The organism is Paenarthrobacter sp. 22069, assembly GCF_052046035.1.
In the GTDB taxonomy this organism is placed as follows: domain Bacteria; phylum Actinomycetota; class Actinomycetes; order Actinomycetales; family Micrococcaceae; genus Arthrobacter.
The window spans coordinates 36469-84583 of record NZ_JBQEQF010000021.1 but is presented as its reverse complement, the minus strand read 5'-3'; the positions used below and the strand labels follow the sequence as shown (position 1 = coordinate 84583).

At 65.8% G+C, this 48115-nt stretch carries 45 protein-coding genes and 1 pseudogene; 12 read left to right on the top strand and 34 right to left on the bottom strand.

Annotation, left to right across the window (positions count from 1 at the left end; genetic code table 11):
- From ACTJK0_RS16905 to purU, 9 genes and pseudogenes are all read right to left on the bottom strand, one after another.
- Window positions 1-357, bottom strand: a pseudogene (locus tag ACTJK0_RS16905) (HNH endonuclease signature motif containing protein); the annotation flags it as partial.
- A gap of 134 nt (window positions 358-491) precedes the next feature.
- On the bottom strand, window positions 492-2999 hold the full coding sequence (locus tag ACTJK0_RS16900) for a GcvT family protein (RefSeq protein WP_440745979.1): 2508 nt from the start codon (window positions 2997-2999) through the stop codon (window positions 492-494).
- A 460-nt stretch (window positions 3000-3459) separates the two neighbouring features.
- Entirely contained in the window at window positions 3460-4872 is a 1413-nt protein-coding gene (locus tag ACTJK0_RS16895) for an MFS transporter (RefSeq protein WP_440745978.1), read from the bottom strand.
- 615 nt (window positions 4873-5487) lie between these two features.
- A complete protein-coding gene (gene fdhD / locus ACTJK0_RS16890; protein ID WP_440745977.1) occupies window positions 5488-6357 on the bottom strand; it encodes a formate dehydrogenase accessory sulfurtransferase FdhD in 870 nt (289 codons plus the stop codon).
- Window positions 6345-7688, bottom strand: a complete 1344-nt coding sequence (locus ACTJK0_RS16885; protein WP_440745976.1) for a molybdopterin molybdotransferase MoeA — start codon at window positions 7686-7688, stop codon at window positions 6345-6347. The genes fdhD and ACTJK0_RS16885 overlap by 13 nt, the downstream gene beginning before the upstream one ends.
- Before the next feature lie 156 nt (window positions 7689-7844).
- Window positions 7845-8747, bottom strand: coding sequence for a bifunctional 5,10-methylenetetrahydrofolate dehydrogenase/5,10-methenyltetrahydrofolate cyclohydrolase (locus tag ACTJK0_RS16880; protein ID WP_440745975.1), 903 nt, complete (start codon window positions 8745-8747; stop codon window positions 7845-7847).
- Window positions 8744-9370 (bottom strand): cyclodeaminase/cyclohydrolase family protein, encoded by a 627-nt coding sequence (locus tag ACTJK0_RS16875; RefSeq protein WP_440745974.1) that lies wholly within the window; start codon window positions 9368-9370, stop codon window positions 8744-8746. Before ACTJK0_RS16875 ends, ACTJK0_RS16880 begins: the two co-directional genes overlap by 4 nt.
- Before the next feature lie 4 nt (window positions 9371-9374).
- Window positions 9375-11867, bottom strand: coding sequence for a GcvT family protein (locus ACTJK0_RS16870; protein ID WP_440745973.1), 2493 nt, complete (start codon window positions 11865-11867; stop codon window positions 9375-9377).
- Between the two features lie 50 nt (window positions 11868-11917).
- The gene (gene purU / locus ACTJK0_RS16865) at window positions 11918-12823 is read right to left on the bottom strand and encodes a formyltetrahydrofolate deformylase (protein WP_110541909.1); all 906 of its coding nucleotides are present in this window, start codon (window positions 12821-12823) and stop codon (window positions 11918-11920) included.
- A gap of 123 nt (window positions 12824-12946) precedes the next feature.
- Between purU and ACTJK0_RS16860 the strand changes: the two genes are divergently transcribed.
- Together ACTJK0_RS16860 and ACTJK0_RS16855 are read left to right on the top strand one after the other, a co-directional pair.
- Complete coding sequence (locus ACTJK0_RS16860; RefSeq protein WP_440745972.1) at window positions 12947-13627, top strand: GntR family transcriptional regulator; 681 nt, start codon at window positions 12947-12949, stop codon at window positions 13625-13627.
- A 132-nt stretch (window positions 13628-13759) separates the two neighbouring features.
- Window positions 13760-14044, top strand: coding sequence for a hypothetical protein (locus ACTJK0_RS16855; RefSeq protein WP_440745971.1), 285 nt, complete (start codon window positions 13760-13762; stop codon window positions 14042-14044).
- A 30-nt stretch (window positions 14045-14074) separates the two neighbouring features.
- Here the strand turns inward: ACTJK0_RS16855 and ACTJK0_RS16850 are convergent, their stop codons facing one another.
- From ACTJK0_RS16850 to ACTJK0_RS16795, 12 genes are all read right to left on the bottom strand, one after another.
- A complete protein-coding gene (locus ACTJK0_RS16850; RefSeq protein WP_440745981.1) occupies window positions 14075-14155 on the bottom strand; it encodes a hypothetical protein in 81 nt (26 codons plus the stop codon).
- A 437-nt stretch (window positions 14156-14592) separates the two neighbouring features.
- Window positions 14593-15573, bottom strand: coding sequence for an ABC transporter substrate-binding protein (locus ACTJK0_RS16845; protein WP_440745970.1), 981 nt, complete (start codon window positions 15571-15573; stop codon window positions 14593-14595).
- A 96-nt stretch (window positions 15574-15669) separates the two neighbouring features.
- On the bottom strand, window positions 15670-17703 hold the full coding sequence (locus ACTJK0_RS16840) for an ABC transporter permease (RefSeq protein ID WP_440745969.1): 2034 nt from the start codon (window positions 17701-17703) through the stop codon (window positions 15670-15672).
- Entirely contained in the window at window positions 17703-18737 is a 1035-nt protein-coding gene (locus tag ACTJK0_RS16835) for a quaternary amine ABC transporter ATP-binding protein (protein ID WP_440745968.1), read from the bottom strand. Before ACTJK0_RS16835 ends, ACTJK0_RS16840 begins: the two co-directional genes overlap by 1 nt.
- Window positions 18738-19000: 263 nt before the next feature.
- Complete coding sequence (locus ACTJK0_RS16830; protein ID WP_440745967.1) at window positions 19001-19228, bottom strand: hypothetical protein; 228 nt, start codon at window positions 19226-19228, stop codon at window positions 19001-19003.
- 165 nt (window positions 19229-19393) lie between these two features.
- Window positions 19394-20203 (bottom strand): IclR family transcriptional regulator, encoded by an 810-nt coding sequence (locus ACTJK0_RS16825; RefSeq protein ID WP_110541904.1) that lies wholly within the window; start codon window positions 20201-20203, stop codon window positions 19394-19396.
- 81 nt (window positions 20204-20284) lie between these two features.
- Window positions 20285-20623, bottom strand: coding sequence for a hydroxyisourate hydrolase (gene uraH, locus ACTJK0_RS16820; protein ID WP_324643268.1), 339 nt, complete (start codon window positions 20621-20623; stop codon window positions 20285-20287).
- Entirely contained in the window at window positions 20620-21117 is a 498-nt protein-coding gene (uraD, locus tag ACTJK0_RS16815) for a 2-oxo-4-hydroxy-4-carboxy-5-ureidoimidazoline decarboxylase (RefSeq protein WP_440745966.1), read from the bottom strand. Before uraD ends, uraH begins: the two co-directional genes overlap by 4 nt.
- Before the next feature lie 217 nt (window positions 21118-21334).
- Entirely contained in the window at window positions 21335-21760 is a 426-nt protein-coding gene (locus ACTJK0_RS16810) for an ATP-binding protein (RefSeq protein WP_440745965.1), read from the bottom strand.
- On the bottom strand, window positions 21753-22085 hold the full coding sequence (locus ACTJK0_RS16805) for an STAS domain-containing protein (protein WP_440745964.1): 333 nt from the start codon (window positions 22083-22085) through the stop codon (window positions 21753-21755). Before ACTJK0_RS16805 ends, ACTJK0_RS16810 begins: the two co-directional genes overlap by 8 nt.
- Window positions 22085-24043, bottom strand: coding sequence for a glycosyltransferase family 2 protein (locus tag ACTJK0_RS16800; RefSeq protein ID WP_440745963.1), 1959 nt, complete (start codon window positions 24041-24043; stop codon window positions 22085-22087). Before ACTJK0_RS16800 ends, ACTJK0_RS16805 begins: the two co-directional genes overlap by 1 nt.
- A complete protein-coding gene (locus ACTJK0_RS16795) occupies window positions 24040-25152 on the bottom strand; it encodes a PP2C family protein-serine/threonine phosphatase (RefSeq protein ID WP_440745962.1) in 1113 nt (370 codons plus the stop codon). The genes ACTJK0_RS16800 and ACTJK0_RS16795 overlap by 4 nt, the downstream gene beginning before the upstream one ends.
- A gap of 264 nt (window positions 25153-25416) precedes the next feature.
- On the opposite strand from ACTJK0_RS16795, the gene ACTJK0_RS16790 reads away from it, so the two are divergent.
- Entirely contained in the window at window positions 25417-25698 is a 282-nt protein-coding gene (locus tag ACTJK0_RS16790; protein ID WP_440745961.1) for a hypothetical protein, read from the top strand.
- A gap of 188 nt (window positions 25699-25886) precedes the next feature.
- On the opposite strand, the gene ACTJK0_RS16785 is transcribed toward ACTJK0_RS16790, so the two are convergent.
- From ACTJK0_RS16785 to ACTJK0_RS16775, 3 genes are read right to left on the bottom strand one after another with little or no spacing between them, the layout of a single operon-like run.
- Window positions 25887-26615, bottom strand: coding sequence for a DNA alkylation repair protein (locus ACTJK0_RS16785; protein WP_440745960.1), 729 nt, complete (start codon window positions 26613-26615; stop codon window positions 25887-25889).
- 32 nt (window positions 26616-26647) lie between these two features.
- The gene (locus tag ACTJK0_RS16780; protein WP_440745959.1) at window positions 26648-27220 is read right to left on the bottom strand and encodes a GNAT family N-acetyltransferase; all 573 of its coding nucleotides are present in this window, start codon (window positions 27218-27220) and stop codon (window positions 26648-26650) included.
- Between the two features lie 9 nt (window positions 27221-27229).
- Entirely contained in the window at window positions 27230-27649 is a 420-nt protein-coding gene (locus ACTJK0_RS16775) for a hypothetical protein (protein ID WP_110541895.1), read from the bottom strand.
- Window positions 27650-27741: 92 nt separating this feature from the next.
- Here ACTJK0_RS16775 and ACTJK0_RS16770 point away from each other — a divergent pair, with 92 nt between their 5' ends.
- Window positions 27742-29124 (top strand): MFS transporter, encoded by a 1383-nt coding sequence (locus ACTJK0_RS16770; protein ID WP_440745958.1) that lies wholly within the window; start codon window positions 27742-27744, stop codon window positions 29122-29124.
- Window positions 29125-29179: 55 nt separating this feature from the next.
- Here the strand turns inward: ACTJK0_RS16770 and bcp are convergent, their stop codons facing one another.
- The 7 genes from bcp to ACTJK0_RS16735 all read right to left on the bottom strand — a co-directional run bounded on the left by bcp (window position 29180) and on the right by ACTJK0_RS16735 (window position 36646).
- On the bottom strand, window positions 29180-29659 hold the full coding sequence (bcp, locus tag ACTJK0_RS16765) for a thioredoxin-dependent thiol peroxidase (protein ID WP_110541893.1): 480 nt from the start codon (window positions 29657-29659) through the stop codon (window positions 29180-29182).
- Between the two features lie 81 nt (window positions 29660-29740).
- Window positions 29741-30397, bottom strand: coding sequence for a winged helix-turn-helix domain-containing protein (locus ACTJK0_RS16760; protein WP_440745957.1), 657 nt, complete (start codon window positions 30395-30397; stop codon window positions 29741-29743).
- 9 nt (window positions 30398-30406) lie between these two features.
- Window positions 30407-31750 (bottom strand): allantoinase AllB, encoded by a 1344-nt coding sequence (gene allB / locus ACTJK0_RS16755; RefSeq protein WP_440745956.1) that lies wholly within the window; start codon window positions 31748-31750, stop codon window positions 30407-30409.
- Window positions 31743-32945, bottom strand: a complete 1203-nt coding sequence (locus ACTJK0_RS16750; protein ID WP_440745955.1) for a glycerate kinase — start codon at window positions 32943-32945, stop codon at window positions 31743-31745. The genes allB and ACTJK0_RS16750 overlap by 8 nt, the downstream gene beginning before the upstream one ends.
- A 3-nt stretch (window positions 32946-32948) precedes the next feature.
- Window positions 32949-34739, bottom strand: coding sequence for a glyoxylate carboligase (gene gcl / locus ACTJK0_RS16745; RefSeq protein ID WP_440745954.1), 1791 nt, complete (start codon window positions 34737-34739; stop codon window positions 32949-32951).
- A gap of 119 nt (window positions 34740-34858) precedes the next feature.
- A complete protein-coding gene (locus tag ACTJK0_RS16740; protein ID WP_440745953.1) occupies window positions 34859-35737 on the bottom strand; it encodes a 2-hydroxy-3-oxopropionate reductase in 879 nt (292 codons plus the stop codon).
- A gap of 108 nt (window positions 35738-35845) precedes the next feature.
- The gene (locus ACTJK0_RS16735; protein ID WP_440745952.1) at window positions 35846-36646 is read right to left on the bottom strand and encodes a hydroxypyruvate isomerase family protein; all 801 of its coding nucleotides are present in this window, start codon (window positions 36644-36646) and stop codon (window positions 35846-35848) included.
- Window positions 36647-36797: 151 nt separating this feature from the next.
- Here ACTJK0_RS16735 and ACTJK0_RS16730 point away from each other — a divergent pair, with 151 nt between their 5' ends.
- Window positions 36798-37709: a hypothetical protein gene (locus ACTJK0_RS16730; RefSeq protein ID WP_440745951.1), complete on the top strand. Its 912-nt coding sequence runs from the start codon at window positions 36798-36800 to the stop codon at window positions 37707-37709.
- A gap of 98 nt (window positions 37710-37807) precedes the next feature.
- The gene (locus tag ACTJK0_RS16725) at window positions 37808-38551 is read left to right on the top strand and encodes an MBL fold metallo-hydrolase (RefSeq protein WP_440745950.1); all 744 of its coding nucleotides are present in this window, start codon (window positions 37808-37810) and stop codon (window positions 38549-38551) included.
- 79 nt (window positions 38552-38630) lie between these two features.
- On the opposite strand, the gene ACTJK0_RS16720 is transcribed toward ACTJK0_RS16725, so the two are convergent.
- Complete coding sequence (locus ACTJK0_RS16720; protein WP_440745949.1) at window positions 38631-39884, bottom strand: MFS transporter; 1254 nt, start codon at window positions 39882-39884, stop codon at window positions 38631-38633.
- 102 nt (window positions 39885-39986) lie between these two features.
- Window positions 39987-41255: a M20 metallopeptidase family protein gene (locus ACTJK0_RS16715; RefSeq protein WP_440745948.1), complete on the bottom strand. Its 1269-nt coding sequence runs from the start codon at window positions 41253-41255 to the stop codon at window positions 39987-39989.
- Window positions 41256-41388: 133 nt separating this feature from the next.
- On the opposite strand from ACTJK0_RS16715, the gene ACTJK0_RS16710 reads away from it, so the two are divergent.
- The 5 genes from ACTJK0_RS16710 (at window position 41389) to ACTJK0_RS16690 (ending at window position 45332) form a co-directional block, all read left to right on the top strand.
- A complete protein-coding gene (locus ACTJK0_RS16710) occupies window positions 41389-42408 on the top strand; it encodes an Lrp/AsnC family transcriptional regulator (RefSeq protein WP_440745980.1) in 1020 nt (339 codons plus the stop codon).
- A gap of 92 nt (window positions 42409-42500) precedes the next feature.
- Window positions 42501-42800, top strand: a complete 300-nt coding sequence (locus ACTJK0_RS16705; RefSeq protein WP_110541877.1) for a putative quinol monooxygenase — start codon at window positions 42501-42503, stop codon at window positions 42798-42800.
- A gap of 99 nt (window positions 42801-42899) precedes the next feature.
- A complete protein-coding gene (locus ACTJK0_RS16700) occupies window positions 42900-43778 on the top strand; it encodes a Rieske 2Fe-2S domain-containing protein (protein WP_110541876.1) in 879 nt (292 codons plus the stop codon).
- An 80-nt stretch (window positions 43779-43858) separates the two neighbouring features.
- A complete protein-coding gene (locus ACTJK0_RS16695; RefSeq protein ID WP_110541875.1) occupies window positions 43859-44494 on the top strand; it encodes a GyrI-like domain-containing protein in 636 nt (211 codons plus the stop codon).
- Between the two features lie 4 nt (window positions 44495-44498).
- Window positions 44499-45332: an MBL fold metallo-hydrolase gene (locus ACTJK0_RS16690; protein WP_110541874.1), complete on the top strand. Its 834-nt coding sequence runs from the start codon at window positions 44499-44501 to the stop codon at window positions 45330-45332.
- Between the two features lie 53 nt (window positions 45333-45385).
- Here the strand turns inward: ACTJK0_RS16690 and ACTJK0_RS16685 are convergent, their stop codons facing one another.
- Window positions 45386-46966 (bottom strand): HNH endonuclease, encoded by a 1581-nt coding sequence (locus tag ACTJK0_RS16685; protein ID WP_440745947.1) that lies wholly within the window; start codon window positions 46964-46966, stop codon window positions 45386-45388.
- A gap of 241 nt (window positions 46967-47207) precedes the next feature.
- Between ACTJK0_RS16685 and ACTJK0_RS16680 the strand changes: the two genes are divergently transcribed.
- Window positions 47208-48089 carry a hypothetical protein gene (locus tag ACTJK0_RS16680; RefSeq protein WP_440745946.1) on the top strand — a complete coding sequence of 294 codons (882 nt, stop codon included), beginning with the start codon at window positions 47208-47210 and terminating at the stop codon, window positions 48087-48089.
- The last annotated feature ends 26 nt before the right edge of the window (window positions 48090-48115 follow it).

Sequence of the window (48115 nt, the reverse complement as noted above, 5' to 3'; positions counted from 1 at the left end):
ACCGGTGGTCAGGGCGTGGGAGGTGCCCAGGAACGTGCCCGCGGCCCGCGGACCAAGGGCCAGCAGGCAGCCGATCTCCGCCGCGACCGCCATCTCCTGCGCCACCACCGGCACGTCCGGCCCCGCAACAGCAAAAGCAGTCTCCGAATACTTCACCGCCGCCTTCGCCTTCAACCCCGCGAACCCGGCCTCCACCTCCCGGGACCCGGCCAAAATATCCAGGCAACCATCCGCCAACCCAGACAACGGATCAGTCGCAGAAAAAGGCCCGGAACCGGCCCCGTCCACCTCAGCATTCAGCACAGCAAGGGCAGCCTTGATCTCCCCAAAAGCCCTCACCACCGCTGCCTTCCCCATAAACCCATCATCAGGGGAGGGTCTGACATTCAAAGGGGACACCAGGACCGGGGCACGAAAAAGGTGGGTGGGCCTGCCGGTCTCAAGCAGGTCCACCCACCAGGTTTCGACGGCTCAACCGCCGCCGGGGCTGGTCAGCCGCGGAGGCGTTCCATACCCGGGTCAAAGAGCGGCTCGGCGGTGACGGTGGCGGCCACGCGCCGGCCGAAGTACTCGATTTCTACGGCGTCACCTTCGGTCACCGATGAGGGCAGCCAGGCGTAGGCGATGGGCTTGCCGATGGTGAAGCCGTACGCCGCGCTCGTGACGTAACCAGCGGCTTCCCCGGCCACGTACACCGGTTCCTTGCCCAGCACCACGGACGTGCCGTCGTCGACCGTCAGGCAGCGCAGGGTCTTCGCCGCCGGCTGTTCGCGGCGCGACGCCAGGGCCTCGGCACCAACAAAGCCCGTCTTGTCCTTGGCGACGGAGAAGCCCAGGCCGGCCTGGTACGGGTGGTGCTCGGACGTCATGTCCGTGCCCCAGAGCCGGTAGCCCTTCTCCAGGCGCATGCTGTTGAAGGCGCCCCGGCCGGCAGCGACGATGCCGTGCTCCTGGCCCGCCTCGAACAGCAGGTCCCAGAGCTTGAGCCCATACTCTGCCGTGGTGTAGAGCTCCCAGCCGAGCTCGCCCACGTAGGAGAGCCGCATGGCCGTGACGGGGATGCCCCCAACGGTGATCTGCTTCGTGCGGAAGTACTTCAGGCCGTCGTTGCTGAGGTCGTCCTCGCTGACCTTGCCGATGACCTCGCGGGCCAGCGGGCCCCAAAGTCCGATGCAGCAGGTGCTGCCGGTGATGTCGGTGACGTGCGCCCACTGGGAGGGATCGGCCGCTGACTGCTTCCGGGCCTCCACGCGGAGGTAGTCGAAGTCAACGTTGCTGTTGACGCCCAGCTGGAAGTCTTCCTCCGCCAGCCGTGCGACCGTCACGTCACTGCGGATGCCGCCGTCGTGCTCCAGCAGCAGGCAGTACGTCACGGCACCGGGCTTCTTGGCAATGTTGCCCGTGCTGAGCCGGTGCAGCAGCGCCTGCGCCCCGGGGCCGGTGACGGAAAGGCGCTTCAGCGGCGTCATGTCGAAAAGTCCGACGGCGGTACGCGTCTTCCACGCTTCGGCGGCGGAGATGGGGGAGTGGAACATGGCGGACCAGTTGTCGCGTTCCGGGGTCTGCCATTCGGCGGGAAGTTCTTCGAGGAGCCCGCGGTTGGCCTCGAACCAGTGCGGGCGTTCCCATGCAGCGGACTCAAGGAAGAAGGCGCCGAGTTCCTTCTGGCGGACGTTGAACGGGCTGACGCGCAGGTCCCGCGGGGATTCCCGCGGCTGCAGGGGGTGCATGACGTCGTAGATCTCCACGAAGTTCTGCTGCGAGGTTTCGCTGACGTAGGCGTCGGAGGTCTGCACCTTCTCGAAACGGGTCAGCTCGCAGCCGTGCAGGTCGGTCTGCGGCTGGCCGTCGACGAGCAGCTCTGCCATGGCCTTGGCAACGCCGGCCGAGTGCGTGACCCAGACGGCCTCGGCCACGAAAAAGCCATCGAGGTCCGGCGCCTCGCCCATGAGCGGGCCGCCGTCGGGGGTGAAGGAAAAGATGCCGTTGAAACCGTCCTGGATTCCGGTGCTGCGCAGTGCCGGCAGCAGGTCCTGGCTGTCCTCCCATGCGGGGACGAAGTCCTCCAGGGTGAAGTCCAGGCGGGAGGGCATGCGGTGGTCGGACATCTCGCCCGCCGGGACCTTCGGCAGTGCAGACATGTCTACGGGCATGGGGCGGTGGGCGTAGCTGCCGATGCCGATGCGGTCGCCCCACTCGCGGTAGTACAGGTCCTTGTCCTGGTAGCGCAGAATGGGCTTGCTGGCGCCCTTCGGAAGCTCGTTGACGCCCTCGAGTTCGGCAAGGGGCGTGGTGACCACGTACTGGTGGGCCAGCGGCAGCAGCGGCACCTCCAGGCCCACCATCCGGCCGAGCTCACGGCCCCAGAATCCTGCGCAGGACACCACGATGTCGGCAGGGATCACTCCGGAGGAGGTCTCGACGCCGGTGACCTTGCCGCCCTCCTGGGCGATGCCGGTGACGGTGGTGGAACCGCGGTAGGTGACGCCCTGTTCGCTCGTGCGCTCGATCAGCAGCTGTACGGCGCGGGCGGCCAGGGCGAGGCCGTCGGTGGGGATGAGCAGGCCGCCCAGGACCTCCCGGCCGCCGCTGAGCTTGCCGGTGTTCAGCAGCGGGTAGATCTTTTCGCATTCGTCGGCGTCCACGATCCGGCTTTCGACACCCCAGGAGGTCATGACGCCCATCTTGCGCTTGAGGTCGGCCAGGCGCTCTGGAGTGGTGGCCAGTTCCAGGCCGCCCACCTGGTTGAAGCAGGACTGGCCGTCCTTGGTCAGGGCGAGCAGCTTGTTGACGGTGTAGGTTGCGAATTCCGTCATGGTCCTGGACTGGTTGTTCTGGAACACGAGGCCCGGGGCGTGCGACGTGGAGCCGCCTGCGAGCTCCAGCGGGCCCTGCTCGACGACGGTGATGTCGTTCCAGCCGCGGCTTGCCAGCTCGTCGGCGAGGTTGGTGCCGACGATGCCGGCGCCGATGATGACGACGCGTGGTGATGCGCTCATAATTCTTGGTTCTCCTGGTTGATGCTGGGCTCCGGCGGTCCGGAAGGTTCTGGGCTGGACACGTCCGTCCAATGTCAGGCCTGGCGGAACGTTGGGTGCGTCGGTGGACCCGTTGACCACAGTTCCCTGGCCTTGGCGTGGAACACCGGCATGATCTGGGAGATGGTGAGCCGCAGGGTCCCATCTGGTGCCAGTCCACTGACCGGGCATGCCTGGTGCATCGGGGAGTACCTCGGGTTTCTGGGCTTGCGTTTCCGTCGACAGCGACGCTTCGCTATCAGCAACGTGCATCACTATATGCAACAGCGTGGCGCAGCTCACATGAGATGTCAAGGCTTTGCTGCTTTGTTGCAAGGCGCCGCAGCCCTGAGTCCAAGCGCAAAAAAGAGGCCTCCGCCGCTGNGGCGGAGGCCTCTGGTATGTCGGCTACAGCATCTTCCTGGACCGTACGGTCCTGGTGTCAGTGGGAGAAGTTTGCTGCGATCTCGGCGAGGGTGCGCCCCTTCGTCTCAGGCGCGAGCCATTGCGAGAGGACTGCGCCGAGTAATGCGACGGCGGCGGCTACGACCATGGTTGCGCCCATGCCGATGTTGGCGATCGCCCATGGCAGGGCGAAGGTGCCGAGTGCGGCTCCGATGCGGCTGAAGGACGCGGCGAAGCCCATGCCCACGCCGCGCAGGTGGCCGGGGAATACCTCGGCCGGATAGACCTGGGTCATCGTGGTGTAGCCGGCATTGAAGTAGGAGAAGGCGAGAAACAGGACGAGCACGAGGATCGCTGGTGCGTTCCCCCATACTCCGATGACCAGCAGGATGCCCGCGCAGAGCCACTGCCCGGGCACAGTGAGGATTCGGCGACCGAGCTTGTCAATCAGAAGTACGCTGGTGACAACGCCCGCGACCGCAAGTGCGGACAGGCCGACTCCACCGGCCCAGCCGCCGCCGAAGCCGAATTGGTTGAGCACGTCGTCGGCGAAGGTCGCGATCGCGAAGTACGGAGTGACCGCGCAGAACCAAAAACCTGCAGTGAAGATAGTGGCGCGCCAGTACTGCCTCGAGAACAGCATTCCGAAGGAGGCGTTCTTGATTTTGGTCCCACTCTCCGCGGCTTCGGCCTCCTGGATCATCCTCAGATCCATCTCTCCGGTGATGCTGTCGTGCATCTGCGGCGATTCGATATATCGGTGTGCGATCGTGAGTGCTTCCTTGTGCCGTCCCTTCGTAATGAGCCAGCTCGGCGATTCGGGGAGGCCTATGCGGGCGAGGAACAGAACGAATGCCAGTATGGTGCTCGTGCCGAGTACCAGGCGCCATGGGGTGCCGGCGTCGTGCAGGAGCGTACCGATGATGAATGCCATCATGAAACCGACGTACCAGGCGATCAGGGTCAGCCCGAGCAACCGTCCGCGGAGCTTGGGCGGGGAGAACTCTGACAGCAGTGGCCCACCGATTGAGTACTCGCCGCCGATCGCGACGCCCATCATGAATCGGATGATGGCCAGCTGGATCACGGCGCCGTCTCCGGAGGTTACGAAGAATTGGGCTCCTGAGGCGACCAGGAACAGGCCCATGTCCACGAGGAACATTGGCTTGCGTCCGAACTTGTCAGTAGCCCAGCCTGCCAGCGGGGAGCCGATGAAGATACCAGCCAGCGGCCCTGCAGCGATCATGCCCAGCGATAGTGCGTCGAGCCCGAGATCTGACCGCATGGATCCGGTGACGGGGCCGATGATTCCGAGGATGTAACCATCGAGGAACATTCCGCCGATGAAGACCGCGACAAGCCGCACCATGAAGCCGCGTTTGAACCTGGAGCTGGTCTCTTTTGCTTTGGAGGTGTCGACGGAGGCATGTGTCCTGGTCGGATTGATCATTGAGATTCGTTCCCTTCTGGCTTCAGCGCAAACCGCTGACGGCACCAGAGCGCCGTTTGTTAGACGCATGGACGGCCGCAGCCTCTAGCGGCCGGTGGACGAGGCCGACTGGGTCGATGCCAGCCGATTTGGTCCCGCAGGACTCGAGAGATGATTTCGGCGTCGCTCCGAGGGTCCGGCGCTCCGCACTGCTTTGATCGATGGTGCTGCCACCTTTGGGTGTCATAAACAGTTTCCTTTAGTGATTTAACGCCTCCACCTCGACGGTGGCAACGCTGTGCGGCCAATGCGGGAGCCGGGGCTCCCCTGCGGATCGGCCATCATGGATTCGTTCGTCTGTTCGGGACCATCACTGCGGAGCCCAGGGGGACTGGAGGAGCAATGTCCGGAGGGACTTCGTTCCGTGATGATCAACAACGTTCGCTCTATGCAACAAAAGCGTGCGCCAGCTCACACTCATTGTCAAGACCATGACCTGTATATGGAGAAGTATGTAAGCGTCCTTGCTTCATGCTCCGGGGCACGCCGAAGGCCCGACCCGTCAGGATAGGGAGACGGCCCAGGTTGGTCGTACTGAATGCCTGTTGAGGGGGTGGGACAGGGCAAACTTCTGCGTCAGGCTGGGATGGTGGCCTCCTTACGTGGTCGGGCCAGCCGTTCCTGGCCGGTGTAGACGTTCAGGCTGGTGCCGCGGTTGAAACCCACAAGCGTCACGCCGGTTTCGGCCGCGAGGTCGGCCGCCAGGCTTGACGGAGCACTCACTGCCGACAGGACCGGAATCCCGGCCAGGGCGGCCTTCTGGACAAGCTCGAACGAGGCCCTTCCCGAGACCTGCAGGACGGTGCCGCGCAGAGGCAGCAGCCCCTCCCTCAGGGCCCAGCCCACCACCTTGTCCACAGCGTTGTGCCGGCCCACGTCCTCGCGCAGGCACAGCAGTTCCGGTCCGCTTCCGTCCACCCGGAACAGGCCGGCCGCGTGCACGCCCCCGGTCCGGTCGAATACCGCTTGGGCCTCCCGCAGCCGATCCGGGAGCGCGGCAAGCACTTCCAGGGGTATGTGGACGGGATCCTGGGACGGATCGAAGTGTTGGGTCTTGCGGACAGCGTCAATGGATTCGGTGCCGCAGATGCCACATGAACTCGAGGTGTACACGTTCCTTTTGGTGTCCGGCAGCGCCACGTCAGGGTGCAGCTGGGCATCGACGACATTGAACGTCTGCTCGCCGTCCCGGGTACCGGCGCAGAAGCGCAGGGAAATCAACTCCGACGCGTGGCGCACCACCCCCTCAGAGACAAGGAATCCCGCAACCAGGTCAAAGTCGTCGCCGGGCGTCCGCATTGTCACGGCGAAGGAGGTGCCGTTGAGGCGGATCTCGAGGGGCTCTTCGACGGCGAGCACGTCCTCCTTGAAGCGGACGGGATACTCGGTGCCGCCGTCGTCAAGGCGGAAGCGGTGAATCTTGCGGCGTTGGGTCATGCGTGCCATGCGGTGTTCCGTCCTTGCGCCCCGGGTGTGCCTGCGGTTTCTGGTTGTGCTGCCCACGGAAGCGGGAGCACAGGAACGGGTCCCCCCGAGTCAACGCCCTGGGGAGGAACGGCCATGACCGCGTCGGCCCAGGCAAGCCCCCGCATCATGCCGGGGCCGGTGTGCTCGGCCGGGAACGCAAGGCCGGACAGGAACCGGCAGGGGAGGAGGCGTGTCCTTCCCGGATCGCCCTCGATGTCGCAGCCGGACATCACAAGGTGCAACGGAGGCAGCTGCGCGCCCGCAAGCGAGGCAATCAGGGGTTCTCCGATGGTGAGCAGGGCCATCATGGCCGCCAGGGGATTGCCGGGAAGACCGATCACGAACCGCCCGTCGGGAAGCCCGGCGAGCACGGCCGGATGGCCGGGACGCATCGCGATGCCGTCCACCAGCAGCTGTCCGCCCAAGGCGTCGATGGCGGCACGGAAATGGTCCGTGCCGGATTTCCCGGTGCCGCCGGTGGTGATGATGACGTCTGCGTGCCCGCCAGCGGGCAGCATGGGGCTGTCCAAGGCATCCAGCCAGCTGCCAAACGAGTCACCGATTCTCTGCGGGCTGCCGGCACTGCCACCCAGGAGTGAAACCACGGCTCCAAGCTGCGGGCCAAAGGTGTCGCGGACCTGTCCAGGTGCCGGAACACCCTGCGTCACCACTTCAGCCCCGGTCAGTACGACGGCGACACCGGGGCGGGAGCGGACGTGTACTGCGTCGTGCCCGGCCGCCGCAGCAAGCGCCACGTGCGCCGGATTAAGGACGGTTCCGGCCGGAAGGAGCACGTCACCGGACCGGGCTTCCTGCCCGGCCGGGCGGATGTGCTGGCCGCTGCGTGGCTCGCCGGCCTTCGCGTCCGCGCGTAGCGTCAGGACGTGGTTGCCGTTGAGGTCCCTTGCGGCCAGGCCGCTTTCCTTCCGCAGCACGGCGTCCGCGCCGTGCGGCACCAGACCGCCGGTGGCTATCACAGCGGCACTGTTCGCAGGCAGGAACCTGTTGTCTGTAAGGGGGAGCGAGGGCTGCTGGCCGGATCCGGCCAGCAGCCATGGACCGGGCCCGTTCACGGCCCAGCCGTCCATCGCGGACGAGGCATAGTGCGGCAGGTCCTGGAGCGCGCTGACGTCACGGCTCAGGATCCGGCCAATGGCTTCAGCGAGCGGGACGGCCACGGGTGGGAGCGGACCGGCGGCGCCGAAGGCTACATGGCGCGCTTCGGACCACGGTATGCACCCGCGTTCCGGGACGGGACCAGGCGCAGCCCTGCTCCTGGAAACGGTGGCTGTCAGTCCATTGGCAGGCATCCGGGCCCCCTCCTTGTTAAGTCGCGGCACCATGCCGGTTGTGGGGCCCCGTTTTCCGAAAACGGTGCTTCGATGAGGAATACCTCCCCAGGTCTTAGGCCCATCGAAGCACCTTTCACGGAAAACGGGGCACCCGTTGCTAACGCTGTGCCTTTCCTAGCCCGCGGCTTCCAGGGCCTGGGCCTTCAGGGCCCCGGCCGGCAGCGGCGAAGACACTTGCCTGCGCGCAGCCTCCACGGTGTGAAGGAGCAGCAAAGCCGTGGTCACTGAGCCCACGCCGCCGGGAACCGGGGTGAGCGCCGCTGCCGTCCCGGTGACACTGGCTTCGTCAACGTCACCCACCAGCGAGCCGTCGGGAAGGACGTTCGTGCCGACGTCGACCACTACTGTCCGGGAGGAGACATGGCTGCCTGCAAGCAGCCCGGCGCGCCCGGCGGCGACCACCACCACATCGGCGTCCTTCGTGTAGCGTTCCAGCGGGCCCGACCTGGAATGGCAGACCGTCACGGCGGCATCCCGGGCCAGCAGCAGGAGGGACAGCGGCTTGCCCACGACGGCGGACCGGCCCACCACTACCACGCCCTTTCCAGCCACGGGAATCCCGTAATGGTCCAGGATTTCGACGACGGAGCGCGCCGTAGCGGGCGCAAAGGCCGGCTGCCCGACTGCAAGGCGTCCCAGGCTCAGAGGATTGGCGCCGTCAATGTCCTTTTCCGGGGCGATGAGGCCCACCAGGTTGTCCGTCCGGACACCGGGCGGCAGCGGGGTTTGCAGGATGATGCCGTTCACGGACGGTTGCGCGCTCAGGTCGCGCAGGACGCTCGCCAGCACCGGCTCCGTTGCATCGTGGCCCAGGTCGATGATCCGGCAGCCGACTCCGGCGCGTTCCGCTGCCCGTTCAATGGAACGGACGTACCAGTGCGTGGACTCGTCGGCGGTCGCCATGACCACCGCCACGACCGGTCGGACGCCGTCCAGTTCAAGCGACCGGACCTGTTCCTGAACCTCCTGCTGGAACAATGCGGCCAAAGGCTTTCCGGAGAGTACTGCGGTGCTCAACCAAGGATCCTTTCCCGCACACGGGCCGAGAGGGCATCTGCCGCCAGGACCACCTTTTCCTCTATACCGTCCGTCTGCCGGGCAAGCAGGGCGCGTGCCTCCGGGTCCTTGACCGCCACGACGTTGATGTCGATGTTGACGCGGGCCGTGGTGGCAGCTGCGCGGGCGGCATCGGCGGCCGCTGCCACGTCACTGATGACGTTGGCGTTGGCGACGTCGAACAGCTCGGTGGCAAGGTCCACGATGTCGCCCGACAGCTTGACGAGCTGGGCGGGTGTTTGTGCCGCCTGGATGAGTGCGGACTGGATCCCGGCCGCGCGGGCCGCCTTAAGCTCATCCGTGTCCGACGGGAGTTTGTACGAGTCGATGACTGCCTGGAAGGCCTCTTCGTCCGCGTCCGCCAGGTGCAGTGCCTCACCGACGAGATCGTCAGCTGCCGCGGTAATGCGCTGCACCAGGGGAGCGTGCTGTTCGTACTTGGCGCCGGTGGTGTACCGCGCCACCATCGCCACGAGGGCTGCGCCCTGCGCCGCGTGCAGGGCGGCGGCAGCACCGCCGCCTGGCGTGGGCTGGCGTGCGGCCAGCCGTACCAGGTAGCTGCTGATTGTCTCTGAGCTGATCATGGTGCTAGCCGCGGAGCCGGGTCATGGTGGGGTCGTACAGCGGGTCCTGAGTGACCGTGGCCACGATGCGGCGCCCAAAGTACTCGATCTCCACAGAGTCGCCAACAGATACCTCGGATGGCAGGTACGCGTAGGCGATCGGCTTCTGGACGGTGTAGCCGTAGGCCGCGCTGGTGACGTAGCCAACCGCCTGGTCCTTGTAGAACACCGGTTCCTTGCCCAGCACAATGGACCGGCCGTCGTCGACAGTAAGGCAGCGCAGGCGGCGCGCGGAGTTGTCCTCGGTGCGTCCTTCCAGGGCTGCCTTGCCGACGAAGTTGTCCTTGGCCATCTTCACAGCGAAGCCGAGGCCGGCTTCGAAGGGATCGTGCTCGGTGGTCATGTCCGTGCCCCAGGAGCGGTAGCCCTTTTCCAGGCGCAGGGAGCTGAACGCGGCCCGCCCGGCGGCGATGATGCCGAACGGCTGGCCGGCCTTCCACAGTGCGTCCCAGAGGCGCTGGCCGTTGTCGGCGGTGGTGTAGAGTTCCCAGCCGAGTTCGCCGACGTAGGACAGGCGCATGGCTGTGACGGGGACGCCGCCGATGACGACTTTCTTGGAACGGAAGTATTTCAGCCCGTCGTTGGAGAAGTCATCGCTGCTGGCCTCGCCGACGACCTCACGTGCGAGCGGGCCCCAGAGGCCGATGCAGCAGGTGCCGCCGGTGGTGTCCCGGACCTGAACCCAGTCGCCCGTGCCGCCGTTTTCAGTCTGGTGGCGGGCGGCGCGTTCGAAGTAGGCGGTGTCGATGTTGCCGTTGGCGCCGAGCTGGAAAGTGTCCTCGGACAGGCGGGCCACCGTGATGTCACTGCGGATGCCGCCCGCGTGGTCGAGCAGGAGGGTGTAGGTGACGGCGCCCGGCTTCTTGTTCATGTCCGCGGTGGTGAGTTCCTGTAGGAGTTTCAGGGCGCCGGGACCGGAGATTTCGAGGCGCTTCAGGGGCGTCATGTCGTACATGGCGACGGCGGTGCGCGTCTTCCATGCCTCGGCGGCGGCGATGGGGGAGCTGAACATGCCGGTCCAGGCATCACGGGCCGGAGGCTGCCAGTCGGCGGGCATTTCCTTGAGCAGTTCGGCGTTGGCTTCGAACCAGTAGGGCCGTTCCCAGCCGGCGCCTTCCAGGAAATAGCCGCCGAGCTCCTTGTGGCGTGCGTGGAAGGGGCTGACGCGCAGGTTGCGCGGGGAGAGCTTGGGCTGCAGCGGGTGCAGGACGTCGTAGATTTCCACGAAGTTCTGCTGCGAGGTTTCGCTGACGTATTCGGGGGTCAGCTGCACATCCTCGAAGCGGTGGATGTCGCAATCGCCCAGGTCGATGGAGGACTTACCGTCCACCAGGAGTTCGGCGACAGCGCGTGCGATGCCGGCCGAGTGCGTGACCCACACGGCTTCCGCGACGAAGAAGCCGTCCAGTTCCTTGGACTCGCCAACGAGTGATCCGCCGTCGGGGGTGAAGGAGAAGATGCCGTTGAAGCCGTCCTCGATCTCGCTGTCACGCAGGGCGGGGAGCAGCTGCTTGGTGGCTTCCCAGGCGGGGAGGAAGTCCTCTACCGTGAAGTCCAGCCGGGACGGCATGTTGTGTTCGCTGATCTCGTTGGGCTTGAAGGCGCCCAGTTCGTCCAGGTCAACAGGCATGGGCTTGTGGGCGTACGAACCGATGCCGTACCGGTCGCCGTGTTCGCGGTAGTAGAGGTCCTGGTCCTGGTGGCGCAGGATGGGCAGCCGGGCGCCGTTGGGCAGCTCGTTCTTGCCCTGCTGATCCGGGACCGGGGTGGTCTTGACGTACTGGTGGGCCAGCGGGAGCAGCGGGACGGACATGCCAATCAATTCGCCGACCTTGGCACCCCAGAACCCGGCGCAGGAGACCACGATGTCTGCCGGGATCACGCCGTCGGGCGTCTGGACGCCGGTGACCTGCCGCCCGGACTGTTCGATGCCGGTGACTTCGGTGTTGCCGATGTACTTCACGCCGGCCGCTTCGGTGCGCTTGATCAGCAGCTGGACGGCCCGCGCCGCGCTGGCAAGGCCGTCGCTCGGGACGTGCAGGCCGCCCAGGATATCCTCCTCGTTAATAAGGGGGTACAGCTCCTTGCACTCAGCGGGGGAGAGGATCCTGCCGTCGATGCCCCAGGCTGCTGCGTAGCCGAGCTTGCGCTTCAGGTCGGCGAGGCGGGTTTCGGTGGTGGCAACTTCGAGGCCGCCGACCTGGTTGAAGCAGCTGACGCCGTCCTCAGTCAGGGACAGCAGCTTTTCCACGGTGTACTTGGCGAACAGCGCCATGGACTTGGAAGGGTTGGTCTGGAAGACCAGTCCCGGGGCATGCGAGGTGGATCCTCCGGGCATGTTGAGCGGTCCCTGGTCAAGGACCGTGATGTTGTTCCAGCCCCGCGTGACGAGTTCATCCGCGAGGTTGGTGCCGACGATGCCGGCTCCGATAATGACAATACGTGGCGACGATTCCAAGGGGGTCTCTCCTGCTGCTTTACGGGTTCTGTCTGCGTGCGCGCCGGTGCTCACCGGAACACTACGGTGCTGGTCTGGTCCTTCAGTACCCGGTGCTGGCAGTGCCAGCGGACGGCGCGGGAGAGGGCCAGCGCCTCGGCGTCCTGGCCTACGGTGGACAGTTGTGACGGGCCGTAGGTGTGGTCCACGCGGATGACTTCCTGCTCGATGATCGGGCCCTCGTCCAGGTCAGCCGTGACGTAGTGGGCGGTGGCGCCCACCAGCTTGACGCCGCGGTCGTAGGCCTGGTGGTAAGGGCGTGCGCCCTTGAACCCGGGAAGGAACGAGTGGTGGATGTTGATGGCCCGTCCCTCCAGTGCCCGGCAAAGGTCGTCTGAGAGCACCTGCATGTAGCGGGCCAGGACCACGAGGTCGGCGTTGTACTCATCCACCAGATCCAGGAGCCGGCGCTCGGCGTCGGCCTTCGTGTCCGGGGTGACGGGGACGTAGATGAAGGGCAGCCCGGCGGCTTCCGCCATCGCGCGGTGGGTTTCGTGGTTGGAAACGACCGCTACCAGCTCGGCGCCCAGGCTGCCGCCGCGCCAGCGGAAGATGAGGTCGTTCAGGCAGTGGCCAAACTTGGAGACCATGACCAGGACGCGCTTGGGGGTCTGGTCATGGAAGCTGAACTTCATGTCGAAGCGGCTGGCGATGCCGGCGAACTCTTCCTCGAGCATCGCTGACGTGTAGTCGGGGGAGCCGGAGAAGGCGGTGCGCAGGTGGAGCGTCTCACGCAGGCTGTCATCGAACTGCTGGTGTTCGTCGATGTTGAAGCCACGCTCGAAGAGGAACGTGGTTACGGCCTGCACAATCCCGGCCTGCTCGCGGCAGGACAGGGTCAACACGAACTTCTGCGCCTGCTCTTCCTTGAGCGCCGGCAGGGTGGTGGTTGCTGAAGCTGTTTCAATGAGGGTCATGTCCCTCCTCCTTCTAGATATATTCAAAAGCTGCGGACTGATATATTAGATTGGATGCCAGCGTATACTGGTCCCTAGGCGAGGTCAATAGTTTTTTCCCGGATTGCGAAGAAGGGGCTCAGAATGGCAATGGAAGCTTTGGCAGTGGCGGACGACGCCGGCAGGAAGTCGCTGGCAGACGTCGCCTATGAGAGCATCCGTGACTGGTTGCTGACCCTGGAAATCAAGCCCGGCGAGTTGTTGAATGACGAGCTCCTTGCCAAAAACCTGGGCATGGGGCGGACTCCGGTGCGGGAAGCCCTGAAACGGCTGGAGCTGGACCGGTTGGTGAAGACCTATCCGCGGCGGGGTACCTTCGCCACCAGGGTGGATGTGACCGACCTTTCGTTTATTTCGGAAATCCGGGCCCAGCTCGAGCCTCTCGCGGCCGCCCGGGCCGCCCGGGTGGCCTCCCCGGCGGTTCGGGCCGGGTTGCGTGCCACGCTTGAGAAGGTCGAGGCATTCGACGTCTCCGCAGCAACCGTCACGGAGACGCTGCAACTGGACGCGCGGGTGCATCAGGGCATCTATGCCGCCGCTGCCAACCCGCATCTGGAGGACATCCTGATCCGCTATGACAACCTGGCAACGCGGATCTGGTGCATGGTCATCGACCGCCTGCCGGACCTGTCCCATCACGTGCACGAACACCTCGATCTGCTCCGCGCCGTGATCGACGGGGACGAAGAGCGGGCCTCCGAGCTGGCCAAGGTCCACGTGAGCGGATTTGAACATGCGGTCCGTGAGGCGCTCTTCCACGCCTAGATCGGTTGGCATTGCCCGTCTGTTGACATCGGATGTGACCTGGACCATACTCAGAACTCAAATTGATATATCAATCCAATATCAGCTTTGGATTCTCATGAGCGGCGATGGCGCCGGCGAAAGGAGCGACCAGTGAATTCCCAGACAACCCTCGAAGCCCCATGTTGGGGTGCCACTGACGTCGAGCTCGAACAAGGCCGGCAGGACGGCGGCACGTCGAAGAAGGCACTCGGCCTCCGTTCGAACTGGGCACGCCTGCCAGGCCGCAGTGTCGAAGTGTGGCTGCTGGGGGAGCTCGTGGCCAGCGGGGTGGTGGACCAGGCTGCAGAGGATGGCTCGGTGCTCTGGATAGCCGCCGAGGGCATCAGCACCAGGCGGATCTTCGACAAGTCATCCGGCTACCAGATCTGGGTGTAACCATCCCGGACGCCCTCGATGCTGTGGGTGTTAGCGCAGTCCGTGACTGTGGGCCAGCGCAGTCGCTTCGGTCCGCGAGGCGACGCCCAGCTTTCTGAACAGGTCCCGCACGTGGAACTCGACCGTGTTCCCGCTGATGCCCAGCGTCTGCCGGAGAAGCAGGCGAATCCAGGGGCAGCGTCACGGAAACATCGCGCCCCACCCGTCATGAGGTCGACTTCCATGCGGCCGCCCAGTAACTGGACCCTGCGCTGCAGCCGTCCCGTGTTCGGGGCGCCGGCCGGAGCCCGACCCGCCCGTCGTCCCGGACGTTGATCAGCCGGTTCTCGCCGTCGCAGTCCCATTGCGTGCGCACCCTGCTTGCCGCCGTCGGACGCGCTGAATTGGGGGCAGCGGAGGTGCTTCCCCACTCTGCCGGAGGCGCTAAAACCGTTGCAGGCACCCCTCGTGGCGGTCTCGTTGCTCCGGGGCCGGGAAAAACAAGGGAAGCAGTCCCGAGGCCTTGAGACCCCTGGACTGCTTCCCTTGCTACGGATAGGAATACCGCGTCAGCTAAGCCAACCATCCACCACGCTTTGGTGGGCATCCACCCACTTCTTTGCCGCCGCTTCAGGCGCCATGCCGCCTTGGATATCCGTGGCAACCGAGTTCTGGTCCTCGTTGGTCCAGGTGAATGCCTTGGCCAGCTTGGCGGCAGGCGAACCGCTGTCCTCCAGCTTCTTGGACATGATCTTGTTGAGCTTGTAGGTCGGGTAATCGCAGGCAACCTTTTCGGGGTTGGAGTCGCAGCCCTCGGTCCACGCCGGCAGGTTCACCTTCTTCAACGGAACCTCGGAAAGGAACCACTGCGGTTCGTAGAAGTAGCCGAGGAGGGGTGTCTTGTTCTGCTCCGCTGTCCGGAATGACTGGATGAGGGCCGCTTCCGAGCCTGCGAAGACCACCTTGTAGTCCAGGTTCAGGTTCTTCACCAGTGCCTCGTCATTGGTGACGAAGGCGGGGTCGCCATCGAGGACCTGCCCCTTTCCGCCGGACTCCGACGTGGTAAACATCGACGCGTATTTGTTGAGATTCTGGCCGTCGGTGATGTCCGGGTACTTCTCTGCCATCCATGGCGGGACGTACCAGCCGATGTGTCCTTCGTTTCCTGTTGGGCCGGCATCAACGGCCACCTTTTGGTCGGTGATGTACTGCTTGGTCAGGTCGGCGTGGCCCCAGTTTTCGATGATGAGGTCCACTTCGCCTGAGGCGAAGCCCTGCCAGGAGACCTGCTCATTGAGGTCCTTCTGGACGACGCTGCAGCCGAGCTTGTTTTTCGCCACGTAGCTGTAGACGGCGGCGTCAGCGGTGTAACCGACCCAGGCGTTCATTGCTACGTTCACGGTGCCGCAGGGCGTTCCCGTGGCACCGCCTCCTGCCGCGGCGGCCTGGTTTACCGATGCACCGCCGCAGCCTGCGAGGAGCAGGGCGGCGGCAGCGGCTCCGGCCATTGCCGGCAAGGTGCGTTTTATCAGCCTTTCAGCTTTTTTCATGGTGGGTCTCCTTGTTGGGGGCATACAGGATTTCTCGCCTTGGCACAGGCAAGCTTTCAGGGGGCGTACTTCTGGTCGTGAGCAGGACTGGAACGGTCACGCAGTGGATTTGGACACTGGGATTCTGCGGGCCGGAGCGGCGGCGGCAGCCTGGGTCATCCTGTCCATCATGATTCCGAGGAACACGATGGCCAGGCCGGCGGCGAGGCCCTTACCGAAAATGGAACTCTGGACGAAGCCCGCGACGACGTCGTATCCGAGGCCGCCTGCCCCGACGAGCGCGCCCACCACCACCATGGCCAGGACGTAGATCAGCCCCTGGTTGGCGGCGAGCGCCAGGGATTGCCTGGCCATGGGCAGCTGCACCTTCGTGATCACCTGCCACGGTGTCGAACCGCTGGCGATCGCAGACTCGACGACAGTCGGGGAGATCGCCGCGATTCCATCGGCAGTGATCTTGATGGCAACGGGGGCGGCGTAGATGATGCCCGCGATGATCGCAGTGAACCGTGTGGCTCCGAAGAGGCCAAGGAAGGGCACCAGGTAAACGAAGGAGGGCATGGTCTGGCCCGCGTCGAGCAGGGGCCGCATGAGCTGGTCGACGCGGCTGGACCGGCCCATGGCCACGCCAAAGACGATGCCCAAAACCATCACCACGGCGGTGGCAACGAGCGTTCCGGCGAGGGTAACCATGGCGTCACTCCAGAGCCCGAGGTAGATGATGACCCCCAGGCAGGCAGTGGTTACGGCGGCGAGTTTCCAGCCGCCCAGTGCGTAGGCCACGATGGCGACCACTGCGACGAGGATGAAGAAGGGTGTCTCGGTCAGCAAGGACTGGAACGGGTTGAGGATTGTGCCGGTGACACCTTCACGCAGGGATACCGTAAAGAGCGAGACGTTGGATTGCAGCCAGTGGCTGGCGGTGTTCACTGCCTGCACGATTGCCGGTCCAACATTGAGGTCCTGCGGAAAGGCTGCTGCCCATAGCATGGTCCTGGACAACTGCACCATGACCAGGACCACGGCCAGCGCGATCCCGAGGAGTCCGGCGCGGGTCTTGCGGCCCATGCGGCGTTTGGCGGCTGCGCCCGGCTCCGCCCGGCGGCTGGCCGCTGTGGTCACCCGGTCCAGCACAATGGCCAGCAGGACGATGGAGAGGCCAGCATTGACTGCAGTACCAACGTCCAGGGATTGCAGTGCCCGGACCACCGTCTGGCCAAGGCCCGGAGCTGCGATCAGGGCGGCGATGGTCACCATGGACAGGGCAGCCATGGTCCCCTGGTTGATACCCATCACGATGGTCCGCCGCGCCATGGGCAGCTGCAATGTCAGCAGCCGTTGCAGGCCAGTGGTGCCGAGCGAGTCGGATGCTTCGCGGGTGTTCTCTGGGATGCGGCGGATGCCATGTGCGGTCAGGCGGATAACCGGTGGAGCAGCGTAGATCACCGTGGCGATCACTGCCGACGCCGGTCCGATCAGGAAGACCAGGGCAAGCGGGGCAAGGTACACGAAGGTGGGCAGGGTCTGCATGAAGTCCAGCACGGGGGTGATGACCCCGGCTACCCTGCCGTAGATGCCGGACAGCACGCCGAGCGGGATCCCCACCAGCAGTGTCAGCAGCACGGAAGTCAGAACCAGGGCGAACGTGTAGGTAGCTTCCACGAACAGGCCCTGGAAACCGAAGAAGACAAACACCACAGCCGTGAGGAGGGCCACCCGTACATTGCCGACGGCCAGCGCGATCCAGGTGAGCAGGCCCACCGTTCCCAGCCAGCCGATTTCCGGAAGGCGCAGGCCGGTGGGGGTTGCTGCGAAGGTGGTGGTGAACAGGTTCGCCACTGCATCCACGGCGGTCCGAAGTGGCGTGAAGAAGTAGAGGAAGACCGGGTTGTCAGCACGGTTTGCCGCGACCCAGGCATTGAATTGGTTCAGCGAGCGGTGCAGGTCCGTCAGTTCTGAGGCTGGCAACGCCAGGGTTGCCGTGCCGTTGAGGAGCAGGAATCCCAGGATCCAGATGGCAACGGCGGCCAGCAGGAGGACTGTCCGCCGGCTGGGCCTGCGGCGTGCTTCAAGGACAACGGGGGCAGAAGAAGACTGGACGGCTTTCCGTTTTTCGAGGAGGGCAGACATCAGGCCGCCGCTTCTGCCGTTTGCAGCACCGAAAGAATGCTGTCGCGGTCGATCTGTCCTGTGATCCTGCCGCCGTCTTCGACAAGGACGGGGCAGGAGGAGTGCATCACAGCCGGGATGGCGTCGCGGATGATCATTCTGGAGTTGAGGACTGCTGCATCCCTGGGCGTGGTGTCGGCAAGGGGGCGCGTGATCCACTTGAGGGTCAAGACGTCGGCGCGGGGGACTTCCGAGACGAAGTCCTCGATGTACTTGTCCGCCGGGGATCCCACAAGGTCGTCGCCAGTACCGCACTGGACAGGCTCTCCGTTGCGCATGATCAGGATGCGGTCTCCGAGTTTCAGTGCTTCCGCGAGGTCGTGGGTCACGAACACCATGGTCTTGCCCATCTCCTTGTGGAGCCGGATGACTTCTGCCTGCATGTCACGCCGGATGAGCGGATCCAAGGCTGAAAAGGGCTCATCAAAGAGGATGGTGTCGGGGTCTCCGGCCAGTGCCCGGCCCAAGCCGACCCGCTGCTGCATACCGCCGGAGAGTTGGTCCGGGTAGTGCTGTTCGTAGCCTTTGAGCCCAACCAGTTCAATGATTTCCCGGGCCTTGGTGTGGCGTTCATTCTTCGCTGTTCCGCGTATCTGGAGTCCGTAGGAGACGTTGTCCAGGACCGTGCGGTGCGGCAGCAGCCCGAAGTGCTGGAAAACCATCGACACTTTCCGCCGGCGGAGCTCCCGAAGTTCAGCCACGCCTGCCTGCAGGACATCGTTGCCGTCCACCAGGACCTGTCCCGAGGTTGGTTCGATAAGCCTTGTGAGGCAGCGGATCAGGGTGGATTTTCCCGATCCGGACAGGCCCATGACCACGAAGACTTCGCCTTTTGCGACGTCGAAGCTCAGGTTGCGGACCGCGGCAACACAGCTGGTGCGTTCAAGCAATTCTGCAGAGCTGAGGGCAGATAGTTCCCGGTTTCCTGGGATTTTCTCTCCCCCGGGTCCAAAGACCTTCCAAAGGTCGCGAACTGAGATGGCGGGGTTGTTCATGGCTGTACTCCTGCTTGGGTGGAGGCTGGAACCGCATGCTTGGGTGGGGTAGAGACTTTGCCGGGCGCCGGTGCAGAGGGAATCCGCTGTGGGTCTGGGCCCAATGTCGGGGAACGTTTGAATTGTGCTTGTTGCACGTAGACAAAGCGGGGTAGGGCAGCCAGGCTGCGATCGACTTTCGGCGTTTGGGGTGACCAAGCGAGTTGTGTGAGCAGCAACGCACTTCGTCTTACGCAACAGAGTGATTTACGCCACTCTCTTTGTCAAGGGTTCTTTCTTGAATTCGGGATGTTACGGGCTGCTGGGCCCGTCTCCGGATACTCCTTGACAGGGGTGGTAGCCTCCATCACCCTGTTGCTTATCGCGCCTTTTGTTGCGCCAAGCATCGGAAGGGAAAGAAAGCGTTCTTGAAGGAAAAGTTTGCAGACGCCTGGACGGTTGGTCATGATCGGCAATGAATAGCCGAGGTTCACCACTATTTCCTTGGCCACGGCGCACAGTCCGGTGGGGACATAAGGGCTTCGCAGCGGGCGGATCAGAAGGCCTGGAGGTCAGTCCGGGCGTGGGCGAGGACCGGGGGCGGCGCTCAGCGCAGCGGGGTGAACCGGGTGATCGACGCGGATGACCCCCGGGCCGGGCCCGGGGGTCACCGGTGTCTAACGCTGGGTGTACCCCATATTGGCGCTGACTTTCAGGCCGGCGTCCTTGAGCGAATCAAGCAGCCCTGGAATCTTTTCGGGGTCGAACCGGAATGCCGGCCCCGAGATACTGACGGCACCGATCACTGTGCCTTGGTGGTTGAACACGGGCACTGCCACGGCATTCAGGCCGATCTCGAACTCCTCGCGCACCACCGCGTACCCCTTGGCGACGACGTCGAGCAGCTGTGCGTCGAGCTCCTTGCGGCTGGTGATGGTGCGGGCAGTGCGGGCAGCAAGGCCCGTTTCCTTCAGGATGCGTTCCCGGTCGTCGGCCTCAAGGGCCGCCAGCAGGACCTTGCCGCTGGAGGTCGCGTGCAGCGGGGTCAGGCTGCCCACCCAGTCGTAGGTGGCAAGGGTGGACGGGCCCATGGCCTGGTCCACGTTCACGGCGTAGTTGGAGCGCAGGACCGCCAGGTTGACGGTTTCCTTGAACTCTTCGGCGAGGCTCTCCAGGACGGGCCTTGCCTCGCGGACCAGGCTCAGCCGGCCGGGAATGGAGCTGGCCAGGCGCAGGATCCCGAAGCCCAGCTGGTATTTGCCCCGTTCGCTGTTCTGGTGGACCATCTCGCGGGTGACCAGCGATCCCATCAGCCGCGAGACGGTGGATTTGTGGATCCCCATTTCCTCGGCGATTTCGCTCACGCCCGCATGCCCCTCCCGGGCGAGGATCTCCAGGACGGTCAGGGCGCGCTCCACGGACTGCACGCCTCCGGACTGGCCGCCTTCGGCGTCCGTATCGGATTCAGGGTCTCTATTTGAAGCCATACTTCCTGATCCTATGCCCGAAACTGTGACGCCAGTGACATTGGGGTAACGCGCTTGACGCCCGGGGACCTTAATGCCGTGCTAGCTGCCGCGGTAGGTGGAGTACGCGAACGGGCTCAGGAGCAGGGGCACGTGGTAGTGCTCGGGGCCGGTGACTTCGAAGACCAGGTCCACTTCCGGGAAGAACGTCCGCGTCTGCAAATCCGCGTAGTAGGCGCCCGTGGCGAAGTTCAGTTTGTAGTGGCCGGGTTCCAGCTGCTCCGGCCCCAGGTCCTTGGCCCGGCCGTCAGCGTCGGTGCTGGAGGTCGCCAGCTCACGCCAGGTGCCGGCGTCGTTCTTCGAAAGGACGACGGCGACACCCGCCGCCGGGCGCCCGGCGCCGGTATCAAGGATGTGGGTGGTCACATGTGAGACGCTCATTCGCTGATCACTCCTTCGAGCCGCAGTACGGCGATTTCGCGCAGCTGCTGGGCCACGATGCTGTCTTCTTCTTCCGGGGAGTTGGTGAGCCGCTGGTCCAGTGCCGCCAGGATGTCCTGCACGCTGCGTCCGGCCGCCCGGATCAGGAAGACGCGGCCGAACTTCTCCTCGTACTCCCGGTTCCCGCGTGCCAGGGCGTCGGCGACAGCAGTATCCGCCGGGTCCACCCCGGCCTGCTCGGAACGGGACATGGACGCCTCGGTGCTGGCCGCCGTCGGGCGTTCCCCGATCCGGGGGTGGTGGGCCATGGCGGCTTCCACCTCGGCCGGGGTGAAGGGGCTGGCGGCCTTGGCGGCAAACGCCAGGAGCTCGTCGCGGTCCGCGTAGGGCCGGGCTCCGGCCACCGCCTCCACCCAGCGGCTGACGTCGATGCAGGGCCGGAGGGTGGCGTGGGCGGCGGCCGGGTCCGCGCTGTTGAATTCGGCAAGCTTCATGCTGGTCGTAATCCTTGAAAGTCATGCTGGCATCCATGGTGACGGCTATGCGGATGCCGGACAATCCAGCGCCAGCAGGTTGGATCACCTGCATAGCTTCCGCATCATGGAACTGTTATTTCAGCATACGTAATATTCAAGAGCAGTGGCGGTGCCATGTCAAGCAATGGAGCCCTGTCGGGCAACCGTCCAGGGTTGGGCCAGGGAGCGGTAACGCTTAACCCTGTGAGGACGTCCTGGACAGCACCCAGGTATTGGTGCCGTCCTGCCGCTCGAAGGTCACCGTCGTCACCAGGGCCTCGATCAGCGCCAGGCCGCGTCCCGATTCGGCGTCGTCGTCGGGGGTGGAGGCCTCCATGGGCCCGAACGGCGGCTTGGCGTAGTAGGCGCTGACCCGGGCCTGCAGCAGCGCCGGCTGCACGGTGGTTTCCACCCCGAGCTCCACCTCCTGCTCACCGGCCGGCTCAGCATGCTGGACGATGTTGGACGCCGACTCGATGACCGCCGTCGTGAACGTCATCTGGTCCATGTCGTCGACGAACGGGACGTCGAGCCAGAGGCTGTCGAGGTCGTTGTGGACGGCTTCAATGGCGTCCTCGGCAGCCGCTCCCCGGAAGCTGCGCGAGGCCAGGACCTCAGTCATTGCTGAACGCTGCTTCGGCCGTGGGGTGGGCGGTCAGCACCTTGTCCATGCTGGTCAACTTGAGCACCATGTTCACCTGCGGCTGTACGGCGGCAATCCGGAGGTCGCCCCCCGCCTGGCGCGCGGCTTTGAGGCAGCCGATCAGCGCCCCGAGGCCCGAGGAGTCCATGAAGGCTGTCTTCTCAAGGTTCACCACGATCCGGCTGGAGCCGCCCGCGATCACGTCGGTGACGAATTCACGCAGCTTGGGCGCAGACACCATGTTGAGCCTCCCGTCCGCCTTGACCTCGGCGTACGAGTCTCTGACCTCGTAACTGAACTCCATTAGGATTCCTCTCTGTTTGCAGGTTCTGCGGCCGGTTCGTACCCCTTGTACAGCACGGCACGGACCAGGATGCTCATGACCACCAGGTCAAAGACCACCCATACGACGTTGACCAGGGTGCCCAGCGGTTCCGCCAGTCCCGTGGCCAGGCGGATAATTCCGACGACGGCGGCCAGCGCCAGCAGCACGGACACCACAATCTGGGGCCGGATAAGGCTCCAGCTGGGTCCGCCGCTTTGGCGGGCCTTGGGGGTGACGGCAAACCCGAGGGGACGGCCGAACCAGACGTTGCGGGCCGCCGTCGTGCAGGCCTTGATCCAGGTGGGGAACAGCGCCAGGCTGTACTGCTGGCCGCGCCAGGTGGGGATGCCGCGCCCCGCAACCGCGAACAGCAACTGGTTGACCACCATGAACGGAATGAAGCGGATGAAGAAGTCCCAGCTCAGGCTGCTGACCGGCAGGATGCCCAGCAGCAGGTAGACGATGGGGGCCGCGAAGTAGATGACCGCGGCGAACCCGCTCAGGTAGGTCCACATGGTGGCGAAGTACATCAGGCGCTGGCCCAGCTTGAGTCCCTTCTGCACCAGCGGGTTTTCGCGGAGCAGCACCTGGATGGTGCCCTGCGCCCAGCGGAGGCGCTGGGTGAGCATGGTCTTCAGGTCCTCCGGCGCCAGGCCATAGGCCAGGATCTCGTGGTGGTAGACGCTCTCCCAGCCCATGGCGTGCATGCGCATGGCGGTGGCCATGTCCTCGGTGACGGAGATGGTGGCCAGCGGCATCACGGGCTGTGCCTCGTTGGTGCGTTCCACGGTGAGCGCGTCCAGGACGGCCTGCACGGATTCCAGGGCACCGAGGGGCGACCAGTCACGGGCGGACATGCGCTGGACGGCGTCGTCCGCCACCACCGGGACGCCGGACTCGCCCACGTGGGCCAGTTCCATGGCGGCAATTTCCTCAAGGTCCGCCTGCAGGGCTGCGACGTCGGCCTGGACCAGGGTCTGGACGGCGGCGTCCACGCGGCGGCGGACCCGGTAGGTCACCTCGCTGAGGGGCGTGCCGGTGTCCACTTGCTCCTGCGCTTCGCGGGTGGCTGCCTCCACCTCGTCCAGGACCTCGGCCACCAGCGGCGACTCCAGGTCGGCAGACTTCCGGGCCTGCTTGATGGCGGCCCGCGAGGCGGCCAGGGCGCGGCGGATGCTCTTTTCGGTTTCCTTCACGTAGCCCACCAGGCCGAGCTGCATCAGGGCCTCGCGGCGGAGGATGGCGTTGGAGCCGCAGAAGAAGGCGGCGTTCCAGCCGTCCTTGCCCTGCTGGATGGGGCCGTAGAACAGCGGTGCCTGGCTGCCCAGCGGGTCGCTGTCAGGAACGTTGCTGAAGTACTGGGGTGTCTGGACCAGGGCCACCCGGCGGTTGTTGAAGTAGCCCAGGGTCTTTTCCAGGATGTCCGGCTCGGGGATCTGGTCCGCGTCCAGGATCAGCAGGAACTCGCCATGGGTGACCATGAGGGCGTTGTTGAGGTTGCCCGCTTTGGCGTGCCGGGGAAGGTCCTTGGTCCAGTCGTCGCTGCGGGTCACATACCCCAGGCCGTGCTGTTCGGCGAGCGCCTTGAGCTCAGGCCGCGCGCCGTCGTCGAGGATCCAGGTGCTGTGCGGGTGCCGGATCTTCTGGGCAGCCAGCGCCGTGGTGAGCACCATGTCCAGGTCCTCGTTGTACGTGGTGATGAAGACGTCCACGGTGGCGTCATGGGGCGGCTGCGGCGCGGCCTTGCGGATCTTCAGTTTCCACACGGTCATGCCGAAGAGCATGACGTCGATGAGGCTGTAGGTTTCGGCGACCACCAGGGGGAGGGCGATCCACCAGGCGTCCCAGTTGAGGGACGCCATCCAGCGCCATGCGATGTAGTTCAGGCCAGTGAGGACGGTGAGTACCACCACCACCCGGGTCCAGAACCGTGTCATGCCGCTACGTCCAAGGGAAGGCGGCGCACCACGACCACCGTGACGTCGTCGTCGGCGGTTTCGGCCGGGGCCAGGGCCATGATGGACGTGCTGGCTTCATGCGCGGAACCGGCGGACTGGGTGGCCTGCTGCACAGCGTCCGTGAAGTCCTCCACCGACCCGAAAACGTCCAGGACGCCGTCGCTGACCACCACCAGGGAATCGCCCGGAGCCAGTTCCAGGTGGGCCTGGGGCCACTGCGTCCCCGGCCAGGCGCCCACGGGCGGTCCTCCGGACGGAAGGCGGTTGGCCGGGCCCACGGGCTGGACGTGCAGCGCCAGGCCGTGTCCGGCGTCGACATAACTGACCTTGCCGGACGCCGCATCCAGCCGGGCATGGAACAGCGTGACGAAGGAATTGGAGGAGTCCAGGTCGGCGGCAATGGCCTTGCTGGCTGAGGCGAATCCGGCATCCAGGTCCTGGCGCAGGCCGGTGGAGCGCATTACGGCGCGGACCGTTGCCGCGATCAGCGCCGCGCCCATGCCTTTGCCCATGGCGTCGGCGAACGTCAGGTGGAGCCCGTCGGGCGTCTGGTACCAGTCGTAGAAGTCGCCGCCTACGCTGCGTGACGGGCGGAAGAGGCCGGCCACATCGTAGCCGTCCACCCGGATGTCCTCCTTGGGAAGGAGGCTTTGCTGTACTTCCGTGGCGCGTTCCAGCTCGCCCCGGGCAGCGGATTCCGCGGCGGCTGAAGGCCGGCGGCGGAACAGGGCATTGATGCGCGACTGCAGTTCACGGGGGCTGAATGGCTTGCTGATGTACTCATCGGCGCCGTTGTCCAGGCCGGTGAGCTTGTCGAGTTCGTCGGCGCGGGCCGTGAGCATCACGATGAATGCGTCCGAAAACTCCCGCAGGAGCTTGCACACCTCCAGCCCGTCAAGGTCCGGCAGGTTCAGGTCCAGCGTCACCAGGTGAGGCTTGCGGCGGCGGACCTCCTCCACGCCCGGGAGGCCGGCGCCTGCCTCGGTGACCTCGAAGCCCTGCTTCGCCAGGACGCGGACCAGCAGGCCGCGGATATCGGGGTCATCTTCGATGACAACCGCGCGGCGGGTTTCGGGGGGAGAGACCATGACTCTACTTAACCGTATTAAGCCGCACAGAGCATGTCTTGGCCTTCACAGTTTCAGTGACGTCGCTGACAGGGCTGTTGCCTGTCCTCTCAGGGCCGCGCATGGCGGCCGCACTCGGCAGATCTTGCGGAAATCTTGGCATGCACTTGCCGGGACGTTGAGGAACGCGCGCCACACTCGAAGAACGCAGCAGCGTGCAGGCGAAAGGCCCGACGACGGGCCGGGCCGCGCGCTGCATGGTTTGCGGAAAGCGGGGAAGCAACTGTGGAACACGTTACGAAGAGGGGAGCGGACAAGGCCAGGGCGCTGATTCGCCTCTACTTCCACTCACGAAAGGTGCGTGCCGCCGCCAGGGAGCTGGAACAGGCGCTGGCGGAATCCCGGGAGGTGTCCAGCTGGCCCGGCGACCGGCTCCAGGTGGGTGCCGATATGTCACGCCACGTGGAAAGACTGACCCACCGGCTCAAGCTCGAAACGGAGGCCCACCACCGGCTGGCGGCTCTCTTCAGGGCCGCGGGCGCAAGGCGTTCCCTGCCGGCCCTTTAAGTGCCACACTTAGCAGCAATCGATTGGCTGGGGATAGTCAGGAGATTGCGGTGGGCTTGTTGGCAGGATGGGCATATCTTTTGGCCGGACTGATGACCATGGACGCGCTGCTGTTGGCGTTGTGGGCCATGGAAGTCGACTGGGGCAAGTACTGGCGCCGGAAGTAACTGCCTGCAGAGCAGGACCCATCAGGAACCTCGCCCGACATCATCTCCGATGACGACTTCCGGATGACGACGCCGCACCATCTCGTTAATCCATGCTGGCGCATACGGAGATGTGCAATTCGCGGGGGTGGGGTAGTCCTTGAGTACCTGCAGGCGTTCGCCGATGCTGATGGCCCTGGAGCGGTGCTCCGGATGCTCGATCCCGATCTCTGCCAAGGTGTGGTTCATGGCCGACTGAAGCCTGTCAGGTGCATCTTTCAATTCGGCTTCGATGGTGTCCAATAACCGGGGAAAGTTCAGCCCCTCGGGCGATTTGGCCACCCTCCCGGTGGTGAGTGCCCAGCCGGCGCTGGCCACAACAGGGTCCGGGTCCGCCATCCACGCAACCCGCAGGTCCTCGGCATGCGCACTCTTCCTGACCACATAGCTGACCAGCCAGTCGTGGAGTTTCGGAGCCCGTGACTGACGCAGCATGGCGTCCAGCTCCATCCGGCTGAAGTCCTTGGGCCGGCAGATCAGCAGGGCCAGCAGCCTTGCGGCCGTGTCATCGGTGGCCCACAACGCACAGGCGAGGTCGTGCTGGGTCTTCAACCGCTTGGCAATGGCCCGCAGCTTCGCCAGGTTGACACCGTGGTCATCCCCGCGCTTCTCATTGACTGCGCGCACGGCAGGCTCTTCAAGGGCTGCGAGCTCGGCCAGAACGTCATCCACTGCCTGGGCCATCCCTGCCTCCGCGTCTTTCGGGTTCATGAACTTCAGCTTAGGGCCGCGGCCACCAACGCCTACTGCAGGTCCAGGCGCATGAGCACCCGGGGGAACCCGTTAAGCACCGACGTCGTGTTTGCGGCCTTGGTGAAGCCGGCGTCCTCGAAAAGCTTCCGGGTGCCCACGTAGGCCATGGTGAGGTCCACCCTGCTGCCGCCGTTGTCCACCGGGTACCCCTCAATAGCCGGCGCCCCGTAGGTGCGGGCCAGCGCCACAGCGCCCGCGAGAAGATGATGGGCGATGCCCTGGCCCCGGTGCCCCGGGCGGACCCGGAGGCACCACACCGACCACACGTCCTGGTCGTCCACGTGCGGGATCCTGCGGCTGCGGGCAAAGCCCGTGTCCGCGCGAGGGTGGACCGCTGCCCACCCGACCGGGTCGCCGCCGTCGTAGGCCAAGACGCCGGGCGGGGGATCCTGGCCCAACAGCTGCCTGGCCAACTCCCCGCGTTCACCGCCCCGCAAGGACACGTTCTGCGTGGCAGGGATGCGGTAGCTCAGGCACCAGCAGACGGTGGAATCCGGGCGCTTGGGCCCCACCAGTGTCTTCACGTCGTCGAAGACCGTCGCCGGACGCACCTCAATCACCATCACGCGCTCCTAGTCTTCGGGGATCCGGCCGATGCTCCACGCAGCGATTTGGCGGGCATCAACCCGGGTCGCTGCCAGCGGCACCCTGATACCTCCTGACAGGAGCACGGGCCCCAGGAAATGGATGTACCGGTCCTGGCCCTCACTGGGCGGAGTATCCGGGCCACCTGCGTCCCTGTGTTCCTCAGCCCCGGATTCCCAGGAGTCAAGGACACCGGCGACCGCCCAGCTGCCGATCCGGACCTGGTCGTTTTGCCGCTGCATCCACACCCGCCGGGACACCACCGATCCGGAGACCACCGCGCCGTCAATCACCACGGTGAGCTCCAACGTCGCGTCGGGGCCGGTCCCGAAGACGGAGGACAGCAAAAGCGCCAGGCGCGGATCGGGTCCGTCGTCCGGGCCCTCGATCTCGACGTCGTTGGCCATGCCCGTCCCTTCCGCTTTGCCGTGGAGCCAGATGCCTGCCAGCCCAGTTTCCTCCCTGTTGGCCCCTGGTGCCCAGAACTACACTGGGACCCATGACCGAGCAGGAAGCGGACAAGGCCGCTGCGGCTCCCGATGCTGTCGACCATTCCCTGCGCAGCCCGGTAGAGCGGACCCGCACTTTCACCGGGGTCCTGGTAAACACTGCCTTGGCCAATATCACCACCAGCTTTCTGTGGTTTTCGCTGACGTTCTGGCTGTACCTGGAGACGCGCAACGTGATCGCCACCGGTGTGGTGGGCGGTGCCTACATGCTGCTGATCGCCCTCTCCAGCATCAGCTTCGGGACCTTCGTGGACCGTTACCGCAAGCTGGCAGTCATGCGCTTCGCAGCCGGTTTCACCCTGGTGATGTTCCTGCTGTCCGGGGTAATATTCCTGCTCACCCCTGCCGTGGCCCTGCTGGACCTCAGCCGGCCGTGGTTCTGGATTTTCACGCTGGTCGTCCTGGTAGGCGCTGTGGTGGAGAACCTGCGGAACATCGCCCTGTCCACCACGGTCACCATCCTCATCGAGCCTGAGCGCCGCGCGAATGCCAACGGGCTGGTGGGAATGGTGCAGGGGCTGATGTTCATCGTCACTTCCCTGCTGTCCGGGCTGTCAGTCGGGTTGCTGGGAATGGGCTGGACCATTGCCGTGGCGGTGGTGCTCACGGCGCTGGCGGCCGTGCACCTGCTGACCCTGCGGCTACCTGAGGAGGCACAGGTTGCGGCAACGGATGCCAGCGGCGGGTTTGATCTTCGCGGTTCCCTGGCCGCGGTGCTGGCCATTTCGGGCCTGTTTGCCCTGATTGTGTTCTCCACGTTCAACAATTTCATCGGCGGGGTCTACATGGCACTCATGGATCCATATGGGCTGGAAATGTTCTCCGTGGAAATGTGGGGTGCCGTCTTCGCCATCGGATCCACCGGCTTCATCATCGGCGGTGCCCTGATCGGCAGGTTCGGGCTCGGCGCCAACCCTTTGCGCACCCTTCTGATCACGGTAGCCGCCATGGGCGTGCTAGGCGCGGTTTTCACGCTGCGCGAGTGGGCGTGGCTCTACATTCTGGGGATCTGGCTCTACCTGCTGCTGGTCCCCTTCGCGGAGGCGGCGGAGCAGACAGTTATCCAGCGGATGGTGCCGTTGGAGCGGCAAGGCCGTGTCTTTGGCTTCGCGATGGCGTTTGAGTCGGCGGCGGCCCCCGTCACGGCGTTCCTCATCGCCCCGATCGCGCAATTTTGGATCATCCCTTACGCGCGCTCCACCGACGGGGCGGCTTACCTGGCGCCGCTGCTGGGCGAGGGCACCTCCCGCGGTATCGCCCTGGTGTTCCTGGTAGCCGGGATCATGATGATTGCGGCCGCGCTGCTGGCTTTCCTTAACCCGGTCTACCGACGGGTCTCCGATTCGTATGCGCAGGCGGCGGCAGACGGTTAAATGACTGGACGCTCCCGCGGGAATGCGGAAGCGTCCAGTTGTGAGTTACCGCGGACTACAGTCCCAGGGCTTCTTTCAGCCGTGCGACGTGGCCGTCGGCCTGCACCTGGTACTGGGCCAGGGCGACGTTCCCTTCGGGGTCCACCACCACGGTGGAGCGGACAATGCCTTCGTGGATTTCGCCGTTGACCAGCTTCTCGCCCCAGGCGCCGTAGGCCAGGGCAACCGCGTGGTCGGGGTCGGAGAGCAGGGGGAAGGTCAGGGAGAAGTCGCCGCTGAACCCGGCCAGGGCTTCCTGGGCGTCGGGGGAGATGCCGACAACTTCGTAGCCCTTGCCCTGGAGGGAGGCAAGGCTGTCGCGGAAGTCGCAGGCCTCGGTGGTGCAGCCGGGGGTGGCGGCCTTCGGGTAGAAGTACACGATGACGTTCTTGCCACGGTAGTCGGCCAAGGAGGACTCCCGGCCCTGGGCGTCCCGGAGGGTGAATTCAGGAGCCGGGGTGCCGGGCTGAAGCTTGGTGGTCAGGGTGGGGCTCATGGCGTTCCTTTGTAAGACTCGGTCAGTGATGGCCAAACATCAAGTGAAGCGGGTTGGCGCTTAGTGATACAAACCAGCGCGTCATATGCAGTATTCCGCCGGTCCCCGAACAGCGGCGTGCGGACCCGGAACAAACTGGTATCCGCCGCCGCGGACAGTGGCCACGGCGTAGCGCGCATTGCCCAGTTTCTTGCGGATCCTGCCCACGTACACGTCGATGGAGCGGGCCGTGGCGCCGGGGAAATCCAGGGACTCCAGGAAGCCCTGCAGTTCCTCGCGGCCCACCGTCCGGGACAGGTGGGTCACCAGGTACCGCAGCACCTTGTATTCGACGCCGGTCAGTGACACCGGCCTGCCATCCAGCAGGACAGTGTCGGCGGCGAGGTCCACGGCCACCCTGCTGACGGGGCCGGCCGACGGCGGCAGGCGGGGGCCGTCGTCGGCATCAGTTTTGCCGGGGTTCTCCGCCGCGGAAGGAACGCGAGAGGAGTCGGCTGCGGCTCCTTCCATGCTGGCGGAGGCCCCGGACGTGGGGGCTCCGGCGGCAGGCCAGTGGACTTCCGCCTCCGGAGCAGTTTCGAGGGCCCGGGCAAGGACCATGTTGGCGGCGTGGCGCAGGAGTTCCGGGCTGGTTCCTTCAGCCGGAACCACCCACACGGCGAGGCCACGGGCGGCGGCCTTCCGTGAAGCAAATCCTGGCCGTGCCCCCGCCCCCGGGTAGTGCGCTTCCACTGCCATGGCGCGTCCTTATACGCCGCCGCGGCGGATCAGCCTGCCCGTAGGGGTCTGGCCGTCCACTGCGGTGCCGCGGAGGTAGGTCCTGCGCACCACGCCGGACAGGGCTTTGCCGTCGTAGGGCGTGATCGGGTTCTTGTGCTTGAGCTTTGACACGTCCACCACGAAGGCCTCGTCCGGGGCGAAGACGGCGAAGTCGGCGTCGTAGCCCAAGGCCAGCTGGCCCTTGTTGGTCAGGCGCGCCAGGTTGGCGGGCTTCTCGGCCATCCAGGACACCACCTGCTCCAGCGGGATGCCGCGGTGCCGTGCCTCGGTCCAGATCAGGGACAGCCCCAGCTGGAGGGACGAGACACCCCCCCAGGCGACGGCGAAGTCGCCGTTTTCCAGGTCTTTCAGGTCCAGCGTGGAGGGGGAGTGGTCCGAGACGATGCAGTCGATGGTGCCGTCCAGCAGGCCCTGCCAGAGCAGCTCGCGGTTGGACGCCTCGCGGATGGGCGGGCAGCACTTGTAGGCAGTGGCGCCGTCCGGGATTTCCTCCGCCATCAGCGTCAGGTAGTGCGGGCACGTCTCCACGGTGAGCTTGACGCCGTCGCGCTTGGCGGAAGCGATCATGGGCAGCGCGTCCGACGACGACAGGTGCAGGATGTGCGCCCGCGCACCGGTCCAGCGGGCCCGTTCGATGACCTCGGCGATGGCCTTGTTCTCGGCGCCGCGGGGGCGGGAGGCCAGGAACGTGGAGTAGTGGTCGCCGCCGGGGTGGGGTGCGCGGTCGATGGCGTGCGAGTCCTCGGCATGGACGATCATGAGCGAGTCGAAGGACTTCAGCTCGGCCATGTCCTCCTCCATCTCGTCCGCGTCCAGGTGCGGGAACTCGTCCACGCCGGAGTGCAGGAGGAAGCATTTGAAGCCGAAGACGCCTTCGTCGTGCAGGGGCCGGAGGTCTGCCTTGTTGCCGGGGATGGCGCCGCCCCAGAATCCGACGTCGATGAACGCCTGGTCCTCGGCCACCTCGCGCTTGAGCTTGAGGTTTTCAACCGTGGTGGTGGGCGGAACGGAGTTCAGCGGCATGTCGATGATGGTGGTTACGCCGCCGGCTGCGGCTGCGCGCGTGGCGGAGGCAAAGCCCTCCCACTCGGTGCGGCCGGGTTCGTTGACGTGGACGTGGGTGTCCACCAGGCCGGGCAGCAGGGTCTCGTCATCGGCAAGCTCGATCACTTCGGCGCCGGCCAGGCCGTTGCCCAGCGGCTCGATGGCCACGATCTTGCCGTTGCGGACGCCCACCTCACGCGGGGCGATGCCGGCGGTGGTCAGGATGCGCCGGCCCCGGATGACGAGGTCGAAACGTTCTTCAGACACGGAGGTCCTCCTTGGTATCGGCGGTGACGGGCCTGTTGGCCGCCAGCCCCGCACTGATCTGGGTGCCCAGCTGCTCCAGCAGCGGCCCTGCCTCTGCTATGCACCTGTTTACATCGGTTTCCAGCGCCGTCAAAGCGTGGATGTCCGCGAACCCGGCGGCAGCGGCCTGCGCATGGTCCAGGGTGGTCCGCCCACAGACTGCGACGGCGGGAACGCCCTGGGCAGCGGCGGCGCGCGCAACGCCCATGGGCGTCTTGCCCAGCAGGCTTTGCTCGTCCAGGCTGCCTTCGCCCGTAATCACCAGATCGGCGCCGGCAAGCCGGTCCGCCAGCCCGGTGAATTCCAGGACGACGTCGATTCCCGGCCGCCGCGTCGCGGCCAGGACGGCGATGGCGGCGTAGCCCACGCCGCCGGCTGCCCCGGCTCCGGGGGCCTCGGCGGCTTTCACCGCACGGAATCCGATTTCCCTGGCCAGGACTTCGACAAACCTGGCCAGGGCGGCGTCGAGCATGCCGACGTCTTGTGGTGTGGCACCCTTTTGCGGGCCGAAAACGGCTGCAGCGCCCTGGGCGCCGAGCAGCGGGTTGTCGACGTCGGATGCCAGCACAAACCGTGTGTCCACCAGGCGGGGCTCGAAATCCGTGAAGTCGATGCTGTGCAGGTTGGCCAGCGCCGCCCCGCCCGGGGGAAGTTCGTTGTTCCTGTTGTCCAGGAACCGGGCGCCGAGCCCCTGCAGGACTCCGGCGCCGCCGTCGGTGTTGGCGCTGCCGCCGACGCCGAGGACAATCCTCCGGCAGCCTGCGTCCAGGGCGGCGCGGATCAGTTGGCCGGTGCCCAGGCTGGTGGCCATGGTGGCGGCAGCAGAATCGGGCTGCCCATTGCCGGCCTTGGGGACCAGGGCGAGCCCGGACGCCGTGGCCATTTCGATGACGGCCTCGTGCCCGCGGACCGCGAAGTCCGCTTCCACCGCTTGGCCCTGCGGACCGGTGACCGTTGCCGTGCGGCGGGTGAAGCCGGAGCCGACGGCGGCGTCGAGGGTGCCCTCGCCGCCGTCGGCCACCGGAATCCGGACGATGTCCAAAGGACTGACCGCTGCTGCCGCCGCACCGCGCTGCAGGCCCTTTTCCAGGTGGCTGCACACCTCCGGGGCGGACAGCGAACCCTTGAATTTGTCCGGGGCAATGACCACGCGCATGGGTTATGCCTGCAGTGCCAGGATGGCGGTGGGGGCGTCCGCGGCGGTTTCGGCCAGTTCCTCGAACTCGTTCACGGCGTTGATTTCTACGCCCATGGAGATGTTGGTGACCTTTTCCAGGATCACTTCCACCACCACGGGTACCCGGAACTCGCCCATCAGGGCCTTGGCCTTGTCGAAAGCCGAGGCGAGATCGCTGGGATCCTCCACGCGGACGGCCTTGCAGCCCAGGCCCTCGGCCACCTTGAGGTGGTCCACGCCGTAGCCGCGGGTGTCCTCGGACAGGTGCGCGCTGTTGATGTTCTCAAAGGCCAGGGACACGTTCTGTTCCATGTTGAAGCCGCGCTGCGACTGCCGGATCAGGCCCAGGTAGGAGTTGTTCACCACCACGTGGATGTACGGGAGGTTGAACTGGGCTCCCACGGCCAGTTCCTCGATCATGAACTGGAAGTCGTAGTCGCCGGACAGGGCCACGACGGTCTGGTCCGGGTTGGAGCGGGCGACGCCGAGGGCTGCCGGTGCGGTCCACCCCAGGGGGCCTGCCTGGCCGGCGTTGATCCACTTGCGCGGGCCGAACACGTGCAGCATCTGGGCTCCGGCGATCTGCGACAGGCCGATGGTGGACACGTAGGTGGTGTCCCGGCCGAAGGACTTGTTCATCTCCTCGTACACGCGCTGCGGCTTGATGGGGATGTTCTCGAAGTGCGTCTTGCGGTGCAGGGAGGCCTTGCGGTCCTGGCACTCGGCAACCCAGGCGCTGTAGTCCGGCAGGGACCCTGCAGCCGCCCGTTCCTTGGCGAGCTCAACAAGCCCTGCCAGCGCCGCACCGGCGTCGGACGCGATGCCCAGGTCCGGCGAGAACACGCGGCCGATCTGGGTGGGCTCAATATCGATGTGCACGAACGTGCGGCCGGCGGTGTAGGTTTCCAGGCCGCCGGTGTGGCGGTTGGCCCAGCGGTTGCCGATGCCGATCACGAAGTCGCTCTTCAGGTAGTTCTCGTTGCCGTAGCGGTGCGAGGTCTGCAGGCCCACCATGCCGGCCATGAGCTGGTGGTCGTCCGGGATGGTGCCCCAGCCCATCAGGGTGGGGATGACCGGAACGTTCAGGGTCTCGGCCAGTTCCACCAGCTGGGCGGAGGCGCCGGCGTTGATGATGCCGCCGCCGGCCACGATCAGCGGGTGCTTGGCGGACAGGAGCATGTCCAGGGCCTTTTCCAGCTGCTTGCGGGAGGCCTTGGGCTTTTCGACGGGGAGCGGCTCGTAGGTGTCGATATCGAATTCGATTTCAGCCATCTGGACGTCGATGGGCAGGTCCAGCAGCACGGGGCCGGGGCGGCCGGAGCGCATCAGCTGGAACGCCTTCTGGAAAGCGCCGGGAACCTGGCCGGGTTCCAGGATGGTCATGGCCATCTTGGTGACGGGCTCGGCGATGGACTCGATGTCCACGGCCTGGAAGTCCTCCTTGTGCAGCTTGGCCACCGGTGCCTGGCCGGTGATGCAGAGCATGGGGATGGAGTCGGCCCAGGCGGCGTAGAGGCCGGTGATCATGTCTGTGCCGGCGGGGCCGGAGGTGCCGATGCAGATGCCGATGTTTCCGTCCTTGGCACGGCTGAAGCCGTCGGCCATGTGGCTTGCGCCTTCAACGTGGCGGGCCAGGGTGTGGCGGATGCCGCCGTGGGCGCGCATTGCGGAGTAGAAGGGGTTGATTGCGGCGCCTGGCAGGCCGAACGCCTCGATGGCGCCTTCCTTTTCCAGGATGGCCACCGCTGCATCAACGGTACGCATCTTGCTCATGGGGTGCTCCTTGAAAGCTTGAAAGTCTGTTTTTGGGTGTGGTGAGGGAACCGCCGTCGTTTTGATGGACGACGGCGGGTTCCCTGCTTGTGTTGCCTGGTGCCCTAAAGGGCCTTGGGTTATTTCCTGCCGCTGAGCTGGAGGACCTGCTTGAAGAGTCCGGAGTGGTCCAGTGCGCCGTCGCCCTGGTTGACGGTGGCGGCGACGAGCTGGGCGACGACGGCGCCGAGCGGGATGGCGACGTTGGCTTCGCGGGCGGCGGAGGTGACGATGCCCAGGTCCTTGTGGTGCAGGGCCAGGCGGAAGCCGGGGTCGAAGTTGCGGTCCAGCATCTTCCGGCCCTTCTGGTCCAGGACCTTGGAGCCGGCGAGGCCGCCGCCGAGGACCTTGAGGGCGGCGTCGGTGTCCACGCCGTAGGCCTCGAGGAAGGCGATGGCTTCGCCGAGGACCTCGATGTTGACGGCGACGATCAGCTGGTTGGCAGCTTTGACGGTCTGGCCGGAGCCGGAGGGGCCCACGTGGACGATGGTCTTGCCGACCGCGTTCAGGACGTCCTGGGCATCCTCGAAGTCCTGCTTGTCGCCGCCAACCATGATGGAGAGCACGGCGTCGATGGCGCCCTGTTCGCCGCCGGAAACGGGTGCATCCAGGGGGCGGATGCCTGCTTCCTTTGCCTCTGCCGCGAGCCGAACTGCGACGTCGGGGCGGATGCTGGAGGCATCGATCCACAAGGTTCCCTGCCTGGCGTTGGCGAAGACGCCGTCCTTGCCGCTGACCACGCCCTCGACGTCGGGGGAGTCCGGCACCATGGTGATGACGACGTCGGCGTCCTGGGCGGCGTCCGCGATGCTGGAGGCGCCCTTGCCGCCTTCGGAGACCAGCTTGTCGATCTTGTCCTGGCTGCGGTTGAAGCCGGTGACGGTGTGGCCGGCCTTGACCAGGTTGATGGCCATGGGCAGGCCCATGATTCCGAGTCCGATGACTGCAACGTTGCTCATGATGGTTCTCTTTCTAAAGTCTGTGCGTGTGTTCCCAACTGACTCGCATTTGTTGTCGTTTTGAGGGCTCATAACGACAACTACTGCGAGTCAGTTGGGCGGGGGGAATTACCGGGAGGCGTGTTCGCGGATGGCCCAGCTGAAGGCCGTTTCCTGCGGTTCCTTGTACTCGAGGCCGATGTAGCCCTGGTAGCCGAGTTCACGGCTGCGGGCGATCCATTCGCCGAGGGGCAGGGTGCCGGTGCCGGGGGCGCCGCGGCCGGGGTTGTCGGCGATCTGGATGTGGCCGAAGTCCTTGGCGTGGTTCTCGATCACGAACGCGACGTCATCGCCATTGACTGCCACGTGGTAGAAGTCGGCGAGGAGCTTGACGTTGGTGGCGCCGGTTTCCTCCTTGACGCGGGCGATGACCTTGAGCGCGTCGTCGGCGGTGAGGAGCGGGTACCTGGGTGCGCCGCTGACCGGTTCCAGGAGGACGGTGCCGCCGATGCGGGCCACACCTTCAGCTGCCGCCGCCAGGTTCTTGACGGCGAGTTCGTCCTGCTCTTCCGGAGTGTACTCGTCCTGCCGGTTCCCGTAGAGGGCGTTGAAGGCCTTGCAGCCCAGGCGCTCCCCAATGCCAGCCACGACGTCGATGTTGTCCTTGAACTCGGAGCACCGGCCCTTCCAGGAAACCAGGCCGCGGTCGCCGCCCGGCATGTTTCCGGCATTGAAGTTCAGCCCTGTGAGCTGCACGCCGGCGTCCGTGATGGCGTTCTCGAACTTGGCAACCTCGCTGTCCGCCGGGACCGAGGTTTCGAAGGGCCACCAGAACTCAACGGCGTCGAAGCCCGCTGCCTTGGCCGCGGCGGGGCGCTCAAGCAGGGGCAGCTCCGTGAGCAGGATGGAGCAGTTCACTGTGTACGTCATCGTAGGTCCTTCCGGGGAGGGCGTTGATCTATCTTCCCTTGCGTCCGGCGCCTTCACCGTTTCCGCTTTGTGGAATTTAGATTCTGCTTTATGAAAAGTGTAGGGAAGATGGGGCGGGGTAGTCAAGGGGAAGCCCGGGCAGGAGACTGGTATGGAACAACCCGCTTGGCAGGAACAGTTGGGAGTGATCGTGGCCGGCAGCCGTCTGCGCCTTGTGGCCTGGCTCCTTGCCCTGGCCGGATTCCTCTCTGCCTGCACCCAGGCTGCCGGTCTGGAGCAGTCCGTAAGCGCTCCGCCGTCCCAAACGGCCACAGCCGAAGGCGCGGCCGGCCCGCAGCAGGGAGCGCCCGGCGCCGCCCTGGCTCCGCCGGAGGCTGCCATTCAGACTGGTGCACCTGCACCTGCTCCCGCACGGGTGCCGGTCCCGGCTCCAGCCCAACCGCCGGTTCCCGCCCCTGTCCCGCAGCCGTTCGCCCTCAATCTGTACCGGGAGGGTGACTTTGTTCCGCAGTACACCTTCGACTGGTGCGTGGCGGCGAGTATCCAGATGGCCCACAACCTGATCGATGACACGGGCGGTGGTACGTGGGCGGACTCGGTGCAGCAGGGCCAATTGTGGGAGATGGCGCGCGTCCGCTCGTCCGACTCCTTCAATGGTGCCAGCCCCTTCGGCTGGGCGCAGGTCCTGACGGAATCGGGGATGGGGCCGTACCGGGTGGTGAGCATTGCCGACTATGGCGAGGCAGTCCGGACGGCGGCACGCGCCATCGCGGAAACCGGCAGGCCGGTGGGACTGGTGATGTGGAGCGGACGCCACGCCTGGGTGATGAGCGGGTTCGAGTCCCTGGGCGACCCGCGGCAGTTCGCTGATTTTTCTGTGACCGGCGTCCATGTGCTGGATCCCCTGTATCCGTACGGCAGCGGGCAGTGGGGTCCGTCGCCCGTCCCCAACAGCCTGTTGACCCCGGAAGAACTGGCAACCCAGTTCGTGGTGCGGGAGCCGCGCCGCTGGAGCAGTGGCCTGCCGGCGGGGTATCTCCTGGTGCTGCCGGTCGCTGCCTGATGCAAGGAGCGGGCTAAATGCCCTGTTCTCCTGCTTTAGGGCGTTCCTGCTGGGTACCTCCAGGGCAGCGAGCTTTTCGCCAGCGAAAGGAACCCGGCATGATCGTCCCCAACGTGGCAGACGGCGTTCATATGATGACCCACGCCAACGTCAACTGCTACGTGATCGAGGACGACCATGGGCTGACCCTGGTGGACGCGGGGCTGCCCACCATGTGGCCCATGCTCACGCAGCTTCTCGAGGAGCGGAACCGGCGCCCGCAGGACGTCAGGGCCCTGGTCCTCACGCACGGCCACTTTGACCACGTCGGGTTCGCCCTGCGGGCCCACCGGCAGTGGGGGATTCCAGTGCTGGTGCACCAGGGGGACGCCCGCCTGGCGGCGCACCCCTACCGGTACAAGCCGCAGCGGAACAGGTTCCTCTACCCGTTTACGCATTCCAAGTCCCTCCCGCGGTTGGGCCGGATGGCGGCGGCAGGCGCCCTTGCCGTGAAGGGCATCCCCGACACCCGGCAACTCGGCACCGGCGTGGCCGACGCACTGACCGGACGTCCCGCCGTCGTCCATACCCCGGGCCACACGGACGGCCACTGCATCCTGCACCTGCCGGACCGGGGCGTGGTCCTCACCGGCGACGCCCTGGTGACCCTGGATCCCTACACCGGCAAGACCGGCGCGCAGATCGTTGCCTCGGCCGCCACCAAAGACACCGGCCAGGCCCTGGCATCGCTGGACGCGATTGCCGCAACGGGTGCCACCACGCTGTTGCCGGGGCATGGCGAGCCCTGGAGGGCGGGCGCCGAAGCCGCGGTGAAGGAGGCGCTGAGGATCGGCGCACACTGACGGCGGCGGCCGCAGCAACAAACGCGAAAGGTCCCCGGCGCGCTGGACTGCGCCGGGAACCTTTCTGCCGATGGGATGCCTAGTGCGTCAGGTCCTTGCCCTTGGTTTCGGGGATGGTGAACACGAAGGCGGCACTGACCACCAGCAGCAGCACGGCGTAGATGTTGAACACCTGCGGTGCCCCGAGGGAGGAACCCAGCCACTGCTGCAGGTAAGGTGCCGTGCCGCCGAACACTGCCACGCAGATGGAGTAGGGCACGCCCACGCCCACGGTGCGGATGGACGTCGGGAACAGCTCGGCGTACACGGCGGGGACGATGGCTGCGCTCGCGGCGATGAACACGAGCATCACGGACATGCTGACCGCCAGCTGCCAGGCAGAGTCCTTCAGCAGCCAGGTCATGGGGAAGTGGAACACCGCGGAACCGATCTCACCGGCCCACAGGACCTTCTTGCGGCCGATCCTGTCCGAAAGCTTGCCCCACACCGGCAGGGCTGCGATGAAGACGATGTTGCCGACGACCCCGGCCCACAGTGCCTCGCCCCGGTCGATCTTCAGGGCCGTGGTGGCGTAGCTCGGTGCCACGACGCCCCAGATGTAATAGATCACCGTCAGGCCTACGGTCAGTCCGATTACCTGCAGCGCCTGCTTGCGGTAGCGGACGATCTGGGGCCAGATCGGTGCACGCCGCTGGGAAGTGGCTTCACCTTCGAAGGCTTCGGTTTCATGAAGGCGCGAGCGCATGACCAGTGCGTAGAGGCCCATCGCGGCGCCGATCAGGAACGGGATCCGCCAGCCCCACGCGTTCATCGCCTCGGTGCTGAGTGCCATGTTCAGGACTGCGCCCAGCAGGGTGCCGAACAGGATGCCCACCGTGCCGGACGTGTAGATCAGGGTTGCCCAGAAACCGCGGTGCTCCTTGGGTGCCATTTCTGAGAGATAGGTTTGCGACGACGGCAGCTCACCGCCGTGCGCCAGGCCCTGCACCAGCCGGGCCACCAGGAGCAGCAGGGAGGCGAAGGCACCCACGCTGGCAAAGGTGGGGGCGATGCCGATCACCAGGCTGCCCAGTGACGCGAGGCCGACCGCCAGGGTCATGGAAACCTTCCGGCCCACCCGGTCACCGATCCAGCCAAACAGGAAGCCGCCGAAAGGCCGTGCCACGAAGCCGACGGCGAAGATCGCCAGGGTGGACAGTACCGCCGACGCCGGGTCCGCCTTGCTGAAGAGCTGGCTGGCAATGAACGGCGTGAAGGTGGCATAGATAGCCCAGTCGTACCATTCAACGGCGTTGCCGATGCCGGTGCCGACGATGGTCTTGGCAGTGGACATGCGTCCAGTCTGGGGCTTGGTTACTGCAACGGACATGATCTTCTTCCTGCTGGGTGGGGTGGAGGGTGGCAGCGGCGCTGCTGCCGTTGACGGAGGGGGCGCCTAGGCGGCCCGGCACAGCGTGGCCAGCCGCGACATGGCGAGTTCGGCGTAGAGGGCTGCACCGTCAGCCAGCACGCCGTCGTCGAAGGTTGCATACGGCGAGTGGTTGAAGGGCGACTCGTCAGGGTCGCCGCCGGGGGCAACGGCGCTGAGTCCCACGAAGGTCCCGGGCACCTCGGCGAGCACGCGGGAGAAGTCCTCCGAGCCGCTCAGCGGGGTGGCCCAGCGCGAGAGGCGGCGCTCGCCGAAGAGTTCCGTGATGACCTTTTCGGCGGTATGGGTTTCGTCCTCGCTGGTGATGGTGAGCGGGTACTCCTGGAGGTAGTCGACGGCGGCCTCCACCCCGTGTGCCGCCGCGATGCCTTTGAGCAGGCGCGGAACGGCGTCCATCATCTTCAGGCGCGACGCCTCGGAGAACGTCCGGATGGTGGCCTCGATGCGGGCTGATTCGGGGATGACATTCCGCTTGGTGCCGGCATGGAGCACTCCGACGGAGAGGACAACGGGATCGAACATGTTGAACTGCCGGGTGACCATCACCTGCAGTGCCGTGACCATTTCCGCGGCCACGGTGACGGGGTCCTTTGCCGAGTGCGGGGCCGATCCGTGGCCGCCGGCGCCGAGTACCGTGACTTCCAGCCCGTCTGAGGCGCTGAGCATGACGCCGGACTTGGTGCAGAACGTGCCGTGCGGCTCCAGGGACGAGAACACGTGCATGCCGTAGGCCGCCTGGACGCGGGGACCGGCGGCGTCCAGCACGCCTTCACGGAGCATGTAGCTGGCACCGTCGAAGCCTTCCTCGCCGGGCTGGAACATGAGGACGACGTCCCCCTGCAGCAGGTGCCTCTTCTCGGCCAGCAGGGTGGCGGCTCCGGCGAGCATGGACGTGTGCAGGTCGTGGCCGCAGGCGTGCATGGCGCCGTCGGCCCGGGAGGTGAAGTCCACGCCGGTCTTTTCCTGCACCGGCAGCCCGTCCATGTCGGCGCGGAGCAGGACGACGGGGCGTTCGCCGGCTGCCTTGCCGCTGTTGTTGACTGCGGCGTGGTTTCCTGCGCCGTTCCCGGCAGCGGGCCGGCCTCCGCGCAGGACTGCGGTGACCGACGTCGTGTCCTTGCCCAGCGTGATCTCGTACGGAAGCCCGTCCAGCGCCTGGAGGACCTTTTCCTGGGTGCGGGGAAGGTGGAGCCCGATTTCCGGCTGCCGGTGGAGGTCGTGGCGAAGCCGGGCCAGGTCGTCCTGCAGGTCTTTTGCGTCGTCGGTAATGGGCACGTACTGCTCCTTGGAAAGTCGGTGGCGGGGCTTGTGGACTATTCTGAAGTGGCGCAGTTCACATGCCTTGAAAGCGCTGGAATTATTCCTGAAAGTGGCCATTGGAGCAGGATTCATGCAAAACGATTCGTTGATGGAGCTCAGCGAGGAAGACCTTGCCCTGATCCAGGTCCTGCAGGCCGCTCCCCGGATTGGCTGGGCGGACGCAGCCAAGGTGCTGGGCGTGCACGCCACCACACTGGCGGCACGGTGGGAACGCCTCACTTCGAGCGGGGCGGCATGGGCCACAGCGCACTTGGCGGGCGACCCGAAGCAGATGCTGCTGGCCTATGTGGCGGTGGACTGCGAGATGAACCGCCGGGACAGCGTAACGGCGGAGCTGGCCGCCATCCCCGAAATCGTCACCGTGGAGGAAGCAGCCAGCAACCGCGACCTGATGCTGACTGTCATCACGCGCTCCCTGGAGGAATTCAGCGAAAAGATCATCTCCCGGCTCAAGTCCGTGGAAGGGCTGACGAAATACCAGGTGGCCCTCTGCACCCGGCTGCACAGCAGCGGCGACGACTGGCGCCTCAACGTCCTGAGCCGGTCACAGGTGGCGCTGCTCCGAACCCTCGCCTCCCCGGCAGTTCCGGAATCCCTGCAGGCGGCCCAACTGCCGCAGAACCACCTGGACCTGCTGCCCTTCCTCGCCCGGGACGGCCGGGCCACGGCGGCCGAAATTGCCCGCTCCCTAGGCCGTCACCCGGCCACCGTCCAGCGCCAGCTGAACCGGGTGCTGGCTAGCGGCATCCTGTCGTTCCGGTGCGAAATCGCCCAGCGATACTCGTCCTTCCCCGTGACCTGCCAGTGGTTCGTCAATGTTCCGGCGGGCCAGCACGAAGCCGCGGCCGCGGAGATCCGCACCATCAGCAATGTACGGCTCAGTGCCTCCACCACAGGGCCAACCAACTTCGTGATCATCATGTGGCTGCACACGCTGGCCGACGTCCTGTCCGCCGAGCTCGCGCTGCAGCAGAAGGTCCCCGGAATTGAGATCGTGGAGAGCGTGGTGATGCTGCGGACAGTCAAGCGGGTGGGCTGGATGCTGAAGGAAGACACGACGGCGAGTGGCGCTGTCGTGCACGGCGGCGGCCTGGGTGCTGCGGAGTGAAGGCTTAGGACTGAAGGCGCAGGACTAAGGTGAGGCTCCGCCGTCGTGTCCTGTTACGTCGCTGTTGTCCTGGTGTACGGCACACTGTCCCTATGACGTTTGCCAATGTTGGACTGCTCGGAACCAAGCCCGGCCAGCGGGACGCCCTGGTGGCCATCCTGCTTCGGCCAAAGCCCGGGATGAAGGAAGCCGGCTGCCTGCTTTACGAAGTAGGGGTCAACGATGACGCTCCGGACACCGTGTTCGTCTCCGAGCTGTGGGAATCCGCCGAGGCGCACCAGGCCTCGCTGCAGCTCGACAGCACCCGTGCAGCGATTGCCGAAGCCATGCCTTTGCTGTCCGGGGAAATGGGAGGCCACCGGTTCACTGTCCTCGGATCCCCCCTGCGGTGACGCCAGGACCGCAGAGGCCGGCTCCGGGCATTGCGCCTGCCCAAAAACGAAGGTGTTCCGTGCTGAGTGTCCTGCTGCGATTGGGGTAAGGGAAGACACATGAAACCCTTGCCCGCACTTGAGCTTGTAACCCGTCTCGAGGATGCCGAATGGCTTGACCCGCTGGCCAAGAGCGTACGCAAAGCCGTCAAAAAGGTCATCAAACCGCGGTGGGCCCGCGATATCCTGCACGGCGTTCCCATTGGCCACCCTGTCCATCCCCTGGCGGTCCAGGTTCCGATCGGCGCCTGGCTTTCGGCCGGTGTCCTTGATGCCGTTCCAGGAGCAGAGAAGGCCGCGCGGTTGCTGATCGGGGTGGGTGCACTCAGCGTGGTCCCGTCCGCGCTTGCGGGTTTCACGGACTGGTCCCAGCTCCATCCGCAGCAGCAGAGGGTGGGCCTGGTACACGCAGCGGCCAATGTCACCGCGACCGGCCTCTACGCCGCGTCCCTGGTCCAGCGGGCCAGGGGCAGCCAGGGCAGCGGCAAGGTCCTGGCCTACCTGGGGCTCGCGACGGTCAGTGCAGGCGGGTTCCTGGGCGGCCACCTGTCGTACCGGCAGGCCGCAGGCGTCAATCACAGCGAGGAAATCCCGCACCGCTTCCCGTCCGGCTGGCACCCGCTCGCACCGCTTGTTGAGCTGCCGGAGGGTGGCCTCCACAAACGCGAGGTAGCCGGAATACCCCTGCTGGTTCACCGTGAGGGCGACACCGTCAACGTCCTGTCCAACGTCTGCAGCCACCTTTCCGGGCCGCTGAACGAAGGCAAGATCAAGGACGACGGCGGGGAGGCCTGCGTCGTCTGCCCGTGGCACCGAAGCACCTTCTCCCTCCGCACCGGAGAAGTGAAGGCCGGCCCCGCCACTTCCAGGCAACCGGTGTTCCAGACGCGTGTGACCGGGGAAGTGGTGGAAGTGTGCCTGCCCGGAGCCGACGGGTAGAGAGGCCGTTAGCCCCTACTGGGTGAGGTTCAGCAGCGGAAGACTGGGTCCGTGAAGGGGGCCAGGGGAGTGCACGCCAGGTGAGCAATCTTCGCGGGGATATTTCGGTCCTTTACAAGGGGCGGAAGGGGTCGGTGGATTTCGTCGACGTTCCGTCCTTGCTCTTCGCCGTGGTGCGGGGCCAGGGTGATCCGGAGGCGCCGGACTTCGCCGCGGCGCTCCAAGCGCTTTTCACCGTGAGCTATGCCGCGCATTTCGGGCTCAAGAAGCAGACTGGCGAGGTCACTAAGGTCATGCCGCTGGAAGCACTGTGGTGGTTTGATATGCCCGGACAGCCGGAGGGCATGGAGGGCGTGGCCGCGGGATTCAGCGGTCTTGCGGGAATCGGCAGGGAGTCCTGGCAATGGCAGGCCATGATGGTGCAGCCCGAACCCATCGATGAAGGAGTGCTTGACCGGGCCCGGGAGCAGTCCCGGGCGAAGGGACTTCTGGCGTTGGACCTCCTGCGGTTCGAACGGTGGGAAGAGGGCCGGTGCGCGCAAACGCTTCATGTTGGGCCTTACGCTGACGAGGGTCCAACAATTGCCCTGCTTGATTCGGCGGTTACGGCAGCTGGTTTGAAGGTCCGCGGCAGGCACCACGAAATCTACTTGGGCGATCCCCGGCGGAGCGCACCTGAAAAGCTGCGCACGTTGATCCGCCACCCCGTGGTGTGAGGGCATGGCAATGCGCGTTACGGAACCACGGGAAATTGCCGATGGCGTCGTGCTCATCACCGCCGGCAAGGGGCCGATGGCCTCAAACCTCTACCTTGTCCGCTCGGGGCCCGCATGGGCGATGGTTGACTGCGGCTGGGCCGGCAGCGCCGAACCGGTCCGGCGGGCAGCGGAGGAAGTCGTAGGGCGTGGGAAACCGCCTGACGCCATCCTGCTGACGCATATCCATCCCGACCACTCCGGCGCGGCCGGTGCCCTGGCCCGGGGGTGGAAGGTGCCCGTATATGTCCACCACGCCGAAATGCCTATGGCGGCGGGGCGATACGTACCAGGCTTTTCGATGCCGCTGGACCGCTGGCTGGTAGCTCCGTTCCTGTGGGCCTTGCCGGGCCGGGCTCGCCGGAAGATTGAAGCGGCGGGGGACATCACAGACGTCGTCCGCAGCCTGCCCACATCCGGAGAGGTACCAGGTCTTCCGGGGTGGGCAGTAATCGCCACCCCCGGCCACACCCCCGGGCACGTTGCCTACTGGCGCTCCCGGGATGGCGTCCTGGTCACGGGTGATGCAGTGACCACGGTGAACCTGAATTCCGTCAGCGGAATCCTGCTGGCAGCGCCCGACCTCTCCGGGCCGCCCCGGTACACCACCTGGAACTGGAAGCAGTCCATGGACTCAGTGTCGCGGCTGGCCGAACTGGGTCCCAGGTTGATCGCGCCAGGCCATGGGCAACCACTCGCTCTTGGAGCTGTTCCGCGGCTCCGCGCCCTGGCCAGGCGGGAGCGGGCGCAACGGATGACCCGTCGCCGCCGCCTCGCCGGAGCACCCAGACCGATCTGACGAGGGCTTCCCGGGCAAGCCTGTTTGACCATGGCCGGTTATGGGCAAGGCAGTCACGGCGAGAGGGCGAAGGGCTGTGCGAGGGATAAGGCCTGTGTGAGGAATTCTGCCCAGAGGGGGTCGTCGGGTGGGAGGTCGTCGAGGTCGATGAGGGTGTCGTCGTCTGGTTCCCACGGTGGCAGGTCTTCGACACAGGCGTCTTCGCCGTGGAAGCAGGCAGGCAGCGCAGCACTACTTAGCGGCAGGATGCCTTGTGGCCAGACGGTTGGTTCGGGGGTGGGGGGTTCGGGTTTGTAGTGCCGGCCGGTGGGTGAGGTCCAGCCGGGTGGCTCATGCGGGGTTGCCGCATCCGGGGTCCAGTGGCTGTTGTGTTTGAGCCGGTGGTGTTTGGGGCAGAGCTGGGCCAGGTTGTTGATTCCGGTGCTTCCGCCGTGGTGCCAGGCGGTGAGGTGGTCGGTGTCGTTGTCCGGGGTGTGGTTAGTGCAGCCGGGGAAGGTGCATTTGCCGTCGCGCATCCTGATCCATTGTTTGATGGTCTCTGGGAGCCGGTAGCGGGTGCGGCCGATCTCCAAAGGTGCACCGTCGCGGGGGTCGACCAGCACCCGGTAAAACGAATCCGCCCCGTCCGCTACGAGTTTCCGCGCCATTGACGCGGGGATGGGACCGAAGCCGTCCAGTTCCGCGGGTTCATCGGTGAGTCCGAGTAGAGCGAACAACGGAACCGTGACCAGGACGTCGGCGCGCGGGGTGGGGACCTTTCCAAGCTCAGCCGTGTTTGCGTCAGTTTCGCCCCCAGCGGTGCCGGCGCCCAGGAGCAGGCTGGCGGCGATGTCGGGGCGGAGTTGGGTGAGGGTGCGGGTTTCGTCGGGGCTTTGGAGTCCGCGGGCGGTGGCGGTGGTGCGGTTCCAGATCGCCGACGCGGCGTGGCCGGGCAGGTAGAGGGAGAGCCAGGCCGTGCCGTCCCGGTCGGGGGTGTATTCCATCCGCCGGTCCGCGACCCCTTTGGCGTGGCGCTTGTCGAGGGTTTCGGGGTGGTGGCGTTCCCGCCACGCACGAACGTTGGCCCGGAACCGGGACGGGATGAGGTCGCCGGGGGTGTCGCCGCGGGCCGGGCTGGGTGCCTCGGGGTCGAAGAAGTGCGCCACCAAACCCGCGGCGCCGGCAGGGGTGAGGCCCTCGGTTTCGTCCGCAACGATGCGGGCGTGCTGCCAGGACACGGCACCCGCCGACAGGGCGTCCATCACCGGCGGCAGGGTGCAGATCCGGCGGGACTGGTCCTCCAGGGCGGCGGCAGCTCGGGAGCTGATGGCCAGGATCCCGGCGATCTCTTCCACGGCCGACATCTCCGCATAGGTCCGCTCCTGCAAAGCGGCCTCCGGGGCAAGCAACGCGTGCTGGATCTCAACGGCGCCGGCAACATCGCGGGCCTTGACGGCGGCAAGCGGACCCTCAAGCCGCTTCACCACCTCCAGCCGTTCCAGCCGCGGTTCATACCGCCGCTGCAACACGTCAACATCAGCACCAACAGCAGCGTCCGATGCCAAAGCAGCATCTTCAAGGCCCAGCGCATCAAGGGCAGCAACAGAGGCAGAGATACCCTCCGTCACTGCCCCACCACCACCCCTGTTTGCCATACCCACATCATCCAACGAGGGTCCGACAATGAGGCCCTGACATTAACGTCCCGGGCCGCCACGGGCTTGGGACCCCGCCCACGGGACCCGCCTCATGCACAGACGCAGGAAGTTCGGCGCCCAGGCGGCGGCTGAACAGCGGCGATGCCGCAAAGATTTCGCTCGGGTATTTTCGTCACCTCCCCTCACCCCTTACAGTGGAAACACTAAGCATGCTGTCTATTTTTGGAGGGTGAACTTGATGCGAAAAGTATCTGCGCTTGGAGTGGTGACTGCTGCAATGCTTGCGTTGGCCGGCTGCTCGGGAGGCGGCAGCGGCACTGCCAGTCCGTCAGGGACGACGTCCGCCTCGGCCTCTGCCAGCCCGACGGCCAGCGCCAAGGCGTACTCGGAAGATGAGCTCCGCAACCTCATTTCGGGCATGAAGGACGCCGACGGCAACGAACTGAAGCTCTACTCCAAGGAGCAGGTTGACCAAGGCGGGAACATTGCCAACCTGCTGATGAGTACCGCAACCATCGATCCCAAGGACTGTAAGGACATCGCCACCGCCGGCCTGCTGGACAAAGTGGAAAGCGGCGATGTGGCCGTGGCGCTGTCAGAGGGCAACCAGCCCCGCACATTGTCCGCCCAGTCCGGCAGTGAAGGCCCGGACGCCGTCAAGACGCTGAACGATATCAGCGGCAAAATGGACCAGTGCGCCAAGTTCACCGTCTCTGCGCTCGGGCAGAAGTACGAAGTTTCCAGCCAGGAACTTCAGGCGGACACTGATGCGGATAAGACCTTCGCCACCGTCAGCACCCGCAGCGGTGACAACCAGCAGAAGCTGATGCAGGTTTCGGCCGCGCAGGGACGTCTCCTGGTGGTTGCCACCAAGAGCGGAACCGATGTGGGCGACCAGGACAAGAAGGAACTTGAGGACCTGATCAACGCTGTGCTGAAGAAGGCTGAAAGCGGCGGTGCAACGTCCAGCGCTTCGGCCTCCAGTTCCTCCAGCTCATCGGGCATGGCCTCGCCGAGCGGTTCGGCGTCGTCAAGTGCATCGTCAACTTCCACCTCTTCGGCAACGATGTCCTCGGGCACCGGCGCCTCGTCGTCGGCCTCTCCGAGCACCTCGCGCTAGCGGCCACTACTCAACAAAGGGGTGGG

Coding starts and splice junctions, on each gene's coding strand:
- ACTJK0_RS16860 (WP_440745972.1), top strand. CDS start 12,947: ATGGCAATGGAAGCTTTGGCAGTGGCGGACGACGCCGGCAGGAAGTCG.
- purU (WP_110541909.1), bottom strand. CDS start 12,823: ATGACCCTCATTGAAACAGCTTCAGCAACCACCACCCTGCCGGCGCTC.
- ACTJK0_RS16705 (WP_110541877.1), top strand. CDS start 42,501: ATGACGTTTGCCAATGTTGGACTGCTCGGAACCAAGCCCGGCCAGCGG.
- ACTJK0_RS16760 (WP_440745957.1), bottom strand. CDS start 30,397: ATGGCAGTGGAAGCGCACTACCCGGGGGCGGGGGCACGGCCAGGATTT.
- ACTJK0_RS16680 (WP_440745946.1), top strand. CDS start 47,208: ATGCGAAAAGTATCTGCGCTTGGAGTGGTGACTGCTGCAATGCTTGCG.
- ACTJK0_RS16780 (WP_440745959.1), bottom strand. CDS start 27,220: ATGGTGATTGAGGTGCGTCCGGCGACGGTCTTCGACGACGTGAAGACA.
- ACTJK0_RS16700 (WP_110541876.1), top strand. CDS start 42,900: ATGAAACCCTTGCCCGCACTTGAGCTTGTAACCCGTCTCGAGGATGCC.
- ACTJK0_RS16750 (WP_440745955.1), bottom strand. CDS start 32,945: ATGCGCGTGGTCATTGCCCCGGACAAATTCAAGGGTTCGCTGTCCGCC.
- ACTJK0_RS16725 (WP_440745950.1), top strand. CDS start 37,808: ATGATCGTCCCCAACGTGGCAGACGGCGTTCATATGATGACCCACGCC.
- uraH (WP_324643268.1), bottom strand. CDS start 20,623: ATGAGCGTCTCACATGTGACCACCCACATCCTTGATACCGGCGCCGGG.
- ACTJK0_RS16810 (WP_440745965.1), bottom strand. CDS start 21,760: ATGACTGAGGTCCTGGCCTCGCGCAGCTTCCGGGGAGCGGCTGCCGAG.
- ACTJK0_RS16775 (WP_110541895.1), bottom strand. CDS start 27,649: ATGGCCAACGACGTCGAGATCGAGGGCCCGGACGACGGACCCGATCCG.
- gcl (WP_440745954.1), bottom strand. CDS start 34,739: ATGAGCAAGATGCGTACCGTTGATGCAGCGGTGGCCATCCTGGAAAAG.
- ACTJK0_RS16770 (WP_440745958.1), top strand. CDS start 27,742: ATGACCGAGCAGGAAGCGGACAAGGCCGCTGCGGCTCCCGATGCTGTC.
- ACTJK0_RS16735 (WP_440745952.1), bottom strand. CDS start 36,646: ATGACGTACACAGTGAACTGCTCCATCCTGCTCACGGAGCTGCCCCTG.
- ACTJK0_RS16805 (WP_440745964.1), bottom strand. CDS start 22,085: ATGGAGTTCAGTTACGAGGTCAGAGACTCGTACGCCGAGGTCAAGGCG.
- ACTJK0_RS16730 (WP_440745951.1), top strand. CDS start 36,798: ATGGAACAACCCGCTTGGCAGGAACAGTTGGGAGTGATCGTGGCCGGC.
- ACTJK0_RS16710 (WP_440745980.1), top strand. CDS start 41,389: ATGGAGCTCAGCGAGGAAGACCTTGCCCTGATCCAGGTCCTGCAGGCC.
- ACTJK0_RS16845 (WP_440745970.1), bottom strand. CDS start 15,573: ATGAAAAAAGCTGAAAGGCTGATAAAACGCACCTTGCCGGCAATGGCC.
- ACTJK0_RS16885 (WP_440745976.1), bottom strand. CDS start 7,688: ATGCCTGCCAATGGACTGACAGCCACCGTTTCCAGGAGCAGGGCTGCG.
- ACTJK0_RS16720 (WP_440745949.1), bottom strand. CDS start 39,884: ATGTCCACTGCCAAGACCATCGTCGGCACCGGCATCGGCAACGCCGTT.
- ACTJK0_RS16685 (WP_440745947.1), bottom strand. CDS start 46,966: ATGGCAAACAGGGGTGGTGGTGGGGCAGTGACGGAGGGTATCTCTGCC.
- ACTJK0_RS16840 (WP_440745969.1), bottom strand. CDS start 17,703: ATGTCTGCCCTCCTCGAAAAACGGAAAGCCGTCCAGTCTTCTTCTGCC.
- ACTJK0_RS16900 (WP_440745979.1), bottom strand. CDS start 2,999: ATGAGCGCATCACCACGCGTCGTCATCATCGGCGCCGGCATCGTCGGC.
- ACTJK0_RS16825 (WP_110541904.1), bottom strand. CDS start 20,203: ATGGCTTCAAATAGAGACCCTGAATCCGATACGGACGCCGAAGGCGGC.
- ACTJK0_RS16875 (WP_440745974.1), bottom strand. CDS start 9,370: ATGATCAGCTCAGAGACAATCAGCAGCTACCTGGTACGGCTGGCCGCA.
- ACTJK0_RS16895 (WP_440745978.1), bottom strand. CDS start 4,872: ATGATCAATCCGACCAGGACACATGCCTCCGTCGACACCTCCAAAGCA.
- ACTJK0_RS16835 (WP_440745968.1), bottom strand. CDS start 18,737: ATGAACAACCCCGCCATCTCAGTTCGCGACCTTTGGAAGGTCTTTGGA.
- ACTJK0_RS16690 (WP_110541874.1), top strand. CDS start 44,499: ATGGCAATGCGCGTTACGGAACCACGGGAAATTGCCGATGGCGTCGTG.
- ACTJK0_RS16740 (WP_440745953.1), bottom strand. CDS start 35,737: ATGAGCAACGTTGCAGTCATCGGACTCGGAATCATGGGCCTGCCCATG.
- ACTJK0_RS16785 (WP_440745960.1), bottom strand. CDS start 26,615: ATGAACCCGAAAGACGCGGAGGCAGGGATGGCCCAGGCAGTGGATGAC.
- fdhD (WP_440745977.1), bottom strand. CDS start 6,357: ATGGCACGCATGACCCAACGCCGCAAGATTCACCGCTTCCGCCTTGAC.
- ACTJK0_RS16800 (WP_440745963.1), bottom strand. CDS start 24,043: ATGACACGGTTCTGGACCCGGGTGGTGGTGGTACTCACCGTCCTCACT.
- uraD (WP_440745966.1), bottom strand. CDS start 21,117: ATGAAGCTTGCCGAATTCAACAGCGCGGACCCGGCCGCCGCCCACGCC.
- bcp (WP_110541893.1), bottom strand. CDS start 29,659: ATGAGCCCCACCCTGACCACCAAGCTTCAGCCCGGCACCCCGGCTCCT.
- ACTJK0_RS16795 (WP_440745962.1), bottom strand. CDS start 25,152: ATGGTCTCTCCCCCCGAAACCCGCCGCGCGGTTGTCATCGAAGATGAC.